59 protein-coding genes and 2 tRNA genes (1 of these 61 cut by a window edge) are annotated in these 54,520 nt (G+C 62.9%); 34 read left to right on the forward strand and 27 right to left on the reverse strand.

Translation table 11 applies throughout. The features are described from left to right. The 3 genes from ACQ5ID_RS08855 to ACQ5ID_RS08865 all read right to left on the reverse strand — a co-directional run. On the reverse strand, nucleotides 1-282 hold a 282-nt coding region (locus ACQ5ID_RS08855), incomplete at its 3' end, for a GTP-binding protein (RefSeq protein WP_429912089.1). Between the two features lie 150 nt (nucleotides 283-432). After that, nucleotides 433-506 (reverse strand) — tRNA-Gly (locus tag ACQ5ID_RS08860). A gap of 119 nt (nucleotides 507-625) precedes the next feature. Beyond that, nucleotides 626-711: transfer RNA gene (locus ACQ5ID_RS08865), tRNA-Tyr, on the reverse strand. A gap of 126 nt (nucleotides 712-837) precedes the next feature. On the opposite strand from ACQ5ID_RS08865, the gene rlmB reads away from it, so the two are divergent. The 4 genes from rlmB to ACQ5ID_RS08885 all read left to right on the forward strand — a co-directional run bounded on the left by rlmB (nucleotide 838) and on the right by ACQ5ID_RS08885 (nucleotide 5,692). Continuing rightward, entirely contained in the window at nucleotides 838-1,695 is an 858-nt protein-coding gene (gene rlmB, locus ACQ5ID_RS08870; protein ID WP_429912090.1) for a 23S rRNA (guanosine(2251)-2'-O)-methyltransferase RlmB, read from the forward strand. A 150-nt stretch (nucleotides 1,696-1,845) separates the two neighbouring features. Continuing rightward, entirely contained in the window at nucleotides 1,846-3,504 is a 1,659-nt protein-coding gene (locus ACQ5ID_RS08875; protein ID WP_429912091.1) for an acyl-CoA dehydrogenase family protein, read from the forward strand. After that, nucleotides 3,501-4,310 (forward strand): hypothetical protein, encoded by an 810-nt coding sequence (locus ACQ5ID_RS08880; RefSeq protein ID WP_429912092.1) that lies wholly within the window; start codon nucleotides 3,501-3,503, stop codon nucleotides 4,308-4,310. Before ACQ5ID_RS08875 ends, ACQ5ID_RS08880 begins: the two co-directional genes overlap by 4 nt. Nucleotides 4,311-4,315: 5 nt before the next feature. After that, complete coding sequence (locus ACQ5ID_RS08885; RefSeq protein WP_429912093.1) at nucleotides 4,316-5,692, forward strand: sodium:solute symporter family protein; 1,377 nt, start codon at nucleotides 4,316-4,318, stop codon at nucleotides 5,690-5,692. A gap of 265 nt (nucleotides 5,693-5,957) precedes the next feature. On the opposite strand, the gene ACQ5ID_RS08890 is transcribed toward ACQ5ID_RS08885, so the two are convergent. After that, a complete protein-coding gene (locus tag ACQ5ID_RS08890; protein WP_429912094.1) occupies nucleotides 5,958-6,437 on the reverse strand; it encodes a hypothetical protein in 480 nt (159 codons plus the stop codon). 94 nt (nucleotides 6,438-6,531) lie between these two features. Continuing rightward, entirely contained in the window at nucleotides 6,532-6,924 is a 393-nt protein-coding gene (locus ACQ5ID_RS08895) for a RidA family protein (protein WP_429912095.1), read from the reverse strand. A 72-nt stretch (nucleotides 6,925-6,996) separates the two neighbouring features. On the opposite strand from ACQ5ID_RS08895, the gene ACQ5ID_RS08900 reads away from it, so the two are divergent. From ACQ5ID_RS08900 to rnd, 4 genes are all read left to right on the forward strand, one after another. Further along, a complete protein-coding gene (locus tag ACQ5ID_RS08900; protein WP_429912096.1) occupies nucleotides 6,997-7,722 on the forward strand; it encodes a lysophospholipid acyltransferase family protein in 726 nt (241 codons plus the stop codon). A gap of 107 nt (nucleotides 7,723-7,829) precedes the next feature. Continuing rightward, a complete protein-coding gene (locus ACQ5ID_RS08905) occupies nucleotides 7,830-8,870 on the forward strand; it encodes an alpha/beta hydrolase family protein (RefSeq protein ID WP_429912097.1) in 1,041 nt (346 codons plus the stop codon). Nucleotides 8,871-9,004: 134 nt separating this feature from the next. Further along, entirely contained in the window at nucleotides 9,005-10,309 is a 1,305-nt protein-coding gene (locus ACQ5ID_RS08910) for an MFS transporter (RefSeq protein WP_429912098.1), read from the forward strand. 44 nt (nucleotides 10,310-10,353) lie between these two features. After that, the gene (rnd, locus tag ACQ5ID_RS08915) at nucleotides 10,354-11,511 is read left to right on the forward strand and encodes a ribonuclease D (protein ID WP_429912099.1); all 1,158 of its coding nucleotides are present in this window, start codon (nucleotides 10,354-10,356) and stop codon (nucleotides 11,509-11,511) included. On the opposite strand, the gene ACQ5ID_RS08920 is transcribed toward rnd, so the two are convergent. Genes ACQ5ID_RS08920 through ACQ5ID_RS08935 form a run of 4 tightly spaced genes read right to left on the reverse strand, consistent with a single transcriptional unit; the run spans nucleotide 11,508 to nucleotide 17,052 of the window. After that, entirely contained in the window at nucleotides 11,508-13,022 is a 1,515-nt protein-coding gene (locus ACQ5ID_RS08920; RefSeq protein ID WP_429912100.1) for a Ppx/GppA family phosphatase, read from the reverse strand. The genes rnd and ACQ5ID_RS08920 overlap by 4 nt on opposite strands. Next, nucleotides 13,019-15,232, reverse strand: coding sequence for an RNA degradosome polyphosphate kinase (locus ACQ5ID_RS08925; RefSeq protein WP_429912101.1), 2,214 nt, complete (start codon nucleotides 15,230-15,232; stop codon nucleotides 13,019-13,021). The genes ACQ5ID_RS08920 and ACQ5ID_RS08925 overlap by 4 nt, the downstream gene beginning before the upstream one ends. Further along, nucleotides 15,229-15,933 (reverse strand): hypothetical protein, encoded by a 705-nt coding sequence (locus ACQ5ID_RS08930; RefSeq protein ID WP_429912102.1) that lies wholly within the window; start codon nucleotides 15,931-15,933, stop codon nucleotides 15,229-15,231. The genes ACQ5ID_RS08925 and ACQ5ID_RS08930 overlap by 4 nt, the downstream gene beginning before the upstream one ends. Before the next feature lie 9 nt (nucleotides 15,934-15,942). Beyond that, nucleotides 15,943-17,052, reverse strand: a complete 1,110-nt coding sequence (locus tag ACQ5ID_RS08935) for a DUF2066 domain-containing protein (protein WP_429912103.1) — start codon at nucleotides 17,050-17,052, stop codon at nucleotides 15,943-15,945. 284 nt (nucleotides 17,053-17,336) lie between these two features. On the opposite strand from ACQ5ID_RS08935, the gene purM reads away from it, so the two are divergent. The 3 genes from purM to arfB are packed head-to-tail and all read left to right on the forward strand — an operon-like array spanning nucleotide 17,337 to nucleotide 19,354. Beyond that, entirely contained in the window at nucleotides 17,337-18,368 is a 1,032-nt protein-coding gene (purM, locus tag ACQ5ID_RS08940; protein ID WP_429912104.1) for a phosphoribosylformylglycinamidine cyclo-ligase, read from the forward strand. Continuing rightward, on the forward strand, nucleotides 18,365-18,943 hold the full coding sequence (gene purN / locus ACQ5ID_RS08945) for a phosphoribosylglycinamide formyltransferase (protein ID WP_429912105.1): 579 nt from the start codon (nucleotides 18,365-18,367) through the stop codon (nucleotides 18,941-18,943). The genes purM and purN overlap by 4 nt, the downstream gene beginning before the upstream one ends. A gap of 15 nt (nucleotides 18,944-18,958) precedes the next feature. Next, nucleotides 18,959-19,354: an alternative ribosome rescue aminoacyl-tRNA hydrolase ArfB gene (arfB, locus tag ACQ5ID_RS08950; RefSeq protein ID WP_429912282.1), complete on the forward strand. Its 396-nt coding sequence runs from the start codon at nucleotides 18,959-18,961 to the stop codon at nucleotides 19,352-19,354. A 194-nt stretch (nucleotides 19,355-19,548) separates the two neighbouring features. On the opposite strand, the gene soxR is transcribed toward arfB, so the two are convergent. Then, nucleotides 19,549-19,998 (reverse strand): redox-sensitive transcriptional activator SoxR, encoded by a 450-nt coding sequence (soxR, locus tag ACQ5ID_RS08955; protein WP_429912106.1) that lies wholly within the window; start codon nucleotides 19,996-19,998, stop codon nucleotides 19,549-19,551. A gap of 119 nt (nucleotides 19,999-20,117) precedes the next feature. On the opposite strand from soxR, the gene ACQ5ID_RS08960 reads away from it, so the two are divergent. Further along, nucleotides 20,118-21,971 carry an ABC transporter ATP-binding protein gene (locus ACQ5ID_RS08960; RefSeq protein ID WP_429912107.1) on the forward strand — a complete coding sequence of 618 codons (1,854 nt, stop codon included), beginning with the start codon at nucleotides 20,118-20,120 and terminating at the stop codon, nucleotides 21,969-21,971. A gap of 41 nt (nucleotides 21,972-22,012) precedes the next feature. Here ACQ5ID_RS08960 and ACQ5ID_RS08965 read toward each other — a convergent pair whose 3' ends face one another. Both ACQ5ID_RS08965 and ndk read right to left on the reverse strand, forming a co-directional pair. Continuing rightward, a complete protein-coding gene (locus ACQ5ID_RS08965) occupies nucleotides 22,013-22,849 on the reverse strand; it encodes a pepsin/retropepsin-like aspartic protease family protein (protein ID WP_429912108.1) in 837 nt (278 codons plus the stop codon). A gap of 33 nt (nucleotides 22,850-22,882) precedes the next feature. Then, complete coding sequence (ndk, locus tag ACQ5ID_RS08970) at nucleotides 22,883-23,305, reverse strand: nucleoside-diphosphate kinase (protein ID WP_036511959.1); 423 nt, start codon at nucleotides 23,303-23,305, stop codon at nucleotides 22,883-22,885. Nucleotides 23,306-23,403: 98 nt separating this feature from the next. Here ndk and ACQ5ID_RS08975 point away from each other — a divergent pair, with 98 nt between their 5' ends. After that, entirely contained in the window at nucleotides 23,404-25,290 is a 1,887-nt protein-coding gene (locus ACQ5ID_RS08975) for an ABC-F family ATP-binding cassette domain-containing protein (RefSeq protein ID WP_429912109.1), read from the forward strand. Between the two features lie 4 nt (nucleotides 25,291-25,294). Here ACQ5ID_RS08975 and ACQ5ID_RS08980 read toward each other — a convergent pair whose 3' ends face one another. Genes ACQ5ID_RS08980 through ACQ5ID_RS08990 form a run of 3 tightly spaced genes read right to left on the reverse strand, consistent with a single transcriptional unit; the run spans nucleotide 25,295 to nucleotide 27,516 of the window. Next, the gene (locus tag ACQ5ID_RS08980) at nucleotides 25,295-25,585 is read right to left on the reverse strand and encodes an I78 family peptidase inhibitor (protein ID WP_429912110.1); all 291 of its coding nucleotides are present in this window, start codon (nucleotides 25,583-25,585) and stop codon (nucleotides 25,295-25,297) included. Continuing rightward, entirely contained in the window at nucleotides 25,582-26,031 is a 450-nt protein-coding gene (locus ACQ5ID_RS08985; RefSeq protein WP_371393784.1) for a DNA polymerase III subunit chi, read from the reverse strand. Before ACQ5ID_RS08985 ends, ACQ5ID_RS08980 begins: the two co-directional genes overlap by 4 nt. A gap of 12 nt (nucleotides 26,032-26,043) precedes the next feature. Next, the gene (locus ACQ5ID_RS08990; protein ID WP_429912112.1) at nucleotides 26,044-27,516 is read right to left on the reverse strand and encodes a leucyl aminopeptidase; all 1,473 of its coding nucleotides are present in this window, start codon (nucleotides 27,514-27,516) and stop codon (nucleotides 26,044-26,046) included. A 175-nt stretch (nucleotides 27,517-27,691) separates the two neighbouring features. Here ACQ5ID_RS08990 and ACQ5ID_RS08995 point away from each other — a divergent pair, with 175 nt between their 5' ends. The 5 genes from ACQ5ID_RS08995 (at nucleotide 27,692) to rsmA (ending at nucleotide 33,085) form a co-directional block, all read left to right on the forward strand. After that, nucleotides 27,692-28,816 carry an LptF/LptG family permease gene (locus ACQ5ID_RS08995; RefSeq protein WP_429912113.1) on the forward strand — a complete coding sequence of 375 codons (1,125 nt, stop codon included), beginning with the start codon at nucleotides 27,692-27,694 and terminating at the stop codon, nucleotides 28,814-28,816. Further along, on the forward strand, nucleotides 28,813-29,907 hold the full coding sequence (locus ACQ5ID_RS09000) for an LptF/LptG family permease (RefSeq protein ID WP_429912114.1): 1,095 nt from the start codon (nucleotides 28,813-28,815) through the stop codon (nucleotides 29,905-29,907). The genes ACQ5ID_RS08995 and ACQ5ID_RS09000 overlap by 4 nt, the downstream gene beginning before the upstream one ends. An 84-nt stretch (nucleotides 29,908-29,991) precedes the next feature. Further along, entirely contained in the window at nucleotides 29,992-31,245 is a 1,254-nt protein-coding gene (locus ACQ5ID_RS09005; protein WP_429912115.1) for a peptidylprolyl isomerase, read from the forward strand. Continuing rightward, on the forward strand, nucleotides 31,245-32,231 hold the full coding sequence (gene pdxA, locus ACQ5ID_RS09010; RefSeq protein WP_429912116.1) for a 4-hydroxythreonine-4-phosphate dehydrogenase PdxA: 987 nt from the start codon (nucleotides 31,245-31,247) through the stop codon (nucleotides 32,229-32,231). The genes ACQ5ID_RS09005 and pdxA overlap by 1 nt, the downstream gene beginning before the upstream one ends. Further along, the gene (gene rsmA, locus ACQ5ID_RS09015) at nucleotides 32,228-33,085 is read left to right on the forward strand and encodes a 16S rRNA (adenine(1518)-N(6)/adenine(1519)-N(6))-dimethyltransferase RsmA (protein ID WP_429912117.1); all 858 of its coding nucleotides are present in this window, start codon (nucleotides 32,228-32,230) and stop codon (nucleotides 33,083-33,085) included. The genes pdxA and rsmA overlap by 4 nt, the downstream gene beginning before the upstream one ends. 24 nt (nucleotides 33,086-33,109) lie before the next feature. On the opposite strand, the gene ACQ5ID_RS09020 is transcribed toward rsmA, so the two are convergent. The 8 genes from ACQ5ID_RS09020 to fabD form a co-directional block, all read right to left on the reverse strand. Continuing rightward, nucleotides 33,110-33,601, reverse strand: a complete 492-nt coding sequence (locus ACQ5ID_RS09020) for a hypothetical protein (protein ID WP_429912118.1) — start codon at nucleotides 33,599-33,601, stop codon at nucleotides 33,110-33,112. 115 nt (nucleotides 33,602-33,716) lie between these two features. Then, the gene (gene gmk / locus ACQ5ID_RS09025) at nucleotides 33,717-34,376 is read right to left on the reverse strand and encodes a guanylate kinase (protein ID WP_429912119.1); all 660 of its coding nucleotides are present in this window, start codon (nucleotides 34,374-34,376) and stop codon (nucleotides 33,717-33,719) included. Nucleotides 34,377-34,380: 4 nt separating this feature from the next. Then, entirely contained in the window at nucleotides 34,381-35,271 is an 891-nt protein-coding gene (locus ACQ5ID_RS09030) for a YicC/YloC family endoribonuclease (protein WP_429912120.1), read from the reverse strand. After that, nucleotides 35,272-36,342 (reverse strand): endolytic transglycosylase MltG, encoded by a 1,071-nt coding sequence (mltG, locus tag ACQ5ID_RS09035; RefSeq protein ID WP_429912121.1) that lies wholly within the window; start codon nucleotides 36,340-36,342, stop codon nucleotides 35,272-35,274. A 26-nt stretch (nucleotides 36,343-36,368) separates the two neighbouring features. Next, nucleotides 36,369-37,658 carry a beta-ketoacyl-ACP synthase II gene (gene fabF, locus ACQ5ID_RS09040; protein ID WP_429912122.1) on the reverse strand — a complete coding sequence of 430 codons (1,290 nt, stop codon included), beginning with the start codon at nucleotides 37,656-37,658 and terminating at the stop codon, nucleotides 36,369-36,371. A 15-nt stretch (nucleotides 37,659-37,673) separates the two neighbouring features. Further along, nucleotides 37,674-37,910: an acyl carrier protein gene (locus tag ACQ5ID_RS09045; RefSeq protein WP_371393769.1), complete on the reverse strand. Its 237-nt coding sequence runs from the start codon at nucleotides 37,908-37,910 to the stop codon at nucleotides 37,674-37,676. 196 nt (nucleotides 37,911-38,106) lie between these two features. Further along, nucleotides 38,107-38,844: a 3-oxoacyl-[acyl-carrier-protein] reductase gene (gene fabG, locus ACQ5ID_RS09050; protein WP_429912123.1), complete on the reverse strand. Its 738-nt coding sequence runs from the start codon at nucleotides 38,842-38,844 to the stop codon at nucleotides 38,107-38,109. A 1-nt stretch (nucleotide 38,845) separates the two neighbouring features. Further along, the gene (gene fabD, locus ACQ5ID_RS09055; RefSeq protein ID WP_429912124.1) at nucleotides 38,846-39,799 is read right to left on the reverse strand and encodes an ACP S-malonyltransferase; all 954 of its coding nucleotides are present in this window, start codon (nucleotides 39,797-39,799) and stop codon (nucleotides 38,846-38,848) included. 95 nt (nucleotides 39,800-39,894) lie between these two features. Between fabD and ACQ5ID_RS09060 the strand changes: the two genes are divergently transcribed. From ACQ5ID_RS09060 to ACQ5ID_RS09095, 8 genes are all read left to right on the forward strand, one after another. Next, entirely contained in the window at nucleotides 39,895-40,770 is an 876-nt protein-coding gene (locus ACQ5ID_RS09060; protein ID WP_429912125.1) for an RHS repeat-associated core domain-containing protein, read from the forward strand. 1 nt (nucleotide 40,771) lies between these two features. Further along, on the forward strand, nucleotides 40,772-41,230 hold the full coding sequence (locus ACQ5ID_RS09065) for a hypothetical protein (protein ID WP_429912126.1): 459 nt from the start codon (nucleotides 40,772-40,774) through the stop codon (nucleotides 41,228-41,230). Nucleotides 41,231-41,264: 34 nt separating this feature from the next. Then, nucleotides 41,265-41,501, forward strand: coding sequence for an RHS repeat domain-containing protein (locus ACQ5ID_RS09070; protein WP_429912127.1), 237 nt, complete (start codon nucleotides 41,265-41,267; stop codon nucleotides 41,499-41,501). Then, complete coding sequence (locus ACQ5ID_RS09075; RefSeq protein WP_429912128.1) at nucleotides 41,501-41,662, forward strand: hypothetical protein; 162 nt, start codon at nucleotides 41,501-41,503, stop codon at nucleotides 41,660-41,662. The genes ACQ5ID_RS09070 and ACQ5ID_RS09075 overlap by 1 nt, the downstream gene beginning before the upstream one ends. Before the next feature lie 148 nt (nucleotides 41,663-41,810). Continuing rightward, nucleotides 41,811-42,161 carry a 30S ribosomal protein S6 gene (rpsF, locus tag ACQ5ID_RS09080; RefSeq protein ID WP_429912129.1) on the forward strand — a complete coding sequence of 117 codons (351 nt, stop codon included), beginning with the start codon at nucleotides 41,811-41,813 and terminating at the stop codon, nucleotides 42,159-42,161. 12 nt (nucleotides 42,162-42,173) lie between these two features. Next, the gene (gene rpsR, locus ACQ5ID_RS09085) at nucleotides 42,174-42,431 is read left to right on the forward strand and encodes a 30S ribosomal protein S18 (RefSeq protein ID WP_127565753.1); all 258 of its coding nucleotides are present in this window, start codon (nucleotides 42,174-42,176) and stop codon (nucleotides 42,429-42,431) included. A gap of 11 nt (nucleotides 42,432-42,442) precedes the next feature. Further along, entirely contained in the window at nucleotides 42,443-43,036 is a 594-nt protein-coding gene (gene rplI, locus ACQ5ID_RS09090) for a 50S ribosomal protein L9 (protein WP_429912130.1), read from the forward strand. Between the two features lie 90 nt (nucleotides 43,037-43,126). Then, complete coding sequence (locus ACQ5ID_RS09095; RefSeq protein WP_429912131.1) at nucleotides 43,127-43,612, forward strand: GNAT family N-acetyltransferase; 486 nt, start codon at nucleotides 43,127-43,129, stop codon at nucleotides 43,610-43,612. Here ACQ5ID_RS09095 and ACQ5ID_RS09100 read toward each other — a convergent pair. Both ACQ5ID_RS09100 and ACQ5ID_RS09105 read right to left on the reverse strand, forming a co-directional pair. After that, complete coding sequence (locus ACQ5ID_RS09100) at nucleotides 43,598-43,972, reverse strand: DUF6768 family protein (RefSeq protein WP_429912132.1); 375 nt, start codon at nucleotides 43,970-43,972, stop codon at nucleotides 43,598-43,600. The genes ACQ5ID_RS09095 and ACQ5ID_RS09100 overlap by 15 nt on opposite strands. Next, nucleotides 43,965-44,519: an RNA polymerase sigma factor gene (locus ACQ5ID_RS09105; protein WP_429912133.1), complete on the reverse strand. Its 555-nt coding sequence runs from the start codon at nucleotides 44,517-44,519 to the stop codon at nucleotides 43,965-43,967. Before ACQ5ID_RS09105 ends, ACQ5ID_RS09100 begins: the two co-directional genes overlap by 8 nt. A 155-nt stretch (nucleotides 44,520-44,674) precedes the next feature. Between ACQ5ID_RS09105 and ACQ5ID_RS09110 the strand changes: the two genes are divergently transcribed. From ACQ5ID_RS09110 to ACQ5ID_RS09145, 8 genes are read left to right on the forward strand one after another with little or no spacing between them, the layout of a single operon-like run. Beyond that, nucleotides 44,675-46,168, forward strand: coding sequence for a replicative DNA helicase (locus ACQ5ID_RS09110; protein ID WP_429912134.1), 1,494 nt, complete (start codon nucleotides 44,675-44,677; stop codon nucleotides 46,166-46,168). After that, nucleotides 46,134-47,225, forward strand: coding sequence for an alanine racemase (alr, locus tag ACQ5ID_RS09115; protein ID WP_429912135.1), 1,092 nt, complete (start codon nucleotides 46,134-46,136; stop codon nucleotides 47,223-47,225). The genes ACQ5ID_RS09110 and alr overlap by 35 nt, the downstream gene beginning before the upstream one ends. Further along, nucleotides 47,222-47,995, forward strand: coding sequence for an MlaE family ABC transporter permease (locus ACQ5ID_RS09120; RefSeq protein WP_429912136.1), 774 nt, complete (start codon nucleotides 47,222-47,224; stop codon nucleotides 47,993-47,995). Before alr ends, ACQ5ID_RS09120 begins: the two co-directional genes overlap by 4 nt. Before the next feature lie 7 nt (nucleotides 47,996-48,002). Beyond that, a complete protein-coding gene (locus ACQ5ID_RS09125) occupies nucleotides 48,003-48,752 on the forward strand; it encodes an ABC transporter ATP-binding protein (protein ID WP_429912137.1) in 750 nt (249 codons plus the stop codon). Nucleotides 48,753-48,782: 30 nt separating this feature from the next. Beyond that, the gene (gene radA, locus ACQ5ID_RS09130; protein WP_429912138.1) at nucleotides 48,783-50,153 is read left to right on the forward strand and encodes a DNA repair protein RadA; all 1,371 of its coding nucleotides are present in this window, start codon (nucleotides 48,783-48,785) and stop codon (nucleotides 50,151-50,153) included. A 10-nt stretch (nucleotides 50,154-50,163) separates the two neighbouring features. After that, complete coding sequence (locus ACQ5ID_RS09135; RefSeq protein ID WP_429912139.1) at nucleotides 50,164-50,757, forward strand: CvpA family protein; 594 nt, start codon at nucleotides 50,164-50,166, stop codon at nucleotides 50,755-50,757. A 20-nt stretch (nucleotides 50,758-50,777) separates the two neighbouring features. Beyond that, on the forward strand, nucleotides 50,778-52,256 hold the full coding sequence (gene purF, locus ACQ5ID_RS09140; RefSeq protein WP_429912140.1) for an amidophosphoribosyltransferase: 1,479 nt from the start codon (nucleotides 50,778-50,780) through the stop codon (nucleotides 52,254-52,256). Further along, on the forward strand, nucleotides 52,253-52,966 hold the full coding sequence (locus ACQ5ID_RS09145) for an SDR family NAD(P)-dependent oxidoreductase (RefSeq protein ID WP_429912141.1): 714 nt from the start codon (nucleotides 52,253-52,255) through the stop codon (nucleotides 52,964-52,966). Before purF ends, ACQ5ID_RS09145 begins: the two co-directional genes overlap by 4 nt. A 109-nt stretch (nucleotides 52,967-53,075) precedes the next feature. On the opposite strand, the gene der is transcribed toward ACQ5ID_RS09145, so the two are convergent. Then, on the reverse strand, nucleotides 53,076-54,440 hold the full coding sequence (gene der / locus ACQ5ID_RS09150) for a ribosome biogenesis GTPase Der (RefSeq protein ID WP_429912142.1): 1,365 nt from the start codon (nucleotides 54,438-54,440) through the stop codon (nucleotides 53,076-53,078). A gap of 23 nt (nucleotides 54,441-54,463) precedes the next feature. After that, nucleotides 54,464-54,520: the 3' portion of a PQQ-binding-like beta-propeller repeat protein gene (locus tag ACQ5ID_RS09155; RefSeq protein ID WP_429912143.1), read on the reverse strand. It continues 1,359 nt past the right edge of the window; 57 of the gene's 1,416 nt are visible here — the last part of the coding sequence; its start codon lies beyond the right edge, outside the window — the gene reads right to left on this strand; its stop codon occupies nucleotides 54,464-54,466.

The raw sequence follows: 54,520 nt of genomic DNA on the forward strand, positions 1-54,520 counted from the left end.
CATCTGCGCCGCGCCCGTGATCATGTTCTTCACATAGTCAGCGTGGCCAGGGCAGTCCACGTGCGCGTAGTGACGGTTGTCCGTCTCATACTCAACGTGGGCCGTCGAAATCGTGATCCCGCGAGCCTTCTCTTCGGGCGCGCCATCAATCTGGTCATACGCACGAAACTCGCCGAAATACTTCGTAATCGCCGCCGTCAGCGTCGTCTTGCCGTGGTCAACGTGACCAATCGTGCCAACGTTCACATGCGGCTTGTTACGCTCAAACTTTGCCTTGGCCATCGCGCCTTGTCCTCGTCGCAACTTGCTGGATAGGCAGGACTGGTGCGCCCTGCCGGGTTAACTGACGGGGCGGGATAGCGTCCGGATCGGGCTATGGCAAGGGGTTTGCGCGCCTCGGCATGAAAGAGGTTCAGGGCAGGAAGAGGAGGCTGGAGCGGGTGGACGGGATCGAACCGACATATTCAGCTTGGAAGGCTGACATTCTACCATTGAATTACACCCGCGCCGATGCGCGTGCCGCATCCTGTGATGCTAACGGCAGGCCGGAGCGAAGGCGAGAGAAAATCCCGCCAATCGTGCCTGTGGCCTGTCCAGCCAGAGCCCGCTTCGCGGCGGCCAAGGCTGGTGGAGGGGGCTGGATTCGAACCAGCGTACGCTTGCGCGGGCAGATTTACAGTCTGCTGGATTTAACCACTCTCCCACCCCTCCGGGTCGCCAGCTATCCGGGCGGACCGGCCGGGCCTTGCGATTGGGCCTTGTCAGAAACGCTCTTGCGCGGATGCGCCGGGCGTCCTAACGAGGCTGCCTCGTAAAGCCGGGACGCGACTTATACTTATGGCCCCTGACCAGCGCAACACCTCGAAACCGGCTTTCGCACACGCCCGTGCACAGGGCCGCGGGCCGGGGCGCAAACCCGCCCGCCAGCGCGGCGATGCCCTGCCCCCCGGCGAGGGGTGGATATGGGGACGCCACGCCGTACTGGCGGCCCTTGCCAACCCAAAACGGGCCCTGCTTTCCCTGCATGTCACGCGCAACAGCGCGAAAGATCTCGATGAGGCGATGCGCGCACGCATCGAAGCAAAGGTTGAAGACCCGGCTGACATCAGCGCACGCCTGCCGGACACCGCCGTGCATCAGGGTTTCGCGCTGAAGGCCAAGGCGCTGGACGCCGAACCCGTACAGGCCGTTCTGAACCCGACGCACGGGCTTCTGGTCGTGCTCGACCAGATCACCGATCCGCACAATGTCGGCGCGATCTTCCGCTCGGCTGCGGCTTTTGGTGCGCGCGCCGTCATCATGCAGGACCGCAAATCCCCGCCGCTCTTCGGCACGGTGTGCAAAAGCGCGGTGGGGTGCGCGGAAAAAGTCGGCCATGTGGAAGTCACCAATATCGCCGATACGCTGAAAAGCTTCCGCGATGAGGGGCGCTTCGTGATCGGGCTGGCAGGCGAAGCGGACATGGCGCTCGCAGCCGCCGTGCAGACCGGCGCGGACACGATGGGCCGCACGACCGGCCTCGTCATCGTACTGGGATCGGAAGACAAGGGGCTGCGCCCCCGCGTGGCCGATCATTGCGATGTGCTGGCGCGCATCCCGATGGGACCCAAGGCAGAGAGCCTGAATGTATCCAATGCCGCGGCGGTGGCACTCTATGAAGCCTCCCGGCACGATCCGAGAATCAATCCGGCCTGACGCCCTCGCCCTTCGAGACGGCCTTCGGCCTCCTCAGGGTGAGGGCTTTTCCCTCATGCTGAGGGCGAGCGTAGCGAAGCATCTCGAAGCACGGGGGAAAAGCGCATCCCCGCTTTACGCGGGCCCTCCCCTCGCGCAAAACTCCTAGCCATGACACAGCCCCACGCGCCGCGCAGCGAACTGCGCACCCATAGCGTCTTCAACCAGTCCGAACCGTTGAGCGGGATCAATCTGTTCAGCGCCGACCGCGTGTTGAGCGATGCCGTCAGCCGCAATGGCGGGGATGCCCACCGTGACCGTCTATCGGCCTTCGGCGCGCGGGTCGGCTCGGCAGAAGTGCAGGAATGGGGCCGTCAGGCCAACGAGAACCCGCCAAAGTTCAAGCCCTTTGACCGCTATGGCCACCGCATTGACGAGGTGGAATTTCACCCCGCCTATCACCAGCTGATGCGTGCGGGTCTGGAAGCGGGTGTCTCGGCAGCGGCCTGGAACACCGACACCGCGCCCCACACGCTGCATTCGGCCCTGCTCATGCTGATGGGGCATGCCGATGCGGGTGTGTGCTGCCCGATGTCGATGACCTATGCCTGCGTCCCGGCCCTGCGCCATGCCGGCTGGGCCGTAGACTGGATCAGCGGCGCAACGGCCAGCGCCTATGACCCGGCCATGAAGCCGATGAACGCCAAGGCGGGCCTGACCATCGGCATGGCGATGACCGAGAAGCAGGGCGGCTCGGATGTGCGCGCCAACGAGACCCGCGCGGTCAGCATTGGCGGGGACGAGGTGGAGCTTACGGGGCATAAATGGTTCTGCTCGGCGCCCATGAGCGATGGCTTCCTCACCCTTGCCTATGAGGGCGAGGGCGAAAGCGCTGCCCTCTCCTGCTTTCTGGTGCCGCGCTGGCGCCCGGACGGCACGCGCAATTCAATCGAGATTCAGCGCCTGAAGGACAAGCTCGGCGACCGTTCCAACGCATCCTCCGAGATTGAATATCACGGCGCCTATGCCCGCCGCGTGGGCGAGCCGGGACGCGGGGTGCGCACCATTATCGACATGGTCAACCACACGCGCCTGGATTGCCTGGCAGGGTCAGCGGGCCTCATTCGCACCGCGAGCTTTCACGCCATCTGGCACGCCGACCGCCGCGCTGCCTTCCAGCGCCGCCTGATCGACCAGCCATTGATGCGCGAAGTGCTGGCGGAGCTCGCCATGGAGGCCGAAGCGGCGATGGCGCTGGCTTTTCGTGTTGCCCGCGCCTTCGACACGATGGCCAGCAACCCGAACGAGGCGGCACTGGCGCGTATCCTCACCCCCATCGCCAAATACTGGATCTGCAAGCGCGCGCCCTACCTCGTCTATGAGGCGATGGAGGCCCATGGGGGGGCAGGCTTTGTGGAGGAATCCCCCCTGCCCCGCATGTTCCGCCAGAGCCCGCTGAACGCGATCTGGGAAGGGTCGGGCAATGTCATCGCCCTCGACACGCTGCGCGCCCTTTCCCGCGACCCTGAGAGCCGCGAGGCGCTGATCGCTCACCTTGCGCGGGGCAAGGGGCAGAATGCGGCGCTTGATGCCCTGATTGGCCGCATCGAGGAGTCACTGGCGGGCGGGATCGGAGAGGCCGATGCCCGCCGGTTCAGCGAGGAAGCGGCGCTGGCCCTGTCGGCCCTTGCCCTGATGGATGCCGGGCTGGATGCGGTATCAGATGCCTTCCTCGCCCGGCGCATAGCCAGCCAGTCCACAACGCTGGGCGCCGGCCACGGGCAGATCGACACCGAAAAACTGATTGAGCGCGGACGGCTGGCAGGATGAGCGATCAGAACTCGTCGCAAGGCGTACAATATCAACAGCGCATCGTCGCGTTTCTCGATATTCTTGGTTTTAGAGATTTGGTGATCAGATCGGAGAGCGATCAGAATGCGTTCAATAAAGTTATCGATTCTATAATAAAAATAAAGAGAATAGCTGACGTAAGGCCAACTGGATATGATTATCACGCTAGTACATTCTCCGACAACATCGCAATATCAGCAAAAATAGATGTAGAGTCTCTACACTATATATTTATATCTATCGAAGCCCTTACGACAAACCTGATGCAGATTGGATGTTTATGTCGAGGCAGTGTAGTCGTCGGGAATCTTGTTCACAATGAAAACATGGTGTTTGGGCGAGGTTTAGTCTCAGCTCATGATTTTGAGAATCGTTTAGCGAAGTACCCGCGAATTGTGCTCGATGACAATATCGTTGATATGGTACGACAACTTACTCCCGAAGACACACTTGGCGCCATGAAAAGAAAACTGTTTAGAGATTTCGATGGAATGTATTGCATGCACTATTTGAACGATCTAGCTGATATTGATATAAATATACCAATAAAAGAAAATCCGAAGCTGATCGTTGCCTACACAACTTCCTATTACATGAATAAATCAATTGAATCCTGCACTAGCGATCCAAGTGCCTTTGAAAAGTATAGATATTTTTCTGACTATTGGCGTGACGCTGTGGACTCACCTCAAGCCCTAAGCGGACGCGGTCTCATTCCTGAAATTTCTATCCCCCAAAGTTTGCTGGATCGCCGACGCCGTCCTTTTAAAACTGGAATTGACTGACGCCCATGATTCTCGCTGCGCTTATCCTGTACATCCTTGTCCAGCTTGGTATTGCCCTGTGGGCATCGCGCAAGATGAGCACGCATACCGACTATCTGGTGGCGGGCCGCAGGCTGGGCTTCTGGGCGGTCGGGATATCGGTGTTCGCCACCTGGTTTGGCGGCGAGACCATTATGGGCTCCACCGCCACCATCGCCGATGAGGGGCTGGGCGGCGCGCGCGCAGAGCCAGTGGGTTATGCCATCTGCCTGATCGTCGCGGCGCTGTTCGTGGCCGGGCAGTTGCGCGCAAAAGGCTATCTGACGCTTGCCGATTTCTTCCGGGACCGTTTCGGCCCGCGCGCGGAAATCGCCTCTGCCTGCGTCTCCATCCCCACCTCCATCATCTGGGCGGCGGCGCAATTGCTGGCGCTTGCCTCCATCATTGCGGTGGCCAGCGATTTGCCGGTGGAATGGGCGCTGGTGGGGGCCAGCCTGCTTGTCATCTGCTACACGCTGCTGGGCGGCCTGCTGGGCGATGTCGTGACCGACATTCTCCAGAGCGCGATCGTGCTGATTGGCCTCATCGTTCTCACCTTCGCCCTGTTCGGGCGTGCCGGCGGCTTTGACGAAGCCATGGCACTGATCGACCCGTCACAGCTCGTGCTGATTGCGCCGGGCGAAAGCTGGCTGGAGCGTCTTGATGCGTTCGCCATTCCGATTCTCGGCTCCATCGTCGCGCAGGAGATGATTGCGCGCTTTCTCGGCTCGAAATCGGCGAAAATCGCCGTGCGCGGCGGGCTGATGGCGGGCGGGCTCTATCTGGTGGTAGGCTTCTTCCCTGTCCTGTTCGGGCTTGTCGGCCCCGGCCTTGGCTTTGACCCGGCAGCGGGTGATCTCTTCCTGCCCAACCTTGCCATGGACCTGCTGCCGAGCGCCCTCTTTGTCGTGTTTGCCGGTGCGCTCTTCTCTGCCGTGCTGTCGACGGTGGACTCCGCACTTCTGGCCGTCTCCGGCCTGGCAACGGAAAACCTCTACAGCCGGGTGCGCACCAAAGCCTCGCCAGAGGAAAAACTGCTGGCCGCGCGCGGCTTTACCGTCGTGGCGGGCGTGATGGCTTATGTCGTCGCTACGACAGGCGAGACGATTTACGGGCTGGTAGAGCTGGCCTCGTCGCTGGGATCGGCGGGCCTTCTGGTCTCGCTGCTGATCGGGATACGCAGCCGGTTTGGCGGCGAATGGTCGGCGCTTGCCGCGCTGGCCAGCGGGCTCATGGCCATCTGGCTGGGTGATTTCGTATTCGAGATACCAGGCGCCTTCCTGTTCTCGATCCTCGCCGCGCTGGCAGGTTATGTACTCGTGGGACTGGCCAGCATGGCGATCCAGCGTCAGGCGCAAGCCTAGGGCCTGTACTCACAAAGGGTTTGGAGCGTGATATGCGCGAAAATCGTTCAATATCAGGAGCAGGCCCGATGAAAGGGTGCTCCCCTTTCGAGGGACTGCAACGCAAGAGTGGGCGATTTTCGCCATACTCCTGCGGAGCGCGGCGGATTTATCCCCTGACGGCGTCGAACCGTCCTTGTGGAGGGATGCTCCACGGCGGGCGTCTCTCCTTGTCAGCGGCCAAATCCGCTACGCGTCACGCCCGAAACCTTTATGAGGACAGGCCCTAAACAAACAGGGCATCCACACTCGCCTGGCCCGCATTCTGATCGGGATCAGTTTCGCCCGTCACATGGCCGTGGACCGCCGCACGCGCCGCCGCCAGCAGGGGCTCTGCCTCGCTGCGCGCCGCCTCCGCCGCGCCGGTAAGGTCGCCTTCGCGCACACGCTCCTGCAGGTCGGCAATGATATCGTCCAGCGCCGAGACCAGAGTCTCGAAATGGGCCCGCACGGCGCGCGGTGCCGCATGCCAGGCGGCGATCACCGTCTCGCGTCCGCTATAGCCGGTGCGCTCGAAATGGGCCTCATAACTGCACGGTTCCCAGCCCAGCACGTCTTCCGCGCAATCGGGCATGCCGGGCAGCATGTCCAGCAGCATCACCACTTCATTGAAATGGTTGAGATAGTCGGTCGCCAACCCCGTCTCGGGATGGATATTGGCGGCCCGGAGCGCATCGGGCGCCGGCATCTCGGCCGTCAAACTCATGGGCTAGGTGCCTGTCAGCTGGAAAACTTGAAGCACACACCCTGCCCGCTCATGCTTGATGAAGCGCTAATCGTCTGGATACGGCGCGAACCGGTCAGTCCACCACCGCGTCGGCCTCGATCTCCACCACGAAGGCGGGGTCCACGAAAGCCGCAACCCCGATCATGCTGGTGGCAGGCGGACAATCGGCGAACACCGCGCGGTGCGCTGCGCCAATCGCGTCCTGTGCTTCCGGCGTCATACCCACCACGAACATGCGCGTGCGCACCACGTCGGAGATTTTCGCGCCCGCCTCTTTCAACGCGCCTTCGATGATCTCCAGAGCGCGGGCGGCCTGCGCGCCGTGATCGCCCGGCGCATGAGGGCTGCCATCAGCATTGAGCGCCACCGTGCCTGTCACGAAAATCTGATTGCCCGCCCGCACGGCGCGGCAATAGCCATAGCGCGCCTCCCACGGTGCGCCGGTATGGATGCGGGTACGGGTCATGAAGGAGCCTCTCATTGTGTGTGCGCGTTGAACCGTTAGGCTGAGTCCACCGGAGCTACGAACTGGTACACCATGAAACTTCTGCGCAGCACGCTGTTTGAGATCACATACTGGCTTACCACGCTGTTCTTCGGTGCCATCTGCGCCATTCTGGCCATCATTCCCGGCAAACGCATGCTGGGCTACGGAATTTTCAGCTATGCGCGTGTGATTGCCTTCCTCCTGCGCTTCGTCGCCGGCATACGAATTGATCTGCGCGGCACGCAGCATTTGAGCCGCACCCCCAGCGTCCTCGCCGCCAAGCATCAAAGCTGGGGTGATCCGCTCATCATGGTGGCAACCATTCGGCCCCTGGCCTATGTCGCCGGGGATCATCTGGTGAAGTATCCCCTCGTCGGCTTCATCCTGAAGAAAACCGGCGCGGTGGTGCTGTCCAACGAAGGTGGAGCGGCGGCCCGCGCGCGCATTGATGAAGGCATGACGCGCCTGAAATCGGACAAGCGCCACGTCCTGATTTATCCCGAAGGCCATCTGTCAGCGCCGGGCGAAAAGCACCCTTACAAGAAGGGCGTGTTTCACCTGGCCCACGATCTGGGCCGCCCCGTCGTGCCGGTTGCCACCAGCCTCGGCCTCGCCTGGGACAGGAAGTCCTTCATCAAGCGTCCGCGCACGGTGGTTGTGGAATTCCTCGAACCGATAACACCAGGAGAAGACAAGGACGCCTTCATGCGCCACCTTGAAGAAACAATAGAAGGGCGCACAGCCGAGCTGATACGCGCCGCAAACGGGGAAGCATAGGCTTGGCGCATCGCCAATGCAGAAACATTACCAGATTTTAAGTCGAAATATCGCCTTGATTTCATATGGTGAAGCCTCCCCAACAATAAAAACACCGGAGGTCGATAATGAAATATTTCGCAATTGCACTGACGTCGGCAATCGCCCTTTCTTCAGCTGCATTGGCAAACCAGGAAGACGAGAGAAACCACCCTTCCGTCGAAGTATCATTCGTTTCGGATGGAACTGAACTTCACGGGACTCTATACAAACCTCATGGCGAAGGGCCATTCCCTGCCATCATCGCGTTCCACGGCTCAGGGTCCCCGGACCGTGACCTTCTTATGTACCGGCATCTGGCCGAAGTACTGACACCCCAAGGGGTTGCCGTGTTCCTGTACGACAGGCGGGACATTTCGATCCCGCCAGAAGAACGCACCAGTCTGGATTATCGCGTCCTGGCCGCGGACGGGGCTGCCGCAGCGCGGGCGATAGCCGCGCGGGACAGCATTGATGCAGAACGCGTGGGAGCCTGGGGCGTCAGCCAGGGAGGTTGGCTTGTGCCCATGGCCAATACGATCGCGCCGGAGGCGATCAACTTCCAGATTCTGGTCTCACCATCGGGTGAAGGGCCTGCTGGTCAGATGATGTATGCCACCGAACGGGGGCTTCGAGATGCCGGCCTTGATGAGGACACGATACAAGCGGCGCTGGAAGTACGCCGCACCATCTATGCTTATTTTCGTCACGAGATAACACGGGACGAAGCCCAGCAGGCGGTCGATACCATCAAGGACGAGCCCTGGTACGACATGATGTATATGGGCCGCGACGTGATCGCGGACCCCACATTGTCCGGCTGGTATCAGGAGATGCGTTTCGAGCCTCAGGAGTACTTCGAGCGGATCGATACGCCCGTAGCGCTGATATTCGCCGGAGATGATCCGCTGATTGATATTGATAGCAGCAAGGAGATTTTCCGCGCTGCGCTTGCCGAAGCGGGCAATAATGACTTCGAAATCCACCGCATCGCCGGCACAGGTCACACAATGCTGCTCAATGAAGCCGAACTGCTGGCTGACCCTGACAATATCACCCTTGAAGACTTCGCAAGCGGCTATGAGCAAGCCATGATCGGCTTCCTGGAACGCTTTGTCCTCAACCGGTAGGTGCCAAACCAGCCTGATGCTCGACGCTGCCGGTTCGTCTACTATTGATGCAGACAAAACCGGCAGCATGGGCCAGCCTGTGCAGAAGGTCTCCACAGGATGGGGACAAGGTTCGGCACGGGAGGGATAGCCGGATGAATTTCAGCGTCGCCCTGCACCTGCTGGTGCAGAAGAGATTCGGTCCGCTGGTGGCCGCGCAGGCACTGGGTGCCTTTAACGATAATCTGTTTCGTTTCGCCCTGGTAAATCTGGCGACCTTTCACGGGCTCACGATAATGGGCCTTGACCGGGAACTCATGGTCCCGGTTGCGGCCACTGCCCTCACCCTGCCCATCTTCCTGTTCTCCGCAGTCGCCGGTCAGGTCGCCGACCGCTATGACCGCGCCTGGATCATGCGCCGCACCAAGCTGGCGGAAGTCGTCCTCATGTTGGCGGCCTCGGTGGGCTTCTTCCTGAACAATGCGCTGCTTCTGGTGATCGTGCTCTTTTTCATGGGCATGCAATCGGCCTTCTTCGCGCCCGCGCGTAACGCGGCAATCCCGACCTTGCTGAAGGACAACGAGCTGGTTACCGGCAACGCCCTTGTGTGGGGCACACTGAACGTAGCCATTCTCGGCGGTGCCGGCCTCGCTGCCCTGTTTGTCATCAGTGACAACTCCGCATGGCTCCTTTCGGCCACCCTGGCGGGTGTGGCTCTGATCGGGTTCGCGGTCATGTGCCTGAACAGCCCCGCCCCGCCGGACGCCAAGGACGTGAAGATCAGCTGGAACATTATCGGCCAGACATTCCGGGTGATGAGCTTTGCGTTCAAGGCGCCGGACGTATTGCGCCCACTGCTGGGCGTATCCTGGTTCTGGATGCTGGCCGCATCGGTGGTGACGCTGATGCCGCTTTTCACGGCCGAAGTTCTGGGCGGGGACGAGACGGTCGGGTTCGCCTTCACCGGCCTGTTCACGATCGGCGCAGCGCTGGGAGCCATTCTTTGCGGCTTGTTCACGAAAGGCAAGGACGCTCTGGGCTTCACGATAGCTGGCGCGTTCGGGCTCGCCCTCTTCCCCGCCTTCGTAGCGTTCTACACGCTGGGCTGGACGGAACCGGACGAAGATGCGCTCCTCGGCGCGCAGGAGTTTCTGGCCGATGCCCGCAACTGGCCTGTTCTGGGCGGGCTGACCCTGTCAGCCATGAGCGCCGGGCTTTTCATGGTGCCGCTGCAGGCCATGGCACAACGGCGTGCCGACCCCGAGCTGCGCGGGCGTGTTCTGGCGGCGGGGGGCATTATGAACGCCGCCAGCGCCAGCCTTGGCCAGTTCACTCTGTTTGTCATCGGACTCCTGACGCTTCCGCTTCAGACAGCCTTTGCCTTCATCGCCATTGTTTCCGGACTCTTCGGCATGTTGGGCTTGTGGCGGCTGGCGAAACGCCGCAAATCGCAAGAGTAAAGCACACTCGCCAAACAGTGATCGGCACGCTAAGCGTTGGATTCATGGAGCTGATTCAAACCACCGATGCACTCGCCAATGCCTGCAAGGCACTGGGCAAGGACCGCTTTGTTGCGGTGGACACCGAATTCATGCGGGAGAGCACGTTCTGGCCGCAGCTATGCCTGATACAGGCGGCCGGTTCCAAGCACGAACTGCTCATCGACCCGCTGGCCGAGGGTATCGATCTGGCACCCTTCATGGAGATGCTGCGCCGGAAAGACACCGTGAAGGTGTTCCATGCCTGCCGTCAGGATCTGGAAATCTTCTTCCACAAGGGCGGGGAGCTGATCCCCGATCCGCTGTTCGACAGCCAGATTGCCGCCGCCGCCGTGGGTCTTGGCGATTCCATCTCCTACGACAATCTGGTGCGCGAGCTTCTCGGCGAGCAGATCGACAAGGGCTCGCGTTTCACCGACTGGTCACGCCGCCCGCTGTCTGACAAGCAGGCTGAGTACGCGCTCGCCGACGTCACCCATCTGCACAAGCTCTACCCCATCCTGCAGGAGAAGCTGGAGCAGTCGGGTAGAGAGGAATGGCTGAAGGAAGAGATGCGCCTTCTGACCAATCCGGACACCTACCGGATGGACCCGGAAAATGCCTGGAAACGGCTGAAACCCCGCAAGACCACCACCAAATGGCTTGCCGCCATGAAGGCGGCGGCGCGCTGGCGCGAGATCGAGGCGCAAACGCGCGACGTGCCGCGCAGCCGGGTGATGAAGGATGACGGCATATACGAGCTGGCCCAGTCTGCGCCGGTCTCGCAGGAGCAACTTGCCGCACTGCGCGCTGTGCCCAAAGGGTTTGAACGCTCCAAGCCTGCCGAGCGCCTGATCGAGATGATGCGCGAGGCGATGGCCGCGCCGGAAAAGCACGCGCCCAAGCTCGCCCGCCAGACCCATCTGCCCAACAATATCGGGCCGGTAGTGGAGCTGCTCAAAGTCTTCCTGCGGGTTGTTGCCGAGGAAGAGGGCGTTGCGCCCCGCCTGATCGCCACCGTGCCGGATCTCGAACAGATAGCCGCCAGCGACAAGGCCGACGTGCCTGCACTGACAGGCTGGCGCTACAAGGTGTTTGGCGAAGCGGCGCTGAAGCTCAAGCGCGGCGAGCTGGCGCTCATTCTGGAAAATGGCAAGGTCGTTGCGATAGAGCTGGAAGACTAGGCCGTACTGAGCACCGCTTTCAGCCCCAAAAGGCTTGCCAGCGTTTCAAAGCGTGAATAGGCGCGTTCGACCACCAGATCCTCGCGGCCTGCCTCCATGGCGAGCACAAGCTCATCGCTCGTGCGCGTGAGCGTAAAGAGTTTCAGCACCCCTGCCGAGCCGCCAGAAAGCGCCGCGCCCAGCCTGATGCCGTGGCCAAGCAGCAATGCAGCTTCCTCCTGCGTATCGTCCAGAAGACGCCGCGACGGGCAATCCTCCGGCCTTGACCGCTTTCCGGCATAACGATGATGCATGGTCAGCGCCAGAAAGGCCCGCTCCGGGTGCGAGATACCGCCAAAGGGCGCATAGAGCACTTCGGTCGCGGCCAGCTCTGCGCGGTGATCGGGATGCATGCGCGCGCCCAGCTGGGACAGGCGCGCCGCCGCCCCGCGCAGGACATGGTCTCGCTCGGCATCAAACACCGCAGCATTGGCCGCAAAAACAGGCTCCAGCCAGTCCGCCAGAGCCGGCCCGAACTCCGGATCGCTGGCAGCATGCCGGGCCATGGCTTCGGCCCCTGCCAGCAGCGGATCTGAGCGTTGCTCCAGCGCGGCGCTGCGGCTGAAGGCAACGCCCTCGCGAAGACCATTGGCCGAGAAGATTACCCGTTTGAACTTGCCGCGCTTGACGATGCGTTTGAGCAGCTGCGCGGCATAGGGCAGCACGGCTGCGCGCTTCTGGGAGACGCCCGGCGTGGCCGCCAGCGAAGCCTCGCTCTGGCCCATCGCAAAATCTGCTGCCCGCATAACCTGCTGGGCGCTCAGCGCATACTGGTGGAGCAGGATCAGCGGATAGCGGTCCAGCGCCATCGCCAGATTGGCAAATGCCCGCCATGCGCCGCCGACCGCATAGAAATCCGGCCCCGACCCGTCCAGCGCGCCAGCAGCGGCATCCAGCCCCTTATCGATCGCGCTACGAACGCGCCTGGCATTATCGGATCCGCCATTGAGAACCGATAAAGGCCCGAGCGGCAGGGAGAAGACCGGCCCGACCTCCCTGCCCGTCAGGCGCGCGATTTCCAGACTGGCCCCGCCAAGATCACCGGCCACACCATTGCCCGCCCCTATACCGGCAACAACACCAAGCGCCGAAAGCCGCCCCTCCTCTTCCCCGGACAGCACCTCGATTTTCAGCCCGGTCAGCTTTTCAGCCTCGGCCACGAATTGCGGGCCATCCGAGCACTCACGCACTGCCGCCGTTGCGACGGCATGACAGTCCGTGACGCCCTTGGCCTCCAGCAGGCTGGCAAAGCGGCGCAGCGTGACGAGCGCCGTTTTCACGCCATCAGGGTTCAGCGTGCCGCGCGAGGCCGCTCCCTTGCCAAGCCCCGCCATCGTCTTCTCGTTGAAGACCGGCCACAGCGCGCCATCCTCCAGCCGGTACCGGACGAGGCGCACCGAGTTGGACCCGATATCAATGACGGCGAGGTCCCGGCCCGCCGGGCCGGTTTTTTTGCCGACGCCCAGCCTCATGGACGCCGCGCCAGCTGCGGAACCGAAGGCGGCTGATCGTTGCGCAGCGCCTCGCCGCGCCCGGAGAGCGAGGGGTTGGTCATGAAATAATCATGGGCGCTGAAGGGCATGGAAATGCCTTGCGTGTTGACGCGCGTATAGCTGCCATCCGGGTTCATGTACCAGCTCTGCGCCTCGTCATTGAGATTGGCGACCATGATCTGGTCGAGCACCTGCCTGTGAACGGTCGGGTTGACCACCGGAAACAGTGTCTCGATGCGCCGGTCCAGATTGCGCGGCATCCAGTCCGCCGAGGACATCCACACCTCCGCCCTGGCAGACGGCATGATCTCGCCATTGGCAAAGCACACAATGCGCGAGTGCTCCAGAAACCGCCCGACGATCGACTTGACCCGGATATTGTCCGACAGGCCCGGCACGCCGGGGCGCAGACAGCAGATACCGCGCACGATCAGATCGACGCGTACCCCCGCCTGACTGGCCTCGTAAAGCGCATCGATGATCTCGGGGTGGACCACGGAATTCATCTTCGCCCAGACAGCGGCGGGCTTGCCTGCGCGGGCATTGTCCGCCTCTCGGCGGATTTTCTCCACCAGCAATTCCTTCATGCCCAGCGGCGAGATCGACAGGCGCTCCAGCCCCGTAGGACGGGCATAGCCGGTGACATAGTTGAAAATCCGGCCCGCATCGCGGCCAAAGGCCGGGTCAGCGGTAAACAGGGACAGGTCCGTATAGATGCGCGCCGTTATCGGGTGATAATTGCCGGTGCCGAAATGGGCATAGGTGCGCAAGGTGGAGCCTTCACGCCGCACCACCAGCGATATCTTGGCGTGGGTCTTGTACTCGACAAACCCGTAGACGACCTGCACGCCCGCGCGCTCCAGATCGCGCGCCCATTTCAGATTGGCTTCCTCATCAAAGCGGGCTTTGAGCTCCACCAGCGCGGTGACGTTCTTGCCCGCCTCTGCCGCCTCGATCAGCGCCGCCACGATGGGTGAGTTTTTCGACGTCCGGTAAAGCGTCTGCTTGATGGCCACGACATCAGGATCGTTCGCTGCCTGGCGCAGGAACTGCACCACCACGTCGAAACTCTCATAGGGGTGGTGGACGATCAGGTCCTTGGCACGAATAGCCGCAAAACAGTCCCCGCCATGATCCTTGATGCGTTCGGGAAAGCGCGGCTCATAGGGTTCAAACTTCAGCTCCGGCCGGTCATCAGGGATAAGCTGGGAGAGCTGGGCCAGCCCCAGATTGCCATCCACCAGCACCACATCACGAGATTCCGCGTGCAATTGCTGGATGATGAAACGGCGCAGCTCCTCCGGCATGGAGGCTTCCAGCTTCAGCCGGACCAGCACGCCGCGCCGGCGCTGCTTCAGGCGCGCCTCGAACTCGCGCACCAGATCTTCGGCCTCTTCCTCGATCTCGATATCGCTGTCGCGAATGATGCGGAACGCGCCCTTGCCGAGCAGCTCATAGCCGGGGAAGAGCGCATCCACGAAGACGATCAGCACGTCTTCCAGCGCGATATAGCGCCTGACGGGCCGGCCGCGCCGGTCCTTGCGTGTGCAGGGAATGTCCACGAACCGCTTCACCCCCGCAGGCAGCGGCAGGAGCGCGTTCATCACCTTGCCGTCACGCTGGCGTTTCAGCTTCAGCACGATGGCAAAGCCCAGATTGGGAATGAACGGAAACGGGTGCGCCGGATCAATGGCCAGCGGCGTGATGACAGGCAGTGTGTGAGCCAGAAAATCGTCGCGCAGCCACGCCCGCTCGGCGCGGGTAAGCTCGTCTGAGTTGAGAAGCTGCACGCCTTCCTTGCCCATCAGCACGCGCAATTCCTGCCAGTGCTCCTGCTGGGTGCTCATCAGCCGGGAAGCTGCCTCATTGATGCGCTCCAGCTGCTCGGTGACGGTCAGCCCGTCCTGACCCGCACGGTCCACGCCATTGCGCAGCTGCGCGCGCAGCCCCGCCACCCGCACCATGTAGAACTCATCAAGATTGCTGGCGGAGATCGACAGGAAGCGCAGACGCTCCAGCACGGGGTGCGCGGGGTTCTCCGCCTCCTCCAGCACACGCTGATTGAACTGAAGCCAGGACAGTTCCCGGTTCAAAAACCGTTCCGGCGACTGCATGAGATCGCCGCCGCTATCGTGACTGGACGGTTCGGCAGAGGCGCTGGCGGTCATGCCTTCCACATTATCGGTCATGGCCGCGCGCCGCTCTCCTGATCGGGGTTACTGTCTGCTGATAGTCCAGCCAGCACATCGCGCGCAAGCGAGCGCGTGACGCTGCTCTTGCCGGCCAGTGCCGCATTGTCGAGCCGTGCCACAAGTAGCCGGGCGAAATCCACCGAGCGCTCCATACGCGTCAGCAGATAATCGAGAACGCCCGCGCTGAGCGGTGTGCGGCGGTCCCGGAACAGCTTTTCGAGCACCTGACGCAGCAGGGCATCGTCGGGCTCATCCAGTACCGCAGCCTCCGCCGCGCTGAGCCGTGACGCCAGATCCGGCAAGCCAATCTGCCAGCTGCGCGGATGCAGCCTGCCGGTCAGCAGCACGCTGATCCCCGAATCGCCCGCCGCGCGGTTGAGCAGATGGAAAAGACCCAGCTCATCCAGGCCCTGATCGCCATCCTCAATCACCACGCTGGCACCGCGCTGGATCGCTTTGAGCGAGGCTGACACCTCCAGCCGGTCTATCCAGGCCGCGCCGGTACGCTGCTGCCACATATGCGCCAGATGGGTCTTGCCGGCTCCCGCCGGGCCAGTCAGCACCAGATGGCCCATCCGCCAGCGCGGCCAGCGATTTACCAGCGCCAGCGCAGCCGCATTGGCTTCGCTTACAGCAAAGCTCTCCGGGCGGTAATCCGGCTCAAGGGCGAGATCGAGGGCAAGCTGGGGAGTTGCCATAATGCTCTGTCAGTTGCGCGGGCGCGCTACCCAGCCAAGACCGCGCTCTTCCTCAAGCCGCGCTCCGCGCTGGGCCAGTTCACGCACCAGCTGATCGCGTTCGCCGCGATGGGTAATGGTCATCACCGCGCCTGTCGTCGTCACCGCGTCGAGCCTTGCATTGGAAATGAGTGATGCGCCGGTAATGGCCCGTTGCAGGGAGCGCCACTGCGCCATTGAGCTGTAGAGCACCGACACCGTGACCTCGCTGGCTTCGCCGCCGCGCACGACCACTTCGCGCTTCCAGGCCTCCTGGGCCGTCTGCACGATGCGCCGGGCGAGCTCGTTATACCCGCTCTGGCTGGCTGCTGATTCCATATTCGAAACCGCAGTGTCAGGGCCGGAAAAATCGTACACGGTGCCGCTGGCGCGGATAATTCCCTCGCCTTCACGCGCCGTGATGACCGCAACGCGTAAAACGCCATAAAGGGCGGCCAGCTCACGCAAGGCAAACTCATCGCCCGATTGCGCCGCCGATGCACTGATCACATTGCGTCCGACCGGAACGCTATCATCACCTTCGCCGGTCATCAGCGAGCCAAGACCGATATGGGGGGTCAGGGCGTTGGCGTGTACGCCAGAACGCCACGCCTCATACCAGCTGCCGCCCCACAGGCCCGCACTCCCATCACGCTCAATCACCGGAACGACCAGCGTGCGCGCAGCCTGCGATTCCACAAACGCGATATTCTGTCCGCGCAGATAGCTGCGCACCGCACGGGCATCAAAATTCACCGTCATGGTGGCGATATAGCGGTTGGCCGAGCGCCGCTCGCCAGCGACCTCCATGCCAGCCACCATTTCCTGCGCAGCATCGGCGGGGATGGATGTCAGCCCGGTATTGATACGGTCCTCACCCAGCGTCAGACGCTCCAGAAGCGCTTGTGCTGCCGCAATCTGCCCGGAGCGGAAGGCGGCTGCCTGCGCCTCTGTAGTCGTGCCTGCGCGTTCATCCACACCAATGCCTGACACGGTGAACACGTCCTGTGTGCTGGCGGGAGCGGCCAGAAACGCCACGCACAAAATGGCCGTAAGCAGTGCGCCAGTTGCGGCCCGCGTCCGGGGGATGAGATGGGTCATGGTGGCGATCCTGCCTGAAAATGAAGCGTTGATCCTGACTATACCCGCACTGGCCATCGCGTGAAGGGTTTGCAGGCTGTAGAGTCCCGATCTTCCAGCATAATACATCCGATCCGCCGCGTCGGGGTAAGTAACTCACCCCTGCCTGCAAACGCCTGATTTCACGCACCTGTTGTGACAGCGAAGCGGGGACAGGCGCGATTTACAGACCCGCCCTCTTGCCAAGTCGCCCCCCTTGCAGTTGTTTGCGCGCCATAATTGACCCCTTGCCGGAGCAATCAGCCGTGGCCAGCACCCCGCCCTCACAAGGTCTAACCTACGCCTCTGCCGGGGTGGATATCGATGCCGGTGACGCGCTGGTCGAAGCGATCAAGCCGCTGGCGAAATCCACCGCCCGGCCCGGCGCGGCGGCAGACCTTGGCGGGTTTGGCGGCGCGTTTGATCTCAAGGCCGCTGGCTTCAACGACCCGATTTTGGTCTCCGGCACGGACGGGGTGGGCACCAAGCTGCGCCTCGCCATCGATACCGGCGTTGTCGACACGGTCGGCATCGATCTCGTTGCCATGTGCGTCAATGACGTGCTGGCGCAGGGCGCTGAGCCTTTGTTCTTCCTCGACTATTTCGCCACCGGCAAGCTCGATCCGGCGCGCGGCGCGCAGATCGTCAAAGGTATTGCCGCAGGCTGCCGCCTTGCCGGATGCGCGCTTATTGGCGGGGAAACGGCCGAAATGCCGGGCATGTATGAGGGCGAGGATTTTGATCTCGCTGGCTTTGTCGTCGGCGCGGCCGAGCGTGGCAATCTCCTGCCCCGCGAAGCCGACATGGTGGCCGGTGATGTGCTGATCGGGCTCGCCTCCTCCGGCCCGCACTCCAACGGCTATTCGCTTGTGCGCCGCGTGATCGAGCACGCAGGTCTGAAATTCGACAGCGAAGCCCCCTTCGCGCCGGGCAAAAAACTCGGCGAAGCCCTGCTGGAGCCGACCCGCATCTATGTGAAATCCCTGATGCCATTGGTGCGCGCCGGGAAAATCAAAGGCCTCGCCCACATCACCGGCGGCGGGATCACCGAGAACACGCCGCGCATGCTCCCCGATCACCTTGGCTTTGAAGTCGATTACGACAGCTTTGAGCGCCCCGCCGTCTTCCGCTGGCTGGAAAGCGCGGGCGGGATCGCGGAAAGCGAAATGCGCCGCACCTTCAATTGCGGCATCGGCATGATCGCCGCTGTCGCCGCCGAAGACGCAGAAAATGTGCTCGCTGCTCTCAAAGACGCAGGCGAGACGGCCTCTGTCATCGGCCATCTGACCGCGAAATGATCGCGAAGACGCCGATTGCCGTCCTCATCTCCGGGCGCGGATCGAACCTGCAATGCCTGATCGATGCCTGCGCGGCGGACGACTACCCCGCCCGTATCGTCGCGGTCATCTCCAACCGGCCCGGCGCCTATGGGCTGGAGCGGGCGCGACAGGCGGGCATCTCGGCAATCGCCATCGACCACAAGGCCTTTGAGAGCCGCGAGAGCTTTGAAGCGGCACTCGACGCGGCCTTGCGCGAAGCGGGCGCAGAGTTCGTCTGCCTTGCCGGTTTCATGCGCATCCTGACGGAAGGCTTCGTCAACGCCTGGGAAGGGCGGATGATCAATATCCACCCGTCCCTGCTGCCGAAATTCAAGGGCGTGGACACCCATGCCCGCGCGATCGAGGCGGGCGAGAGCGAGCATGGCTGCACCGTCCACTGGGTCACGCCCGGCATGGATGAAGGCCCGACTATCGCTCAGGCGCGCGTGCCGGTCCTGCCCGGCGATACGCCGGAGACGCTCGCCGCGCGCGTGCTGGTGGAAGAGCACCGGCTCTATCCGGAAGCGCTGAAACTGGCTTTAGGAAAGGCGTAGAGCATCACTGATGACATCATCCTTGATGAGAGCCTGATAACCGAGCGCTTCGTGAAAGCGTCCGGGCCGGGCGGTCAGCACGTGAACAAGACCGCCAGCGCGGTCCAGTTGCGCTATGACGTCTATGCCAGCGCCCTAGATCCCGCCATCAAGCAGCGCCTCGTCCGCCTGGCGGGCAGCCGCATGACGCAGGACGGCGTGCTGATCCTGCATGTCGAAGATCACCGCTCACAGGAGCGCAATCGCGCAGAGGCCCGCGCCCGCCTGATACGCCTGATCCGGCAGGCCAGCCGCAAGCCCAAGCCGCGCATCAAGTCCCGCCCGTCTTTAAGCTCGATCAAGCGCCAGAAAGACGCCAAGGCGAAGAAGGGCCAGACCAAGGCGCTGCGGAAAAAGCCGGGGATCGATTAGGGGGCGGAGGTGTCCAGCGTTCATTACCGACCTGCCTTTAGCAGAGATGAGAGAAACGTTTGTCATCCTCCGGCCGAGCGTGAGCGAGGTCCGGGGGACCCATGCCTGCAAAGAACGATCATGCTCGAAGGCCAGAGGCATGGGTGGCCCGGACAAGCCGGGCCATGACAATGATGGGCCGCAGGTGGAAGCGCTCACCCCTCCAGCAATCTCGCGCCCGGCCCTTGGCTGGCCAACGCATCGCCCGGATTGCGCAAGGGGCAGTCCGTCATGGACAGGCACCCGCAGCCAATACAGCCCTCCAGCTCGTCTTTGAGCTGGGCGAGCGCAACGATACGCGCCTCCAGAGCGTCCCTCCACACCGCCGAGAGCTTCGCCCAGTCAGCCGCATTGGGCGTGCGCCGGGCCGGCAGGGCATCAAGCGCCGCCGCGATTTCCGCCAGCGGCACCCCTGCGCGCTGCGCCACGCGGATCACGGCGACCCGGCGCAATACATCGCGGCCATAGCGGCGCTGGTTTCCGCTCGTACGGCTGCTGGCGATCAGCCCTTTTGTCTCGTAAAAGTGCAGGCTGGAGACGCTGACCCCGGCGCGGGCGGCCAGTTCGCCAACGCTCAAGCCGCGCACCGGTCTGACCTTCTTCATGGACGACATGTCATTTGCCTTTGACCTCAACTTAAGTTGAGATTTTAGAACGCTTCGGGCCGACACGGCAAATCGTCCCTTTAACCCCGCCCGCCGGGGCTCGCCCACAAGGTTTTTTGATGTTCCGTTTTTTTGAATCCCGCATTGATCCCTTCCCCGCCACCGAGCCGGAAGCACCGCCCAAAACCCTTCTGGGCTTTGTGGCCCATTACACACGGCCCGTCTGGCCGTGGCTCATTACGCTATCGGTGCTGACGGCAATCCTTTCGGTGTTCGAGGTGGTATTCCTCGGCTTTCTCGGCACGCTGGTCGACTGGCTGGCGGCGGCTGACCGCGAGACATTGTTTGAAGAGCACGGGGCCGGCCTTATCGCCATGGCGGCCTTCATCCTGATCGGCTTTCCGCTGCTGGTGCTGTTCAACTCGCTCATCACCCACCAGACGATTTTCGGCAATTTCCCGATGCTCGCGCGCTGGCTGACCCACCGCTACATCCTTGGCCAGTCCATGAGCTTCTTTCAGGACGAGTTCGCCGGCCGGGTCAGCCAGAAGGTGATGCAGACCGCACTCGCCGTGCGCGAGACGGTGATGAAGGTGCTCGATATCTTCGTCTATGTGGCCGTCTATTTCGTGGGCGCGCTGGTACTGGTGGGCGGGGCCGAGCCCTTCCTGATGATCCCGCTCGTGCTGTGGCTCGCGGGCTATATCTGGCTGTTGGTCCACTTCATCCCGCGCCTGCGCGATATCTCCATGAAGCAGGCCGATGCCCGCGCGGAGATGACCGGCCGCGTGGTCGACAGCTACACCAACATCCAGACCATCAAGCTGTTTGCCCATGCCCGCCGCGAGGAAGGCTATGCCCGCGAGGCGATGAGCGGCTTCATGGGCACGGTCTACAAGCAGATGCGCCTCGTCACCGGGCTCTACACGCTGCTGCAGACCCTCAATGCGGTGCTGCTGGTGGCCGTGACAGCCTCCACCATCATCGCCTGGCAGATGGGTCTGGTGGGTCTTGGCGTGGTCGCCGTCGCGGTCGCCATCGTCATGCGGATCCGGGCGATGTCGGACTGGATCCTATGGGAGACGGCCGGGCTGTTTGAAGCCGTCGGCACCATACAGGACGGCATCAACACCATCGCGCAGGAACAGGCGATTCGCGACGTGCCGGACGCGAAACCGCTTGTCGTCTCGCAAGGCGCGATCCGCTTTGAGAACATCGCCTTCCACTATGGCAAGGAGAGCGGCGTCATAGAGGGGCTGAACCTCAACATCGCGCCGGGCGAGAAGGTGGGGCTTGTGGGCCGCTCAGGGGTGGGCAAGTCCACACTCGTCAACCTGCTCCTGCGCTTTTACGAGCTGGAGGGCGGACGCATCACCATCGACGGGCAGGATATCTCGCAGGTCACGCAGGATTCCCTGCGCCGCCAGATCGGCATGGTGACGCAGGACACCTCGCTTCTGCACCGCTCCATAAGGGACAATATCGCCTATGGCTCGGCCGATGCCGATGATGCGGCCGTGATGGAGGCGGCCCGCCGGGCGCAGGCCGACGCCTTCATCCCGGACCTTTCCGACATTGATGGGCGCACCGGCTATGACGCCCATGTCGGCGAGCGGGGCGTGAAGCTCTCCGGCGGCCAGCGCCAGCGCATCGCGATTGCGCGCATATTGCTCAAGAACGCGCCAATCCTTGTGCTGGACGAGGCCACCTCGGCGCTCGATTCCGAGATCGAAGCCGCCATTCAGGAACAGCTCTACCAGCTGATGGAGGGCAAGACCGTCATCGCCATCGCGCACCGTCTCTCCACCATCGCCATGCTGGACCGGCTGGTGGTGATGGAGGAGGGCCGCATCATCGAACAGGGCAGCCATGACGAGTTGTTGGCGAGAAACGGCGTCTACGCCCAGCTCTGGAAACGCCAGTCGGGCGGCTTCCTCAATGTGGATGCGGACTGGGCGGTGGCGGCGAAGTAGGAGAACGGACAAAAAAGCCCGGCATCGCTGCCGGGCTTCTTTCAGTCCTGCCGGGGCGAGAGCCAGATGGCGCTCTCGGCGAAATCGACAATCAGGTAAAACCGTGTCAACAGGCCCAGCCCGATATTGGCGCTGCCCGCCTCGCTCTCGCGGGGATCGATCTCTGCCTCCACCATATCGAATACAGCGCCGGCCACGTCCACGCTGCGCACTTCCAGCACGCGCCGGTCAACGGCCCCGCCAATGCCACCGCCAGAGCGGAGTGTCTCCGCCCGACCGTCAAGCAGGCCAACAGCCTCCGCGGCAGTGGCGTCGAGCAGCAGCGCGCCTCTGTTTCCGGTATCGAAATCAGCCAGAACCGTCTGACCCTCGATAGTGATCTCGAACGCCATGATGCCGTCGCGGGACACCAGGGCGCGGCGTGCCCCGTCCGGCTCCCCGGCCCGGTCCATCCGGCACACCTGGCCCGCATCGAAATCAATGGCGAGGCGGGAGGCGTCGAACACTTCCCGGCCGAGTATCGCAGGGACCGGACGCCCGATAAGGCGCTGTGAAATATCCGACAGGTCCATGACGGCAATGACGGAGTCAGCCAGCTCGAGCCCCGCCGCGCCGATAGTGACGCCCTGCACCAGACCGGCGCTTACGGTTGCCGCGCCGGTGCCACGGGCCTCTACGTTTTCTGCTTCACCGTGGACGGCGCGCGCGGCAAAGGCGAGATCGACGACAGTGATTTCCGAGCCGGAATCAAACAGCGCCTCTGTGGCAACGCCATTGATTGTGATGTCCGTCCAGACCCGGCCGTCAAGGACGCGCAGATCGCTGCACGTCCCGGCGGAGAGCTGGAGGGAAAGGCCGAGTACAAATGCGGTAAACATGGCGATCCGCCTTTCCCTTTATGTGGCAGCCAGCTACCCCACCAGCTCCAGTCCGGCGAAGAAATAGGCAATTTCCTCGGCGGCCGTTTCCGGGGCGTCGGAGCCGTGTACCGAATTTGCTTCGATGGATTCGGCAAACACCTTGCGGATCGTGCCTTCATCGGCATTGGCCGGGTTGGTGGCGCCCATGACGGTGCGGTATTTGGCAATCGCGTCTTCGCCCTCGAGCACTTGCACGACGACCGGGCCGGAGGTCATGAAGGACACCAGATCGTTGAAGAAGGGGCGTTCGCGGTGCACGCCGTAGAAGGTCTCGGCCTGCGCTTTCGTCATGTGGATGCGCTTCTGGGCGATGATGCGAAGGCCCGCATCCTCGATCAGGGCGTTGATCTTGCCGGTGAGGTTTCGCTTGGTCGCGTCGGGCTTGATGATGGAGAAGGTGCGTTGCAGCGCCATGGTTTTGATGTCCCTTGAATGAAAGCTGGGGAGGTGAGGTTTGGCGCGGCTTATAGCGGCGCTTTTACCTGCCAGCAAGCCGTGCTACGCGGCGCTTCATGCTGCATATCAACGACCTCACCTACCGCATTGAAGGGCGCATCCTGTTTGATCAGGCCACGCTCTTCCTGCCGGCCAAAACCAAGATGGGCCTTGTCGGGCGCAATGGCACCGGCAAGTCGACCTTGCTGCGCCTGATACGCGGCGAGGTGAGCCCGGAGAGCGGCGATATCCGCATCCAGCCGGGCATGCGCATGGGAAGCGTGGAGCAGGAAGCGCCGGGCGGTCCGGTCTCCATTATCGATTTTGTACTCGCCGCCGATACCGAACGCGCAAGCCTGCTGGAAGAGGCTGAAACCGCCACCGACCCCACCCGCATTGCCGATATCCAGACCCGGCTGGCCGATATCGACGCGCATTCAGCCGAGGCGCGCGCCGGCGCGATCCTGCACGGGCTGGGCTTCTCCAACGAGGAGCAGCAGCGCCCCTGCTCGGCCTTCTCCGGTGGCTGGCGCATGCGTGCCGCGCTCGCTGCGACGCTCTTTGCCCGGCCCGACCTTCTGCTGCTGGACGAGCCGACCAACTATCTGGATCTGGAAGGCGCGGTGTGGCTGGAAAACTATCTGCAGAAATTTCCCGGCTCGGTGCTGCTGATTTCGCACGACCGGGGGCTTTTGAATGCCTCCATCGATATGATCGCGCACCTGAAAGATGCCCGGCTCACCGTCTGGGATGGCGGCTACGACCAGTTTGAAAAGCAGCTTGCCGAGCGCCAGCGCCTGACCATGAAGCTGGTTGAAAAGCAGGAGGATGAGCGCCGCCGCCTGCAAGCCTTTGTCGACCGATTCAAGGCCAAGGCCACAAAGGCCAAACAGGCCCAGTCGCGCGTGAAGCGGCTGGAGAAAATGCAGCCCGTGGCCACTTCGGTGGCCGATCCGGTGGCCCCTTTCGACCTGCCGATTGCCCCGCGCCGCATGGCCAACCCGCTGGTGCGCCTGGACGGCGCGGCGACCGGCTATGATGAGGATACGATCATCCTCAGGAACATGGATCTGCGCATCGATGTCGATGACCGGATCGGCCTTCTGGGCCGCAATGGCGCGGGCAAATCCACCTTCGCCAAGCTGCTGACCGGGCAGATACCGGTGCTCGCTGGCGCCATGCGCATGCACAAAAAGCTGGGAATCGCCCATTTCGCGCAGCACCAGATCGACGCGCTGCATCCGGACACCTCTGCCTACCAGCACATTCTCGAACTGATGCCGGATGCGACCGAGGCCCAACGCCGCGCGCGCCTTGCCCGTTTCGGCCTGCCCGGCGACCGCCAGGAAACCCCCGCCAAAGACCTTTCAGGCGGGGAGAAGGCGCGCCTTTTGATGAACCTCATCAGCTTTCACGGCGCGCATCTTCTGATTCTCGACGAACCGACGAACCATCTCGACATGGATAGCCGCGCCGCTTTGATGGATGCGCTCAACGCCTATGAGGGCGCCGTCATCCTGATCAGCCATGACCGCCATCTGATCGAGGCGTGCGTCGACCGGCTGTGGATTGCCGAAGGCGGCACGGTGAAGCCCTATGAGGGCGATATGGACGAGTACCGCAAGCAATTGCTGCGCCCTGATACGGACGCCAGTGCACGCGGGAAAGCCAAACCCGACGCCAAGCTGGAGCGCCGCCGCGATGCCGCCGAAGCGCGCTCAAAGCTCAAACCGCTCAAAGCCGAGGCGGACAAATGGGAGCGCGAGGCGGAGCGCCTCAAGGGCGTGCTTGCCACCATCGACAAGGGGTTGGCCGTGCCGGGCCTGTGGGAGAAAGACCCGAACCTTGCCGCCGAGCTGACAAAGAAACGCGCCCGCGCCGAAGAGCTGATCGACGCGGCCGAGATGAAATGGCTGGAAGCCGACGAAGCCTACGAACAGGCCCGCGAGGCGGCTGGGGTTTAGGTGCCTACCCGCAGGCAACGCGCTCCACGCGGCCATCATCGCCAATGACAACATTCATCCGGTCCGGCCGGTAATCCATCGTCACGGCATCGCCCCGCCCATACATGCGGTAGGGAACGGGCAGGGTCGAGGTATCGACCTCGTCACGCAGCTGGCCGACAAGCAGCTGGAACTGCTGGGCAGGACACTCGCGCCCCTCGGAGAGGTCAACCACATCATTCTCGGTCGTACCATCGGCGGTAGCGCAGGCGGCCAGCATGGCCAGCGAAGCAAAGGCGGCGGCGTATCGGATCATCCCTGTTTCTCCCAGCGTCCCTGATCGGACTGTTTCCAGTAGGATACCGTCGTTCCCGACTTTTTCATGGCGGACCACAAAGACCGCGCGCCCTGCTTGGCCGCGTCATCGCTGTCCTCGAACAGCACGATAACGCGATTCCACTCCTCAAGGTTGCCCGGATCAACGCCGCCAAGACAGAACAGCATGTCTGCCTGGTTCACATTGCGGGTTTCGGTGGAGATCAGCACCGGCTGGCGCGGCGCATGGGGCTCGTTATCGCGCCCGTGCGGCAGGAAGCTTTCATCACGAAATGTCCAGAGCTGCGTGTCCAGACTGGCGGCCGTTTCGTCATCGGGCGCGACCACAAGCGCACGCGAGCCGCGCTCCAGCACCTTTTGGAGCAGGCCGGGCAGGACATCGCCCACACCGGCCTTCTCCAGATGATAGAACCAGAGCTCGGCCATTAGCGCGCGCTATCAGCTCTCGTAGAAATCGCGGACGAAACGGTCGAGCACACGCACGCCATAACCCGTCCCGAAAGCCGGCAGGCGTGGGTCCTTGGACCCCGCATACATGGCCGTTCCGGCGATATCCATATGCACCCACGGCTTGTCGTTGACATAGCGCTGCAGGAACACCGCACCGGCAATCGAGCCGGCATTGCGGCCCTGGCCGAGATTTTTCATGTCGGCGATATCACTGTCGATATGACGGTCATATTCCGGCCCGATGGGCAGGCGCCACACCCCTTCGTCCGATGCCTTGCCCGCCGCGTAGAGCCGGTCAGCCAGCTTGTCATCATTGGAGAAAATGGCAGCGTGCTCATGGCCGAGCGCAACCAGCACCGCGCCGGTCAGCGTGGCCAGATCGATGATGAAGGCCGGGTCAAGCTTCTCTTGCGTGTACCAGAGCGCGTCAGCGAGTACGAGGCGGCCTTCGGCGTCGGTGTTCAGTATCTCGATGGTCTGGCCAGACATGGAGGTGACCACATCGCCGGGACGCTGGGCGTTGCCGTCGGGCATGTTTTCCACCAGAGCGACGACGCCGACCGCATTGACTTTCGCCTTGCGGCCCGCCAGCGCGCGCATCAGGCCGACCACGGCAGCAGAACCGCCCATATCGCCCTTCATATCTTCCATGCCGGCTCCGGGCTTGAGTGAGATACCGCCCGTATCAAAGGTCAGGCCCTTGCCGACAAAAGCGAGCGGCTTGTCGCCCTCCTTGCCGCCATTCCAGCGCATGATGGCGAGCTTCGCTTCGCGTACCGAGCCCTGGCTGACACCCAGAAGCGCGCCCATGCCGAGCTTCTTCATCTGGGCTTCGCCCAGTATCTCAACTTCCAGACCTTCCTTCTCCAGCTTTGAAATACGCTTGGCGTACTCCTCCGGATGCAGGATGTTCGCCGGTTCCATGACGAGATCGCGGGCCAGCTTCACGCCTTCTGCCACCGCTTCCCAGCTCTTCCAGGCCTTCTTGGCGGCCTTGTCGTCTGCCGCCACAATCTCGACTGATGTCAGGGACGGCTTTTTGTCGGCCTTCAGCTTGGTGCGGTACTGGTCAAACCGGTAAGCGGCCATCGTCGCGCCCAGAGCCGCGCGCGAAGAAAGCTCACCATCCTCGGCATCGATGTGAACCGACAGGGTCTGCGTGCCGCCCAGCAGAAGCTGCTTGACCGCCGCCGCAACAGCTTTCTCGTACACATTGCCGTTCGCGGACTTTTTCGAACCCAGCCCGAACAGGACAATCCGCGCGGCCTTGACGCCAGACGGAGCTGCAATTTCCAGCACCTGACCAGCATCACCGGTAAAGCGCGAAGCCTTGATGGCACGCGTGATGCTGCCGCCGCTTGCCTCCTCAAGCGCCTTGGCCGATGGCGACAGGCTCGCCTTCTCGTAAACGGCGACGGCCAGCGCATCGCCGGAGGGCTTCGACGAGAACTTGATATGCATGGAATTCCTTTCTGAACGACACGTCCCGGCAGGGCTGCCAGCCGCCCCGGAGCACCATATGAGCGCCGGGTGGCCGAACTGCGGGAATTTGGCTGGCTTTAGTGGTATCCGATATGAAGCCGGGGTAGAAGTCTGTCGTCACACAGAAGACCGCAAGGGCCGGGCCTGCATCCCAATGAAGCTGTTTCAGCGTTACGCCTTCCGGCAGGCCATGCTGCCTTTCCTGATAGCGCTTGCTGCGCTGACGGGGCTCGCGATTCTTACGCAGTCACTGTCCAATCTGAATCTGGTCGCAGACCGGGGCGAGACCCTGCTGGTTTTTCTGTGGGTGACCATTCTGGCCGTGCCCCAGATTGTCGCCCTCCTGATGCCGATCGCCGTCTTCATTGCCTGTGCCGGTGCGCTAAACCGGATGATGAGCGAATCCGAACTGACCGTTGCCGCCGCCGCCGGGCTTAGCCGGCGCGAGAGGCTCTCTCCGTTCTTGCGGGTAGCGGTCTATGCCATGCTGATCAATCTGGGGGTAAACCTTTTCGTTCAGCCGGCTGCCTATCGCGAGATGCGCCAGGCCATTTACGACGTGCGCACCGACATCGCCGCGAGCGTCATGCGGCCAGGCGAGTTCGTCTCGATGGGGGTGGATGTCACCTTCTACGCACGCACGCTGGGTGATGGCGGCATGATGAGCGAGGTCTTCATCGAGGATGGCCGCGGCGTCTCCAGTACCGCCTACTCGGCCCGGCAGGGCCAGATCGTGCGCGCGGAACGCGGACCCGTCATGCTGCTGAGTAATGGCGTTGTCTCGCAGATAGATGAGTCCGGCACGCTCTCCAGCCTCACCTTTGACAGCTACGAGTTCGATCTCACCGCCTTCATCGATCCGACCGACGCCTTCTTCTTCAAGGAAAGTGATCGATACCTGCCCGAACTGTTCAACCCCAGCCCCGGTGAAGCAGCCCGCGCGCGCGGACGCGCCAATCTTCTGGCCGAAGGGCATTACCGGCTGTCGGCGCCCCTCTACAATCTGGCCTTTGCGATGATTGCGCTGGCCGCCTTCCTGAGCGGTCCACCAAGGCGGACAGGCTATGCCAGGGCCGTAGCACTGGCCGGCGCATGCGCGCTGATCGTCCGGCTGACGGGCTTTGCCGTTCAGGCCGGCGCCGAAAGCTCACCGGAACTGAACTGGCTACAGTACGCGATTCCGCTGGCAGCCATTGGCGCAGCCTACATCGTGATTCATCGCCCTGTACGCTTCGCCGTACGATGGCTCTCGCCGCGTTCCGACGGAGCCGCGCCATGAGGGTGCTGACACGATATCTGCTCTGGCAAACCCTTCTGGGCCTGCTGGGCGCCGCCACTGTCATTATTGCGGTCATCCTGCTCATCGACTTTGTCGAAACATCACGCGATATCGCGACGCGGGTGGATATTTCGCCCGCCGACACCGCCCTTTTCAGCCTGCTGAAACTGCCCCTGCTCTTGCAGGACACCCTGCCCTTCATCGTGCTGTTCGGCGTGCTCTGGACATTCTTCCGGCTTAACCGGCGCAGCGAGCTGATCGTGATGCGCGCCTCGGGTGTGTCCGTATGGCGGATCATGATGCCGGTGGCGGCGCTGGCACTTGCAACAGGGCTTGCGGGCAGTTTCCTCCTGAACCCGCTGGGCGCGGCAACCAGCGCCCAGTTCGAGGCCAGACGTGCGGCGCTCTTTGAGGGACGCCCCGTAGAGGAGGTCAGCGGTGCGCGTGTCTGGCTGCGCGAAGTGCGCGAAAGCCAGTTCATCGTAATCGCCGCTCAGGGCATAGATAACGCGCGGCTCATCTCTCCGGTGTTCAGGATCTACAATCCGGAAGGCGTTGATGGCGGCCCGCCGGAACTTGAGCAGCAGGTGCATGCCCGCCAGGCGAGCCTTGCTGGCGGTTTCTGGCTGCTCAGCGACGCGGTGGAATACCGGCCGGAAACCGGCGCGGCGGAGCTCGGTGACATTTCCATTCCGACCAGCACCGGACCGGAAGCCCTGTTTGAACGTACCCGATCTGCGCAGGGCGTATCCTTCTGGCGCCTGCCCGAAGTCATCGTGTCCGCACGCGAAGCCGGTCTTTCGACCCGCGCCTATGAACTGCGCTGGCAATCCCTGCTGGCGCAACCGCTCCTTCTGATCGCCGCCGCCCTGATGGGCATCGCCGCAACACTCCGCCTTACCCGGCTGGGAGGCGCGGCCGGCTTTGCGCTGGCTGGCGGAGCGGGTGGCTTTCTTCTCTACTTCCTCCAGCGCATGCTCGCAGGGCTGGGCAGCGCTGGCGGTCTGGACGTGGTTAGCGCAGCCTGGTCGGCACCGGCCCTGTTCGCGCTCGGCGCGCTGCTGTATATCGCCGTGACCGAAGACGGCTGAAAACTGTCATGAAGCTGCCGTGATGATTGCCTAGAGGCTCGTGATCAGTATGGTCTGCAGGTCTACAACCAGGAAGCTACACTCATGCCGATTTCGTCCCTGAAGCGTCTGATGCTGTGCCTGGCCGCACCGTTCGGTCTGGTGCTGGCGGCTGATGCGCACGCACAGCAGGTCGAAGGCATTGCAGCGATCGTCAACGATCAGCCGATAACCACTTATGAAGTGCGTGACCGCATGCGCTTCATCCTGACGACCTCCGGCATTCAGCCGACCGAAGACGTCCTCGTGCAGGTCCAGGAACAGGCCATGCGTTCCCTTGTCGAGGAAACCCTGCAGCTGCAGACCGCCCGCCGCTTCGAGGTACCCGTCACCGACGAGGAAGTCGACGAAGCCATCGCTGACATCGCGGCGCGCAATAACGTGACTGTAGACGATATTCAGGCCGACCTTGAAAACGCCGGCTCCAGCATCGACACGATGCGTCAGCAGCTGCGGGCGGAAATCGCCTGGTCCTATCTCGTCAGTGGCCGCTACCGCAGCCGTATCCGTGTTTCCGACGCCCAGATTGAAGGCACGCTTGAGCGCCTGGCGGAAAGCGCGTCCCAGACCCAGTACCGCGTCGCCGAAATTCTGGTGAACCTGCCTTCGAGCGGGGATGAAACAGACGCCGAGCGGCGCATCACCACCATTTACCGTGCGCTTGAACAGGGTGCGCCGTTTCCGGCCGTGGCCGAGCAAATGTCGGATGCCCCAACGGCTGCCTCCGGAGGGGATGCGGGCTGGCTGAGCGCCGCGCAATTGCGCCCGCAGGTCGCACAGGTAGTGCAGCAAATGCCGGTTGGCAGTATTTCCAATCCGATCCGCGTGCCGGGCGGATACATGATCGTTGCGCTTGCAGACCGGCGCGAAGGGCAGGTTACCGAGCAGTTCACCCTGCAGCAGGTTACGCTGGTGACGTCGCAAGTCACCCCGGAACGCCGCCAGGCTCTCGAACGCGCTGCCCGCCGGGTGCAAGGGTGCAGCAACGTCCAGGCTGCCTTTGAAAGTGTGCCGCAAGCCATAATCACCGATATCGGAACGGTCGGGGCGAATGCCCTTGTTCCGCAAATCCGTACGGCGCTGTCGGGCCTTCAGAACGGCCAGGCGAGCTCTGTTCTCGAGACAGCGGCGGGGCTTCAGGTCTTCATTGTGTGCGAACGCAGGCTTGGCGGACCGGGCTTCCCCGGCTCGGCGGAAATCGAGAACCAGATCGTGAACCAGCAGCTGTCCCTGCTGGCGCGCCGCTGGCTTCGCGATCTGCGCAATGACGCCACGGTGGAGATGGTCGGCGATTTCTGATGCCGGAACCGCAGGCGCCTCTGGTCCTGACGCTGGGGGACCCTGAAGGCATAGGCCCTGAGATTGCGCTGAAAGCATGGGCGGCGCTCAAGGCAGACGGGCCTGTATTTGCCGTCACAGGCGGGCTGGACATACTCTCGCGCACAGCCAGCCTGCTCCAACTTGCACCGCCTGCCGCCATTGCCGCTTGCGCTGATGCGCACGGCACATTCGCGACCGGCCTGCCGGTTCTGCCAGATCGTCCCGGCTCTCCTGCCCTCGCCTCGATCGAGGACGGTGTCGCCCGCATACGGGCCGGAAACGCGTCCGGCCTCGTGACCAACCCGATTTCCAAAGCCGCGCTTTATGCCGAAGGCTTTGCCTTTCCCGGCCATACCGAGTTTCTCGCCCACCTGACCCACGATATGGCTGTGACCGGCGCGCGCGGCCCGGTGATGATGCTGGCCGCGCCGGAGCTGAAAACGGTGCTGGTGACGATCCATCAGGCATTGCGGGACGCCATCGCTTCGCTGACGCCTGAGAAAATCGTTCACATCGCCCGCATCACGCATCAGGCCCTTCGGCGCGATTTCGCGATTGCCAGCCCGCGCCTCGCCCTGGCCGGGCTCAACCCCCATGCGGGAGAGGGCGGCAGCATGGGACGCGAGGAGATCGATATTCTGGCGCCTGCGCTGGAGCAGTTGCGCGCCGAAGGCATCGATATCAGCGGGCCATTGCCGCCCGATACCATGTTTCACGCCGAAGCGCGCGAGCGCTACGACGCCGCCGTGTGCCTCTATCATGATCAGGGTCTGATCCCGATCAAGACGCTGGACTTCCATGGCGGGGTGAATGTCACGCTCGGCCTTCCCATCGTGCGCACCTCGCCCGATCACGGCACAGCAAAAGATATCGCGGGCAAGGGAATCGCCCGGCCTGATAGCCTCATCGCCGCCATCCGGCTGGCCGACACCATCGCCGCCAACCGCCGGGGCATGCGCGCATGAGCGCCGATACCCTGCCACCCTTACGCGAGGTGATCGCAAGCCACGGCCTGGCGGCGGACAAGCGCTTCGGCCAGCACTTCCTGCTCGATCTCAACCTGACCGCCAAGATTGCGCGCCTGTGCGGGGCCCTGCCGGAAAGCACGGTGATAGAAGTAGGTCCCGGCCCTGGCGGGCTGACGCGCGCGCTCCTTGGCGAGGGGGCACGGCGCGTGATCGCCATCGAGAAGGATCCCCGCTTCATTCCCGCCCTTGATGACATCAACAGCGCCTTTGATGGCCGGCTGAGCGTCATCGAGGCTGACGCGCTCAAAGTGGGACGCGATGCGCTGGGGCTCAAAGCAGACGAACGCGCCGTCATTGCCGCCAATCTGCCCTATAATGTCGGCACCGCCCTCTTCACCGGCTGGCTGGAGGCGGAACCTCTCTGGTGGTCGCGCGCCGTGCTGATGTTCCAGAAAGAAGTGGCCGAGCGGATCGTGGCGCGCACTGGCGAGGAAGCCTATGGGCGCCTCGCCATTCTCACCGCCGCGCGGGCAAAAGCGAAATACGCCTTCACCCTGCCCGCCCGCGCTTTCACGCCGCCGCCCAAGGTCGATAGTGCGGTAGTGGTCATAGACCCCCTGCCCGACGGCGAACGCTTTGCTGATGTCGAGGCGTTGTCGGTGGTGACGGCAAGCGCGTTTGGCCAGCGGCGCAAGACTTTGCGCAAATCACTGGGTCAGGCCGCCTCGCAGACGCGTGCCAGCGCCGAAGAGCTGCTTGTGTCCTGTGATATTGATCCGGGTGCGCGCGCAGAAACCATCCCGCCAGAGGGCTTCATGGCGCTGGCAACAGCGTGGCGGGCAGCCAGATAGGCGCGCTAATCCGTCAGCGGCGGATTAGCGGCTACACTGCTCCACCGCACTTGATAGATCCAGGAAGCCCACAGGCTTGGCTAGCCGTTCGGCGCCCGCCAGTGAAAGGCTTTTGGTGTCTGGCAGGCACGCCGCCCCGATCGCGTAAAACTTCCATTGGGCCGGGTTTCGGTGGTCAGCGTCGTCACCAAATACCGGGTGATGACAAAGCACGTAGATATCGGCATTCCGGCCCGGCTCGGGTATCCATCGGGCATCTTCGGTCCAGCGGCCTGTCCGGGGAGCGATGTCCCAGCTCGCGCGGCTTGGCTTGCCAGTTGACCAGGACTGGCGGGCCGCCGACTGCTTGACCTCCAGCCGCCTGCCATCGGGATGAACGAAATCGCAGGAGGCATAGTCAGCGCTCGCCCATCGCCATTGCGGGAGGGCCATGGCGACAATCGCCTCTGCAATCACCGCGCGGAAAACATTCGTAATTAGCGGCTTGTTGAACGCTGCATCTCTCGCAGCGCTCACAATATCCGCCGGGCCGGGCATTCGCGTCATCAGTATCGTCCGCAAGCTTCAAATACCTGCCGATGAGACGCGCCAGCCGTGAATAAACCGGAAAGACGCCGATCTGACTTGCCAGCTAGCCTTCTTCCATCAGGGCAGTGACAAAACCGCTCAGCCAGGGATGGCGGACACGGCGCAGACGCTCTGCGTGCAGGATCAGCGAGAGGCGTTCGAGCGCTTCTGAAAAGTCATCATTGAGGATGACGTAATCATACTCGTCCCAATGTTCGATCTCGGCCTTGGCTCTGGCCATGCGGCCATTGATGACCTCGTCAGAGTCCTGCGCGCGCTTGGTCAGCCGGTCGCGCAGCAGGCTCAGCGAGGGCGGCAGGATGAAAACTTTCACACAGTCCTGCGGCGCACCGGCAGCGAGCGCCCGCCCGCCTTGCCAGTCCACGTCGAATACGACGTCGCGGCCCTCTTGCAACGCTTCCTCCACCGGCCCTTTGGGTGTCCCGTAATAATGGCCGAACACGCGCGCATACTCGTAGAACTCATCGTTCTCCGCCTGGCGCTCGAACTCTTTCTCGGTGAGGAAGATATAGTCCTGCCCGTCCACCTCGCCGGGGCGCGGAGCGCGCGTGGTGGCCGAAACCGACAGCACAAGATCAGGATTGGACGCGATCAGGCGGCGTGACAGCGTGGTCTTGCCCGCACCGGAGGGGCTGGACAGGACGAGCATCAGCCCGCGCCGCTGTCCGCGGAAAACCGGCCCTGAAAGCGATCCGACAGGCATGGGGCTACTCCAGATTCTGAACCTGCTCACGGAACTGATCGACGACATGCTTCATGGCAAGCCCGATCTCCGTCAGCCCGCGATCCGATGATTTGGAACACAGCGTGTTCACCTCGCGGTTAAATTCCTGCGCCAGAAAATCCAGCTTGCGTCCGCACGGCGAGCCCCCCGCCAGAAGACCGCGCGCCGCCTCCACATGGCCGGTCAGCCGGTCGATCTCCTCGCGCACATCGGCTTTCACGGCGAGTATCGCAGCTTCCTGCGCCAGCCGGTCAGGATCGATGCCTGAGGGAAGAAGATCGTCGATCTTCTGCTTCAACCGCTCGCGAATGGCCTCGGCGCCGGCAGCCGGATGACTGGCGGCCTGCTGCTTGAGGGCTTCAATCTCGCTGATCTGGGCTTCAAGGACAGTCTTCAGCTGGGCGCCTTCATCCTGCCGGGCAGATTTGAGGGCGGCAACGGCCTCATCGAGGACGCTGAGCACAGCCGCGTCGGACTTTGCCATATCGGCCTCCTGCCGGGCCGACTGGTCCTCACTGACAATCACGCCGCGTATGGCCAGCAACCCGTCAATGCGCGGCGGCGCAGCCAGCCCCTTGTCGACCAGATCACGCCCGGCCAGCGCCAGCGTACGCAGGCGCGCCTCATCGATGTGAACAGCGGCCTCAGTGTCGGCAGGTTTTTCAAGGCTGATATTGATCGAGACCGAACCGCGCTCGAACGCGGCCTTGATCCGGCTGCGGGCCTCTGCTTCGAGATGACCGGTGCCGTCGGGCAAGCGCAGGCGGATATCCAGCCCGCGCCCGTTCACCGAGCGCGCCTCTGCCGACAGAGTGCCAAAATCACCGCTGGAGGCGGCGCGGGCAAAGCCCGTCATGCCGGAAAGGACGGTCACCTAGCGCCCTCCCGAGCGGGCGCGCTCGCGTTCGATCTGGCGCCAGCGGGCGACATTGCGATTATGCTCGGCCAGCGTACGGGCAAAAGCATGCCCGCCTGTGCCATCAGCAACGAAGAAGATGTACTCGCTCTCTGGCGGGTTCAGTACCGCAGCAATCGACTCCCGGCCCGGATTGGCAATCGGCGTCGGAGGCAGGCCGTCAATGTGATAGGTATGATAGGGGTTTGTGGTGTCGTCCAGCTCGGAGCGCCGGATGCCCCGGCCCAGCGGCTCACCGCCCGTTATGCCGTAAATGATCGTCGGATCGCTCTGCAGGCGCATGCCCCGGCGCAGCCGGTTTACAAACACTGCCGCCACCATGGGGCGCTCCTGGGCGATGCCGGTTTCCTTCTCCACGATGGAAGCCAGATTCACCGCCTCCTCGCGCGTCGAGATCGGCAGATCGGGATCACGCGTCTCCCAGAGCTGGTCGAGAAGGCGCGTTTGCGCGGCCGCCATGCGGTCCAGCACGGCCTGGCGGCTGGTCCCGCGGTCGACCAGATAGGTGTCAGGAAGGAGTGAGCCTTCCGGCGGAACGCGCTCGATCTCGCCGGTCAGCACGTCGGCGGCTTCGACAATCCGAACGACCATCGCCGTCGTCAGCCCCTCCGGCACGCGCACCGGATGCTGGATGAAGTCGCCATGGGCCAGCACATCATGGATTTGGGCCATGGAGGCACGGGCCGGAATGGCAAACTCTCCGGCGCGCATGGGCGCGCGCGCACGGCCCAGCTCTTCATCAATGCGCAGCTGAGCGAGGAATATCCGCTGGTCGGAGATCAGCCCGTCCGCTTCCAGACGCGCCGCAATCGCGCGTACGCTGGAGCCGCGTTCAAGAAGGATGATCGTATCCTCCTCATGCGGGCCTTCGGCGGTGAACTGGTAGCCCAGCCAGGCATAGCCGCCGACAACCGCCGCCCCTGCCAGCAGGGCAAGCGCGAAGATCAGGAACAGTCCAATGATGAAAAGACGCAACGCCCCTAGCCCCTTGCTGACCTGTCTGCCGGAAGGCGCGCTAGCCGTGCTCATGGGGGCCCTCACCGGCAAAGAGGGCTTTAGTCGACAGCCTTGAAAACGACCGAAGCGTTCGTGCCGCCAAAGCCGAACGAGTTCGACAGCGCCACCTTGACCTCTTTCTTCACCGCCTTGTGGGGAGCCAGATTGATCGGGCTTTCCACGGACGGATTGTCAAGATTGAGCGTGGGCGGGCAGATGCCATCGCGGATGGTCAGGATCGAGAAGATCGCCTCGATAGCGCCGGCAGCCCCCAGAAGATGTCCTGTTGCCGACTTGGTCGACGACATGACCACCTTGCCCGCATGATCGCCCAGCAGCCGCTCGACGGCTTTGAGCTCGATCTCGTCGCCCTTGGGCGTCGAGGTGCCATGCGCGTTCACATAATCAATATCGCCAGCAGACAGTCCGGCGCTCTTCAGCGCGGCGCTCATGGAGCGGAAACCGCCATCGCCGTCATCGGCAGGCGCCGTGATGTGATAGGCATCGCCTGACAGGCCATAGCCGACCACTTCGGCATAAATCGCCGCGCCGCGGGCCTTGGCCGCTTCGTATTCTTCAAGAACGACAACGCCAGCGCCTTCGCCCATGACAAAGCCATCACGGTCAGTGTCATAGGGGCGCGAGCCCGCCTTGGGATTATCATTGAACCCGGTGGACATGGCACGCGCGGCGCAAAAACCGCCAAAGCCAAGCCGGGTAATCGCGCTCTCCGCGCCGCCCGCCACCATCACGTCAGCATCGCCATAAGCGATCAGCCGCGCCGCATCACCAATGGCGTGTGCACCGGTGGAGCAGGCCGTGACCACCGAATGGTTCGGACCTTTCAGCCCGTGGCGGATCGAAACCTGGCCAGAGGCCAGATTGATCAGCATGGCCGGGATCACAAAGGGGGAGAGCTTGCGCGGCCCCTTTTCCACCAGCGTGATCGAGGCGTCATAAATCGTCTGCAGACCGCCAATGCCTGAACCGATCAGGACACCGGCACGCTCGCGCGCCGCATCGTCTGCAGGCTGCCAGCCCGAATGGGCAATAGCCTCATCCGCCGCCGCAATGCCATAGAGAATGAAATCGTCAATGCGCTTGGCGTCGCGGGCGGGCATTACGGCATCGGGATCAAATGATCCGGCGATGTCAGGCCCGCCACCATAGCGGCCGTCTACCCGTGGTATCCCCCCCGCAATCTGGCAGGGGAGATCCTCGGTCTCGAAATGGGTAACCCGGGCAAGCCCGGATTCCCCTGCGAGCAGCTTCGACCAGACATGCTCCACGCCGCATCCCAGCGGGGAGACAATGCCGAGGCCGGTGACGACTACACGACGCTTGGACATGGTCCGGCCGCCGGCCTAGCCGACTTTCTCGGAGATGAACTTCACCGCGTCACCAACCGTCTGGATGTGCTCGGCGGCGTCGTCCGGAATCTCGATGTCGAACTCTTCCTCGAAAGCCATGACCAGCTCGACATTGTCCAGCGAGTCCGCGCCGAGATCATCGATGAAAGAAGCTTTCTCGACGACTTTGTCCTCTTCCACATCGAGATGCTCGATGACGATCTTCTTAACGCGATCAAAAACGTCAGACATGACGGACCCTTTATCTAATATTTCCGGGCGAGGTCATCTGACCCCTTATGCCCCCTGACTGGATAGGGCCGGTACGGGTGCACCGGCTCCAAGAAGGTTGCGGCTGATAACATGCCACTTCGAGCAAGGCTAGCAACCTCAGCGGCTTGATGCCAGCGCGAAGACGCCCTTCACCGAGCGCGACTCACATGGCCGGTCAGATCATGGCCATGCCGCCATTGACGTGCAATGTCTGTCCTGTGACGTAACCGGCTTCTTCACTGGCCAGATACACGCAGGCGGCTGCGATGTCAGAACCCTGGCCAAGATCACCGGCCGGAATCTTGGTGAGGATGGCCGATTTCTGCTCATCATTAAGTGCGTCCGTCATCGGCGAAGCGATAAAGCCCGGCGCGACGCAGTTCACGGTGACGCCGCGCGAGGCGATCTCCTGGGCCAACGCCTTGGAGAAACCGATCATCCCGGCTTTCGACGCGGCATAGTTGGACTGCCCCGGATTGCCGGTGACGCCCACCACCGAGGTGATACCGATAATCCGGCCCCAGCGGTTCTTCATCATGCCGCGCATGGCCGCCCGGCAGAGGCGGAAATGGGCTTCAAGGTTCACCTTGATGACCGTCTCCCAGTCCTCATCCTTCATGCGCATGAGAAGCTGGTCGCGCGTCACGCCTGCATTGGAGATGAGAATATCGAGCCCGCCCAGCGCATCGCTGGCGGCCTTCGGCAGATTGTCCACCGCCTCGGCGTCGGAGAGATTGCACGGCACGACCGCCGCGCGCTCACCCAGCTCGTCGGCCAGCTTTTGCAGCACTTCAGCGCGCGTGCCCGACAGCGCAACGGCCGCGCCTTGCGCATGCAGCGCGCGGGCAATCTCGCTGCCGAGGCCGCCCGTTGCGCCGGTCACCAGCGCCTTTTTTCCTTCAAGAGAGAACATGTTACGCATTTCCTTTCAGTGAGGCGGCAAAGCCGTCCAGATCAGCCGGCGAGTTGAGGGCCAGACCCTCGGCGCCGTCCACCGTGCGTTTGAGCATGCCCGAAAGCACCTTGCCCGCCCCGGCCTCGGCGAAGCGGTCAATTCCGCCCTCGCCTGCCATCCAGATCACGCTTTCGCGCCAGCGCACGCGGCCCGTCACCTGCTCGACAAGCTGGGCACGGATGGCTTCCGGATCGCTGACCGGACCGGCAGAGACATTCGTCACCACCGGCACCTGAGGTGCACGGATGCTGGCAGATTTCAGCGCCTGCGCCATCGCGTCGGCTGCGGGCTGCATCAGCGTGCAATGGAAGGGCGCGGACACGGGCAGCAGCATCGCCTTGCGGATACCGTCGGCCTTGGCCGCCTCGATCGCCGCCTCTACGGCTTCCTTCGCGCCGGAGATCACGATCTGGCCCGGCGCATTGTCATTGGCGATCTGCACCACACCTGCGGCAGAACCCGCCTCGACGGCCTTTTGCACCTGAGCTTCTTCGGCACCGAGAATGGCCGCCATCGCGCCTTGCCCCACCGGCACGGCCTTCTGCATGGACTGGCCGCGCAGCCGCAACAGCTTCGCCGCATCATCAATGGAGAGCGCACCGGCAGCGGCCAGCGCGGAGTATTCGCCGAGCGAATGGCCTGCGACAAACTTCGCCGCCGTCACGTCGATGCCGAAGCCCTCTTTCAGCGCCGCCATCACCGCCAGCGAGGTCGCCATCAAAGCGGGCTGGGCATTCTGCGTGAGGGTGAGGGTTTCAATGGGACCGTCCCAGATCAGCGCGGAAAGCTTTTCGCCCAGCGCTTCATCAACCGCTTCATAAACGGCGCGGGCCGCCGGGAAAGCCTCCGCCAGCTCGCGGCCCATGCCGACGGCCTGGCTGCCCTGACCTGGAAAGATGAATGCAAGCGCCATGAAGGCGTCCTCCCTTATGGTTTGTTGCCTGCCCGGATAGACCGTGAGGGATGGGGAAGGCAAGCCCAAGACAAGAGGGCTCGCGCGGCTCGGTGGTGGCCGAGACCAATGCCTCAGGCGCAGCCGTGCAGATCAACACCTACGATGAATACGGCATGCCGGGATCGGGCAATACCAGCCGGTTCGGCTATACCGGCCAGATGTGGATCGCCGAAATCGGCCTCTACCACTACCGCAACCGCGTCTATAATCCCGCCATCGGCCGGTTCATGCAGACCGACCCCATCGGACAAGCAGGCGGCATAAACCTCTACGCATACGTCAGCAACGACCCCATAAACTACTCAGACCCATGGGGGCTGCAGAAGAACCCGATAGAGGTTATGTTTATAATCGGAACCCGTCTAAGGGGCGTCCTGCGCTCAGGCGGCACAGCGGGCTTTAGCGGGTTTGCAGAACCGCCAGATGACATCGTCCTCACACCCATCGCCCTCGAAAACTCGATCGAAACCATAACCATCACAGGGCAGCGTCCGCAGAGAAGAGCAAGGGGCGCCAGAATAGAAGGACGTCCACATCGTTATTCATATACTGTATGGACTCTGTGCTCCCCCGATGCGGCCTTTAACTCAATTCGGATGCCATCTTTGTCAGCACCAATGGCACCATATGCTAGAGAGGGGGAGCGAGCCGTGATGCTAGCGGGAAATAATCCTATTATTCAAATAGTTGATTCAAGGCAGCGCCAAATTGTCAACGTCACTCAGCCTGGGCATACTTTTCATCCCGGTGAAGTAACTTGGCAGGTGGAGTCCGCTTGGATCGGGTCTACGATAACAGTTACCGGCACTGGCACCGGACGAAACCCCAATTTAAACAACCTAACTGGAATGATGCTTTTCGTTCCAGCCGCCGGAATTGCCGCACTTCACTGTCAAGCTACTTCAGCAAGCGGCGCAATGAGAGGATAAAATGAAGCACAGCTTGATTATAATCGGGTTCATGTTAACTGCCTGTGTTGCACCGCAACCACCGTCAGTGACGCGAATTGTTTGCTTAAATGAAAATAGAACCACATCAGAATTAAATGCATTTCTACATGAATTTGCGAATGAAAACGAGTTGGACGCGGTGGATAGGAGTGAGGTTTCGCGAACTAATTTGCTTGCAATGGGGGCGGAATTTTTAGAGGGTGCTGATCACGATAGTATTGTAGTATTTTTGAATTTTCGAGATGGACGCCATTTTCTTACTGCAGGAAATATTTCTCTGTCTTCAAAAGAGGCATTCGTAACGACGCGCATTGAGAACCGAGACGCTGAAATGCTTGACTCCTTATTGGATGCGGAACTCAGAGATAGGTGGCATATATTTCAAGTGGATGATGAAGAGGTTGTGGTTTATGGGATTTGCACAGGCAGATTAAATTAAGTGTATTATTAAAACCCTCACTTGTTGGTGTGGATTGACCCATATCCGGGAGAACGGGGCCACATCCGGCATCGGGGTGCTGGCCGCTTACGCCTACGATAATCTCGGCCGGGTGACCTCGATCACGCGCGGCAATGGCGTGGTGACCGGGTTCGATTATGACGCAGCCGGGCGTTTGCTCGAGCTGACGCAGGATCTGGCCGGTACGGCCAACGACCAGACGCTCTCCCTCACCTATAATGCGGCCGGCCAGATCGGGCTTCTTGCTTGATGCCCGTCCTCGGCGCTGACGCGCCTGCGGGCGAGGCGGGCCGCACCATGGTCAATGACATCTATGCCTTTACCGGCCACACCAATCAGGATGTCACGATCACGGTCGATGGCCTCAACCGCTTCCTCTCCCGTCCCTCCCGCTTGCCCTTTATGCGCTGATAGCGTATGTCCCCCGCCTTCACCGGCTGCGGTCTGGTGGGCATCACCGTTCCTGACATGGTGTCAGGGCGGGCCTGACCAGAGCCATCGCGGGGTCTGCCTTCCCTGGCAGAGCTTGTGCCGCAGCCACAGAAAACAGGGACTTAACATGGCATACTACGAACACGTGTTCGTTGCCCGCCCGGACGTGTCTCCGGCGCAGGTGGAAAGCCTCCTTGAGGAGCTTAAGGGCCTCATCGAGGAAAAAGGCGGCAAGGTCGGCAAGACCGAGTACTGGGGTCTTCGCACCCTGGCCTACCGCATGCACAAGAACCGCAAAGGTCATTACGGCCTGATCGACATGGAAGCGGGCGCAGACGTGCTCGAAGCCATCGATTCGCGTCAGCGCTATTCCGATGACGTGATCCGTTACATGACCGTGCGCCTGGAAGAGCTCTCCGACGAGCCGTCCGCCGTTCTTCGCAAGAGCGAAGAACGCAAGCGCCGCGACCGCCAGTAGGAGATACGATCCATGGCTAGCGATATCCCCACAATCGGCGCGCCTGTGCGCCGTCCGTTTGCCCGCCGCCGGAAAGTCTGCCCGTTCTCGGGTGAAGGCGCCCCGGTCATCGATTACAAGGACGTGAAGCTGCTCCAGCGCTACATGTCCGAACGCGGCAAGATTGTCCCCTCGCGCATCACGGCGGTCTCCGCCAAGAAGCAGCGCGAGCTGGCCCGCGCCATCAAGCGCGCGCGCTATATGGGCCTTCTGCCCTACGCGCTCGATTAGGAGAGAAACCCATGAAAGTTGTTCTTCTTGAGCGCGTGGAAAAGCTTGGCACCATTGGCGATGTCGTCAGTGTCCGCCCCGGCTTTGCCCGCAACTTCCTCCTGCCGCAGCAAAAGGCGCTGCGCGCAACCGAGGCCAACATGGCCCGCTTCGAGCGTGAGCGTGAAATCCTTGAAAAGCGCAATGCCGAACGTGCCGCTGCGGCCCGCACCGAAGGTGAGCACCTGGACGGTGCCAGCTTCGTGCTGATCCGCCAGGCGTCCGAGTCCGGCCAACTCTATGGATCGGTGGCTTCGCGCGATATCGCGGAAGCGGCCTCCAGCGACAGCCTGACCGTGACCCGTTCCATGGTCGATCTCAACACCCCGATCAAGACGCTGGGCGTGCACACCGTGCGCCTCGTCCTGCACCCGGAAGTGACCGTCGAGATCACCATCAACGTGGCGCGTACGCCTGAAGAGGCGGAACGTCAGGCCAAGGGTGAAGACGTCATCGCCGCAGCGGCTGAAGAAGACCGCGCCCTTGCCGATGCGCAAGCGGCCGAGCTTTCCGAAGCCTCTGCCGAGGGCGCCGATGAGCGTGGCGGTGATCGCGACGAGGAATAGCCCTCGCAAATCACGCCTTGCCTGTTGCAAGATATGGGGCGGCTCCTTTTGAAGGGGCCGCCCTTTTTCTTGCGGAGAAGGAAGAGGCCCATGCTGATACGAGACTACACGCGCGCGGACGCCAGCGACCTGGTGGCGATCTTCCAGAGCGCGGTACTGGAAGGCAGTGCGCCGCTCTATTCGGCCGCGCAGAGGAAGGCATGGGCATCGCGGATCACAGACCCGTCCGCCCTGCATGACCGCCTGAAGGATCAGACCTGCCTTGTTGCGGCAGACGATAGCGGCGCTTTGGGCTTTGCCGCCCTGCAGGCCAATGGCCATCTCGACATGCTGTTCGTACGGCCTGATCAGCGCAGGCGGGGTACAGCTGGCGCGCTGCATGACGCACTACTGGAGCGCGCAGCCTCAGACGGCCATGCCGGTCTGTCCGTTCACGCCAGCCATCTTGCGCGGCGTTTCCTTACAAAACGCGGCTGGCAGTTCGTGCGCACCGAAACGGTAAACCTGCACGGCGTGACGCTGGAGCATCATTACATGACACTCCAGCTTGCCCGGTCAGGTTCAGGCGCGCTCTGAACGCATCCGCTCAATGCGCAGCTCCAGCCGCCGGATTTCGGTCGTCAGACGGTTTTCCATCATCACCGGCACCAGCGACAGTTTCAGGATTACCGCTGCCAGCAACAAGGTCGACGCTGACAGGCCCCAGCGCACTATGTCAGCCAGCGCCTCTGAGCCGAATGCCATCCACGCCATCCATGCTCCGGCAAAAAACATCGCTGTCTGCGCAGCCATGATGATCCAGTTCACCCAGGCACGCGGGCCCGAAAACAGCCCGAAGGCGAGGTTGAAAAACCCCGGCTCCTTGCCCAGCGCCTCGCGCAGTGCGCGGTCTTCATCGTCCAGTGCCTGTTCGATCAGGCGGTCCACATCACTCATTTCTGCCTCCTTCGAGACTGTCACGCAGCTTGCGCCGCGCATGCATCAGGCGGGTCTTCACCGTGCCCGCCGGCACGTCCAGAGCGATGGCGGTCTCCGCCACGCTCAATCCTTGCAGGTGAAACAGCGCCACAGCCGCGCGCTGGTCGGGCGGCAGATCGGCCATGGCCCGCTTCACGCGTGCGCCATCACCCTCATCGTGGGTGTCCTCTGCGCCCGTCTCACGCGGTTCGGCCTCCACGGCCCGCGCAAGCCGCCTGTCAGACTGGCGCCGCGCGATCAGGCGGGCGCAGCGCCGCGTCGTGATCCGGTAGGCCCAGGCGGCAAAGGCGTGGTCATCACGCAAGCTGCCAAGCCCGCGCAGTATCTCCAGCCAGGCTTCCTGCACCGCCTCCTCCGCCACATCCCTGTCACCGGTCAGACGCCAGGCATGAGCGGTGAGCAGCGGATACCAGCGCGTTGCCAGCTGGCGCAGGGCGTCCCGGTCTCCGGCCCGCGCGGCGGCGGCCAGAAAGGCGTCCAGGGCATAATCGGCGGGCTTGCGCATCGGGCTTCCTGTCACACGTTCAGGGTAAAGGTGCGCAGCAATGCCGATCCGGTTCAATCAGGTGCGCGGTTTTCCACAGCCCAGGTGATTCGTTCCACATTGCCGCACCGCTGAGCGCTCGCTTAGCCAGCCCCGATCCGGTATCACCTCTCCCCATGACCGCAGAAACCGCAGATATGAGCTTTGCCAGTGATGGCGGAGACGGGACCAGCCCGCCCCACAATATCGAGGCGGAGCAGGCGTTTCTGGGCGGTCTGCTGTTCGACAACGAGATTTTCAATCGGGTGTCAGACTGGCTCCTGCCGGAGCATTTCTACGATCCGTTCCACGGCCGGCTCTATGCCAAGGCCCGCGAACTGATCGGTTCAGGCGCACTGGCTGATGCGGTGGTGCTGAAAAACCGCCTCGCAGACGATGACGGGCTCAAACAGCTCGGCGGCCCGGTCTATCTGGTCGATCTGATGCGCGAGGCGCCTGATAGCGTCAGCGCCCCGGAATACGCGCGCCTTGTCTACGAGCTGGCCCTGCGCCGCGAGCTTATCACCATTGGCGAAACGATCTCCTCCCAGGCCCGCGACACCAGCGAGCAGGGCAATGCCAACAGCCTGATCGAAAACGCCGAGCGCGAACTGTTCAGCCTGGCCGAGAAAGGCACGGCGCAGAAAAGCTTCCAGCCCTTCTCCGCTGCGCTGGCCCAGTCTATGGAAGTGGCCGCCGCCGCCTACAAGCGGGGCGGCAAACTATCCGGGATTGCTTCAGGACTGAACTCCCTTGATGCGAAGCTGGGCGGGCTGCATCGCTCCGACCTCATCATCCTCGCCGGCCGCCCCTCCATGGGTAAGACCGCGCTGGCAACGAATATCGCGTTCGCGGTGGCGCGCGCCGCCGAGTTCGAGGAAGGCCCTGACGGCAAGAGGCGCGTCATCAAGGGCAAGGGCGGTGTGGTCGGCTTTTTCTCGCTGGAGATGAGCGCCGAACAGCTCTCAACCCGTCTGATTGCCGACTATACCGGCATCCCGGGCTATCTGATCCGGCAAGGTCAAATTGACCAGAACCAATTCTCCGAAATTAGCGAAAAAGTGCGAGAGATCTCCGAAATTCCGCTCTATATCGACGATACGGGCGGCATCTCCATTGGCGCGCTGGCAGCGCGCGCGCGGCGCCTGAAGCGTACGGTCGGCCTTGACCTTCTGGTCATCGACTATTTGCAGCTCATCACCGGCGGGTCACGGCGCAGCGAAAGCCGGGTGCAGGAAGTCTCCGAGATCACCATGGCGCTAAAATCGCTCGCCAAGGAGCTGGATATTCCGGTCATCGCGCTTTCCCAGCTCTCTCGTCAGGTCGAGCAGCGCGACGACAAGAAGCCTCAGCTTTCAGACCTGCGCGAATCCGGCTCCATCGAGCAGGATGCGGACGTTGTGATGTTCGTCTACCGCGAGGCCTATTATCATGAGCGCGCAGAGCCTAAAGAAGGAACTGCCGAGCACTTGGCTTGGAAGGAAGAGCTGCGTGAAATTCACAAGCTCGCGGAAGTGATTATTGGCAAGCAGCGCCACGGCCCGATTGGCGCGGTGAAGGTGGCGTTTGACCCTGAGCGGACCAAATTCTCCGATCTTGAAGACTCCGGACGCTATTCCAGCCTCGAATAGCGCCAGTGAACCGGCACGTCTGATCGTCGATCTGGCCGCGCTGCGCCACAATTACTCCGTCCTGACATCCATTGCCCCGAACGCGCGCTGTGCGGCGGTGGTGAAGGCCGATGCCTACGGGCTGGACGCTGAGCCGATTGCGGCCGTTTTGCGCGATGCCGGCTGCACCGATTATTTCATCGCCACGCCGCAAGAGGGTACCGCCCTGCGCAAGGCGCTCGGTCCGGCTGCGGTGATCTATGTCCTCAACGGCTTTCAGGCAGGGCTTCACGCTGCGTTTGCAAGCCATGGCCTGATCCCGGTCATCGGTTCATCAGACAGCCTGCGTGCCTTTCACCAGGAAGGTGGCGGGGCGTTTGCCCTGCATGTCGATACCGGCATGAACCGGCTGGGATTGACGGTGGACGAAGCGCTCGCCCTGCCCGCAGCGCACAAGGCCGGCCTGCGTCTCGTGATGAGCCATCTGGCGTGCTCGGACGATACCAGCCATCCGATGAATGCCCGCCAGCTGGCGCGCTTCCATGATGTTCTCAAAGCCTTCCCGGGCATCCCAGCCAGCCTTGCCAATACTGGCGGGGTGTTGCTGGGGCCGGACTATCATTTCGATCTTGTGCGCCCCGGCGTCGGGCTATACGGCATCAATCCGGCCAGCCAGAGCGCCGAACCGTTCCGGCCCGTCCTGCATGTTGATGCGCCCATATTGCAAATCCGTTCCGTCCCTGCAGGCGATACGATCGGCTATGGCGCGCGCTATGTCGCGCAGAGCGAGCGCACGATCGCCATTGCCGGTTTCGGCTATGCGGACGGCCTGCCGCGCGCGGCTTGGCAGTCAGGCACAGCCCGGCTTGGCACCATCTCTGTTCCGGTCGCCGGCATGGTGTCGATGGATTTGACGGCCATCGATATAACCGGCCATGAAGCCCTTGCCCGCGAGACCGGGCGCATGCAGTTCTACGGAGAAGATCTTGGCTCCGTCGCTGGAGCATCCGGCACTATCGGCTATGAATTGCTGGTCCGGCTGGGGGGCCGGCTGAAGCGTGAGTATAGCGGACGATGACAGTGTTTAATCCCGTCAGAGCGCTCGGGCGCGGCGTGCTTTCGCTTTTGCGCTCCATTGGTGCCATCGCGATTTTCGCCGGCCACACCATTCAGGCCATCATCGGCCCATTCTTCTTTGGCCAGTTCACCCAGCAGCTGGTGCGTATCGGATTTCTGTCCCTGCCGGTGGTGGGCCTGACAGCGCTGTTTACCGGCGCGGCGCTGGCGCTGAATATCTATGTCGGCGGGGAGCGCTTCAACGCGGAAAGCTTTGTGCCCAACATCGTAGCCCTTGGCATTGTGCGCGAGCTGGGCCCGGTCATCGCGGCACTGATGCTGGCCGGGCGGGTCTCTTCAGGTATCGCTGCCGAGATCGGTGCCATGCGCGCAACCGAGCAGATTGATGCCCTGCACACGCTGACCATCGACCCGATGCGCTATCTCGTCGTGCCGCGCGTGCTGGCCGGGATCGTCGTGCTGCCCCTGCTGGTGCTGGTGGCCGACGTGGTCGGCATATTCGGCGGATTTCTGGTTGGCATCACGACGCTCGAATTTGATCCGACTGTCTATGTGCGCAATTCGGCAGACATTATCGAACGCTGGGATGTGATATCCGGCCTTATCAAGGCCGCCGTGTTCGGCTTCCTGCTGACCCTGATGGGCTGCTATCACGGCTATCACGCGCAAGGCGGCGCACAAGGCGTCGGCCGGGCCGCCACCCATGCTGTCGTATCAGCCGCCATGCTGATATTCGCCGCCAATTTCATCCTCACCTCGATGTTCGTGTAAGGGGGCGATGATGAGCGGCACCGTCAAAATCGCGTGGAAGAATGTGACCAGGCGCTTCGGCAGCCGGACCGTGCTCGACGGGCTGTCGCTGGACGCTTACGAGGGCAAATCGCTGGTCATCATCGGCGGATCAGGCACCGGCAAGTCGGTGACGATAAAGACCGCGCTGGGGCTGATCGCGCCGGACAAGGGCCATGTCGAGATTGACGGCCAGCAGGTCAGGCCCGGCGACCCGTCTGATCCCGGCCTCAACCAGATCGGCATGCTCTTTCAGTCAGGCGCCCTGTTTGACTCGCTCACCGTCTGGGAAAACATCGCCTTCAAACTGCTCAAAGCCCACAAGATGAAGCGCGCCGAAGCACGCGCCCGCGCCATCGAGGCGCTCGAACAGGTGGACCTTGAACCCGATGTGGCAAACCGCGCCCCGCGCGAGCTGTCAGGCGGCATGCTGAAACGCGCATCACTGGCGCGCGCCATCGTCACCCGGCCTGCCATCCTGTTCTTTGACGAGCCGACCACCGGGCTTGATCCGGTCACCGCAGACGTCATCAACCGGCTGATCGTGCGGCAGGTGAAATCACTGGGGGCCACCGCCGTGACCATCACCCATGACATGGCATCCATGCGCATGATCGCCGACGAGGTGGCCATGATCGAGAATGGCAGGATACGCTGGCGCGGCGGGCTGGACGGCATCGATTCTTGCGCCGATCCGGCCGTGTGCGCCTTCGTGCAAGGCCGCTCGATCGACGATTAAACTGCCTCACGCGCCAGCCGGAGACCTGATTTGGCCCGTTCCGACACCGTCTATGTCTGCCAGTCCTGCGGGGCGGTCCATGCCAAATGGGCCGGGCGCTGCGATGATTGCGGCTCATGGAACACGCTGCAGGAAGAAACCCAGTCGGCCCCTCTGGGCACGCAAGCCAGCGTGCCCAAACGCTCTGCCGGACGCCGGGCGCGGCTGGAACTGGTGGATCTGGGCAGCGCCACCGATGATCCGCCCCGCTTTGAGACCGGCATGGCCGAATTTGACCGGGTGGCCGGCGGCGGGCTGGTGCCCGGCTCTGCGGTGCTGGTGGGCGGTGATCCGGGCATCGGCAAGTCCACGCTTCTCCTGCAGGCCGCAGCGCGTCTCGCCCTGAAGGGTCATAGCGCGGTCTATATCTCCGGCGAGGAAGCCGCCGATCAGGTGCGCCGCCGCGCGCGCCGCCTGGGTCTTGCCGATGCGCCAGTGGCGCTGGCGGCAGAGACATCGCTGGAAAGCATTCTCGATGGCCTGAAAGCCGATCCGCCTGCCATCGCCATTCTCGATTCCATCCAGACCCTGTGGTCTGACCAGCTGGCGGCCGCGCCCGGCACAGTCGCTCAGGTGCGCGCCTGCGCGCAGGAGCTGGTGCGTTTCGCCAAGAAGCGCGGCACGGTGGTGGTCCTTGTCGGCCACGTCACCAAGGACGGCCAGATCGCAGGCCCGCGCGTCGTCGAGCACATGGTCGACGCGGTGCTCTATTTCGAGGGCGAGCGCTCCCACCAGTTCCGTATCTTGCGCGCGGTAAAGAACCGTTTCGGACCGACCGACGAGATCGGCGTCTTTGAAATGAATGATTCCGGGCTGGGCGAGGTCGCCAATCCTTCCGCCCTCTTTCTTGATGGCCGCGGCAGCGCAGCTCCCGGTGCCGCTGTGTTTGCCGGTATGGAAGGCACACGCCCCGTCCTCACCGAGATACAGGCATTGGTAGCCCCTGCAGCCTTCGGCACGCCGCGCCGGGCGGTGGTGGGCTGGGATTCGGGCCGCCTCGCCATGGTGCTGGCCGTGCTGGAGGCGCGCTGCGGGCTGGGGTTTGGCGGCAAGGATGTCTATCTGAATGTGGCAGGCGGGCTGAAAATCGCCGAACCGGCCGCTGATCTGGCTGTGGCTGCCGCCCTGGTCTCCTCCGCTTTCGATATCGCCCTGCCTGCTGAAGGCGTCGTCTTCGGCGAGATTGCGCTGTCAGGAGATGTGCGCACTGTGGGGCGGGCTGAAGCCCGCCTGAAAGAGGCGGCAAAGCTCGGTTTTTCCCGCGCCATTGTACCGGCGGGCGTCGAAGGCGCCGGTCTGGAGGTGACGGGGATCGATACAGTGCATACACTGGTCTCCCGGCTCGACCCGGGACCGCAATAGGGGGATTGCGATGGAAGCCGGTCTTGCAGGCTTTGACCTGTTCGCACTTCTGGTGCTTTTCGTGTCAGGCATACTGGCGCTCATGCGCGGCTTCGTGCGTGAGGCGCTGACGATTGCCGCCTTTGTCGCCGCCGCGCTGGCCGCGCTCTGGAGCCGCCCGGTCTTTGCCGGTCTGCTGGAAGGGCTGACCGGCTCGCCGCTGATCGCCAACATCATCGCCCTCGCGGGCGTGTTCATTCTGGTCTATCTGGCGGTCAGCTTCGTCACCTCCTCCTTGCAGCCCAACGCCAAGGCAGGTGAGGACGTGAACGTCATCGACCGCTCGCTGGGATTCGTTTTCGGACTGGTGCGCGGCCTCGTCCTTCTGGGCCTGTTCGTGCTGGTGTTCCGTAACACCCTGCCCGGCGCGCAGCCCGAATGGCTGCAGGGCGCACGTGTTTATCCGTTGGCCAACGCCACGGCAGAATTGCTGCAACGCCTTGCTCCGGAAGGCTCTTGGGCCGAAGGCGCACGCGAAAGTGAAGCGCAAGATGCGCCGCCTACTGATGAAGACCTTGACCGCGACGCTTTGGACAGGCTTATCCGGTCCACAAATCCCGATTAGCCGCTTCTATCGAGGTTCGGATGTCCGCTTTACCCCCTTTGCCGACCCTCACCTATGATCCGCTAACCGACCGAGCGCGCGAAGAATGCGGCGTGTTCGGGGTACGCGGCGCAGACAAGGCCGCCGTACTGGCCGCCTTCGGACTGCAGGCCCTGCAGCATCGCGGTCAGGAAGCGTGCGGCATTACCAGCTACGATAATGGCCGCTTCCATTCAGAGCGCCATCAGGGGCTGGTCGCCGACCATTTCACCGATCCGGTAAGGCTCGACCAGCTGGCAGGCTCCATGGCTATCGGCCATGTGCGCTATTCCACCTCCGGCGCGCCGGTGCTGCGCAATGTGCAGCCGCTTTACGCCGATGTGCGCGGCGGCGGCCTCGCCATCGCCCATAACGGTAATCTGACCAATGCGCGCATATTGCGTGAGGAGCTGGTGCAGGCTGGCGCCATCTTCCAGTCCACTTCCGATACCGAAGTCGTGCTGCAGCTGGCTGCCCGCTCACGCAAGACCAAATCGGCTGACCGGCTGCTTCACGCGCTCAAACAGGTTGAAGGCGCATTCGCGCTGGTCGCCATTTCCAATGACAAGCTGATCGGCGCACGCGACCCGTTCGGCATCCGCCCGCTGGTCATGGGCGAGCTGGACGGGGCGGTGATCCTCGCCAGCGAGACCTGTGCGCTGGACATGATCGGCGCGCGCCTGATCCGCGAGATCGAACCGGGCGAGGCTGTCATCATCAGCGATAATGGCATTGAGAGCGTGCGCTACGCGCCGGTGCGCCCGCCGCGCCCCTGCGCCTTTGAATATATCTATTTTGCGCGCCCCGATTCGGTAATCGCCGGGCGCTCGGTCTATGAAGCGCGCAAGCGCATGGGCCGCAGGCTGGCCGAGGAAACACCCGCCGATATCGACGTCGTGGTGCCGGTTCCCGATAGCGGCATCGCCGCGGCGCTGGGCTATGCCGAGAAGATCGGCAAACCCTTCGATCTGGGCATCATCCGCGCCCACTTCGTGGGCCGCACCTTCATCCAGCCGACACAGGCCAAGCGCGATCTGGGTGTGAAGCGCAAGCACGCGGCCAATGCCTCGGTGCTGAAAGGCAAGCGCGTCCTGCTGATCGACGATTCCATCGTGCGCGGCACGACCTCGAAGAAAATCGTGCGCATGGTGCGCGAGGCCGGAGCCACCGAAGTGCATTTCCGTTCGGCCTGCCCGCCCATCACCCATCCGGACTTTTACGGCATCGACATGCCGATGCGTGAGGAGCTGATGGCGGCAAGCCATGACCCCGAACGCATGCAGGCATTGCTGGAATGCGATTCGCTCGGCTTCCTGTCTGTCGAGGGCCTTTACTGGGCGGTGTGCGACGCACCGCGCAATGACGCTCAGCCGCAACTGGCCGACCATTACTTCACCGGCGAGTATCCCACCCGGCTCGCAGACCGCGACCGGGCCAGCTCCGCCAAGGACCAGCAACTTTCCCTGCTCGTGGACGCATGACCGAAAACAACTCCCTCTCCGGGCGCGTGGCACTCGTCACCGGCGCCTCGCGCGGCCTTGGCTATGCCACGGCCAAGGCCCTTGCCGCCGCTGGCGCCCATGTCATCGCCACCGCCCGCACGCGCGGCGGGCTGGAAGCGCTCGACGATGAAATCAGCGCCGCTGGCGGCTCTGTCACGCTGGTGCCGATGGATTTGATGGCACCGGACGGCATCGAAAAGCTGGCCGAAGCCATCGCTGAGCGCTGGGGCAAGCTGGACATTCTGGTGGCCAATGCCGGGGCGCTAGGCAAGCTGATGCCCGCCCATCAGATACCGTCCAAGACCTGGAACGAAGTGCTGGCGGTGAACCTCGTCGCTCCGGCCCGCCTGATCCGCGCGTTCGAGCCGCTCCTGCGCAAGTCAGACGCTGGCCGGGCCATTTTCGTGACCACCTCCGAGGGCGCCAAGACCCGCGCCTACTGGGCCGCCTATGGCGCGTCGAAGGCGGGCCTCGAAGCACTGGTGAAGAGCTGGGCCGCAGAACTCGCGGGCGGCACGATCCGCGTAAACCTCCTCGATCCGGGCCGTATGCGCACCGCCATGCGCACCCGCGCGGTACCGGGCGAAGACCCGCAAAGCGTGCCGCTGCCCGAAACCGTCACGCCGCTGATCGTGGAACTGTCCTCGCCTGCCGAGACACGCCATGGCGAAGTGATAAGGGCCGGTTAGCCTCAAGCCCCATGAACTCCCGGACGGCGCAGCCGATCCGGGACCTGTTGCAGGTGATGCGGAGAGAAGCCTCGGATAGCGTTTCGCGCTTCCGGGGTTTCAAATCCCCCTACCCCTTATCCGCATACGGGTTTTTCCCCGCCTTCACGATAAGGCGGATCGGCACACCCGGCAATTCAAACGCCTCGCGCAAGCCATTGACCAGATAGCGCTTATAGCTATCAGGCAATTTTCCTGCGCGCGAGGCCATCAGCACGAAAGTGGGCGGGCGGGCCTTGGTCTGGGCCATGTATTTGGGGCGGATGCGCTTGCCGTCGACAGCAGGCGGCGGGTGACGGGCCACCATCTCGGCCAGCCAGTCATTAAGGTCGCGCGTCTTCACCTTCACCGACCAGTTTTTATGCAGGGCGACGACCGCCGGCATGATCTTGTCGAGGCCAAAGCCGGTCAGCGCCGACACAGGAATGAGCGGCGCACCGCGCACCTGCGGCAGCATGCGCTCAAACTCCTCGCGCAGCTCGGCAAGCATCGCCTGCTTCTCCTTGACCAGATCCCATTTGGTCACAAGAACGATCAGGCCACGCCCCTCGCTTTCCACGCGGTCAGCAATGGTGAGGTCCTGCTTTTCCAGCGGATGTTCGGCATCGACCAGCAACAATACGATCTCGGCAAACTTGATCGCGCGCAGCGTGTCAGCCGCGCTCATGCGCTCCAGCCTGTCATCCACCTTGCCGCGCTTTCGAAGCCCCGCCGTGTCGTGCAGGCGCACACGCTGGCCGTCCCACAGCCAGTCCACGGCAATGGCATCGCGCGTCAGGCCCGCTTCCGGCCCGGTAATCAGCCGCTCCTGCCCGATCAGCGCGTTGATGAGGGTGGATTTGCCGACATTGGGCCGCCCCGCCACGGCAATGCGCAAGGGCGCGCCTTCCTCCTCATCGGCATCAGGCGTCGGCCCGTCATCAATCCCCGCCTCGCCAAGCGCGCCGCGGATGGCCTGATAGAGATCGCCCATACCCTCGCCGTGGGCCGCCGAAATGGGGATGGGCTCGCCCAGACCCAAATTCCAGGCTTCCAGAATGCCCTCATCGCCCTGCTTGCCTTCCGCCTTGTTGACCAGAAGGATCACAGGCTTGGAGGCACGGCGCAGAAGCTCGCCAAAGCGCTGGTCGAGCGCGGTAACGCCCTCACGCCCATCGATCAGGAACAGGCAGACATCGGCTTCGGCCAGCGCAATTTCGGTCTGCTGACGCATGCGCACTTCGATGCCGGTTTCCTTGTCCTCATAGCCGGCCGTATCGACAAGGCGCAGATCGAGATCACCCAGCCGCCCGCGCGCCTCGCGCCGGTCGCGGGTGACGCCGGGCCGGTCGTCAACCATGGCCAGCGGCTTGCCCGCCAGACGATTGAACAGGGTGGACTTGCCGACATTGGGTCTGCCGACAATGGCAAGGCTGGCTATACGTTCGGGAGACATGGGAGAGGCTCCCGTACCTTTCTCTATCGCAGCGCGATCAGGCGGCCGTTATCGGTCACGATAAACACCGTTTCATTGGC

Origin of the sequence: Glycocaulis sp. (assembly GCF_050485565.1) — a bacterium.
Classification (GTDB): domain Bacteria; phylum Pseudomonadota; class Alphaproteobacteria; order Caulobacterales; family Maricaulaceae; genus Glycocaulis.

Bases quoted from the DNA above. Each gene is read 5' to 3' on its own strand.
- rsmA (WP_429912117.1), top strand. From the start codon at position 32,228: ATGAGCGCCGATACCCTGCCACCCTTACGCGAGGTGATCGCAAGCCAC.
- ACQ5ID_RS08910 (WP_429912098.1), top strand. From the start codon at position 9,005: ATGAATTTCAGCGTCGCCCTGCACCTGCTGGTGCAGAAGAGATTCGGT.
- ACQ5ID_RS08875 (WP_429912091.1), top strand. From the start codon at position 1,846: ATGACACAGCCCCACGCGCCGCGCAGCGAACTGCGCACCCATAGCGTC.
- ACQ5ID_RS09110 (WP_429912134.1), top strand. From the start codon at position 44,675: ATGACCGCAGAAACCGCAGATATGAGCTTTGCCAGTGATGGCGGAGAC.
- ACQ5ID_RS09095 (WP_429912131.1), top strand. From the start codon at position 43,127: ATGCTGATACGAGACTACACGCGCGCGGACGCCAGCGACCTGGTGGCG.
- ACQ5ID_RS08890 (WP_429912094.1), bottom strand. From the start codon at position 6,437: ATGAGTTTGACGGCCGAGATGCCGGCGCCCGATGCGCTCCGGGCCGCC.
- rnd (WP_429912099.1), top strand. From the start codon at position 10,354: ATGGAGCTGATTCAAACCACCGATGCACTCGCCAATGCCTGCAAGGCA.
- ACQ5ID_RS09120 (WP_429912136.1), top strand. From the start codon at position 47,222: ATGACAGTGTTTAATCCCGTCAGAGCGCTCGGGCGCGGCGTGCTTTCG.
- gmk (WP_429912119.1), bottom strand. From the start codon at position 34,376: ATGCCTGTCGGATCGCTTTCAGGGCCGGTTTTCCGCGGACAGCGGCGC.
- rpsR (WP_127565753.1), top strand. From the start codon at position 42,174: ATGGCTAGCGATATCCCCACAATCGGCGCGCCTGTGCGCCGTCCGTTT.
- ACQ5ID_RS08985 (WP_371393784.1), bottom strand. From the start codon at position 26,031: ATGGCCGAGCTCTGGTTCTATCATCTGGAGAAGGCCGGTGTGGGCGAT.
- rpsF (WP_429912129.1), top strand. From the start codon at position 41,811: ATGGCATACTACGAACACGTGTTCGTTGCCCGCCCGGACGTGTCTCCG.
- ACQ5ID_RS08920 (WP_429912100.1), bottom strand. From the start codon at position 13,022: ATGAGGCTGGGCGTCGGCAAAAAAACCGGCCCGGCGGGCCGGGACCTC.
- ndk (WP_036511959.1), bottom strand. From the start codon at position 23,305: ATGGCGCTGCAACGCACCTTCTCCATCATCAAGCCCGACGCGACCAAG.
- ACQ5ID_RS08980 (WP_429912110.1), bottom strand. From the start codon at position 25,585: ATGATCCGATACGCCGCCGCCTTTGCTTCGCTGGCCATGCTGGCCGCC.
- ACQ5ID_RS08990 (WP_429912112.1), bottom strand. From the start codon at position 27,516: ATGCATATCAAGTTCTCGTCGAAGCCCTCCGGCGATGCGCTGGCCGTC.
- ACQ5ID_RS09045 (WP_371393769.1), bottom strand. From the start codon at position 37,910: ATGTCTGACGTTTTTGATCGCGTTAAGAAGATCGTCATCGAGCATCTC.
- ACQ5ID_RS08975 (WP_429912109.1), top strand. From the start codon at position 23,404: ATGCTGCATATCAACGACCTCACCTACCGCATTGAAGGGCGCATCCTG.
- ACQ5ID_RS08960 (WP_429912107.1), top strand. From the start codon at position 20,118: ATGTTCCGTTTTTTTGAATCCCGCATTGATCCCTTCCCCGCCACCGAG.
- purF (WP_429912140.1), top strand. From the start codon at position 50,778: ATGTCCGCTTTACCCCCTTTGCCGACCCTCACCTATGATCCGCTAACC.
- ACQ5ID_RS08880 (WP_429912092.1), top strand. From the start codon at position 3,501: ATGAGCGATCAGAACTCGTCGCAAGGCGTACAATATCAACAGCGCATC.
- der (WP_429912142.1), bottom strand. From the start codon at position 54,440: ATGTCTCCCGAACGTATAGCCAGCCTTGCCATTGTCGGCAGACCCAAT.
- fabF (WP_429912122.1), bottom strand. From the start codon at position 37,658: ATGTCCAAGCGTCGTGTAGTCGTCACCGGCCTCGGCATTGTCTCCCCG.
- ACQ5ID_RS09125 (WP_429912137.1), top strand. From the start codon at position 48,003: ATGATGAGCGGCACCGTCAAAATCGCGTGGAAGAATGTGACCAGGCGC.
- mltG (WP_429912121.1), bottom strand. From the start codon at position 36,342: ATGAGCACGGCTAGCGCGCCTTCCGGCAGACAGGTCAGCAAGGGGCTA.
- ACQ5ID_RS08905 (WP_429912097.1), top strand. From the start codon at position 7,830: ATGAAATATTTCGCAATTGCACTGACGTCGGCAATCGCCCTTTCTTCA.
- ACQ5ID_RS08930 (WP_429912102.1), bottom strand. From the start codon at position 15,933: ATGGCAACTCCCCAGCTTGCCCTCGATCTCGCCCTTGAGCCGGATTAC.
- ACQ5ID_RS08895 (WP_429912095.1), bottom strand. From the start codon at position 6,924: ATGACCCGTACCCGCATCCATACCGGCGCACCGTGGGAGGCGCGCTAT.
- ACQ5ID_RS09005 (WP_429912115.1), top strand. From the start codon at position 29,992: ATGCCGATTTCGTCCCTGAAGCGTCTGATGCTGTGCCTGGCCGCACCG.
- fabG (WP_429912123.1), bottom strand. From the start codon at position 38,844: ATGTTCTCTCTTGAAGGAAAAAAGGCGCTGGTGACCGGCGCAACGGGC.
- ACQ5ID_RS09145 (WP_429912141.1), top strand. From the start codon at position 52,253: ATGACCGAAAACAACTCCCTCTCCGGGCGCGTGGCACTCGTCACCGGC.
- pdxA (WP_429912116.1), top strand. From the start codon at position 31,245: ATGCCGGAACCGCAGGCGCCTCTGGTCCTGACGCTGGGGGACCCTGAA.
- ACQ5ID_RS08900 (WP_429912096.1), top strand. From the start codon at position 6,997: ATGAAACTTCTGCGCAGCACGCTGTTTGAGATCACATACTGGCTTACC.
- ACQ5ID_RS08925 (WP_429912101.1), bottom strand. From the start codon at position 15,232: ATGACCGATAATGTGGAAGGCATGACCGCCAGCGCCTCTGCCGAACCG.
- ACQ5ID_RS09105 (WP_429912133.1), bottom strand. From the start codon at position 44,519: ATGCGCAAGCCCGCCGATTATGCCCTGGACGCCTTTCTGGCCGCCGCC.
- ACQ5ID_RS09135 (WP_429912139.1), top strand. From the start codon at position 50,164: ATGGAAGCCGGTCTTGCAGGCTTTGACCTGTTCGCACTTCTGGTGCTT.
- ACQ5ID_RS09000 (WP_429912114.1), top strand. From the start codon at position 28,813: ATGAGGGTGCTGACACGATATCTGCTCTGGCAAACCCTTCTGGGCCTG.
- rlmB (WP_429912090.1), top strand. From the start codon at position 838: ATGGCCCCTGACCAGCGCAACACCTCGAAACCGGCTTTCGCACACGCC.
- ACQ5ID_RS08995 (WP_429912113.1), top strand. From the start codon at position 27,692: ATGAAGCTGTTTCAGCGTTACGCCTTCCGGCAGGCCATGCTGCCTTTC.
- ACQ5ID_RS08935 (WP_429912103.1), bottom strand. From the start codon at position 17,052: ATGACCCATCTCATCCCCCGGACGCGGGCCGCAACTGGCGCACTGCTT.
- soxR (WP_429912106.1), bottom strand. From the start codon at position 19,998: ATGAAGAAGGTCAGACCGGTGCGCGGCTTGAGCGTTGGCGAACTGGCC.
- ACQ5ID_RS09100 (WP_429912132.1), bottom strand. From the start codon at position 43,972: ATGAGTGATGTGGACCGCCTGATCGAACAGGCACTGGACGATGAAGAC.
- purN (WP_429912105.1), top strand. From the start codon at position 18,365: ATGATCGCGAAGACGCCGATTGCCGTCCTCATCTCCGGGCGCGGATCG.
- ACQ5ID_RS09075 (WP_429912128.1), top strand. From the start codon at position 41,501: ATGCCCGTCCTCGGCGCTGACGCGCCTGCGGGCGAGGCGGGCCGCACC.
- ACQ5ID_RS09065 (WP_429912126.1), top strand. From the start codon at position 40,772: ATGAAGCACAGCTTGATTATAATCGGGTTCATGTTAACTGCCTGTGTT.
- ACQ5ID_RS08885 (WP_429912093.1), top strand. From the start codon at position 4,316: ATGATTCTCGCTGCGCTTATCCTGTACATCCTTGTCCAGCTTGGTATT.
- fabD (WP_429912124.1), bottom strand. From the start codon at position 39,799: ATGGCGCTTGCATTCATCTTTCCAGGTCAGGGCAGCCAGGCCGTCGGC.
- rplI (WP_429912130.1), top strand. From the start codon at position 42,443: ATGAAAGTTGTTCTTCTTGAGCGCGTGGAAAAGCTTGGCACCATTGGC.
- ACQ5ID_RS08965 (WP_429912108.1), bottom strand. From the start codon at position 22,849: ATGTTTACCGCATTTGTACTCGGCCTTTCCCTCCAGCTCTCCGCCGGG.